This window comes from Pseudonocardia sp. ICBG1034 (assembly GCF_020131375.1).
Lineage (GTDB): Bacteria > Actinomycetota > Actinomycetes > Mycobacteriales > Pseudonocardiaceae > Pseudonocardia > Pseudonocardia alni.
In genome coordinates, this window is record NZ_JAHLEK010000017.1 from 396455 (window position 1) to 452244 (window position 55790).

Annotated in this window: 57 protein-coding genes (2 of these 57 running past the window's edge); 29 read left to right on the plus strand and 28 right to left on the minus strand. The window is 76.5% G+C overall.

Annotated features, from left to right (window positions below; genetic code table 11):
- Together KPF22_RS16760 and KPF22_RS16765 are read right to left on the minus strand one after the other, a co-directional pair.
- Positions 1 to 914, minus strand: the 5' portion of a protein-coding gene (locus KPF22_RS16760; protein ID WP_224402625.1) for an iron ABC transporter permease. 676 nt of this gene lie to the left of the window's left edge; 914 of the gene's 1590 nt are visible here — the first part of the coding sequence; its start codon is at positions 912 to 914; the stop codon falls past the left edge of the window.
- Positions 915 to 916: 2 nt separating this feature from the next.
- Positions 917 to 1960: an extracellular solute-binding protein gene (locus tag KPF22_RS16765; protein ID WP_224402626.1), complete on the minus strand. Its 1044-nt coding sequence runs from the start codon at positions 1958 to 1960 to the stop codon at positions 917 to 919.
- A gap of 123 nt (positions 1961 to 2083) precedes the next feature.
- On the opposite strand from KPF22_RS16765, the gene KPF22_RS16770 reads away from it, so the two are divergent.
- From KPF22_RS16770 to KPF22_RS16790, 5 genes are all read left to right on the plus strand, one after another.
- Positions 2084 to 2746 carry a response regulator transcription factor gene (locus KPF22_RS16770; protein WP_224402627.1) on the plus strand — a complete coding sequence of 221 codons (663 nt, stop codon included), beginning with the start codon at positions 2084 to 2086 and terminating at the stop codon, positions 2744 to 2746.
- The gene (locus KPF22_RS33195; protein ID WP_224402628.1) at positions 2743 to 4050 is read left to right on the plus strand and encodes a sensor histidine kinase; all 1308 of its coding nucleotides are present in this window, start codon (positions 2743 to 2745) and stop codon (positions 4048 to 4050) included. The genes KPF22_RS16770 and KPF22_RS33195 overlap by 4 nt, the downstream gene beginning before the upstream one ends.
- A 90-nt stretch (positions 4051 to 4140) precedes the next feature.
- A complete protein-coding gene (locus KPF22_RS16780; RefSeq protein ID WP_224402629.1) occupies positions 4141 to 6102 on the plus strand; it encodes an MFS transporter in 1962 nt (653 codons plus the stop codon).
- The gene (locus KPF22_RS16785) at positions 6095 to 6721 is read left to right on the plus strand and encodes a TetR/AcrR family transcriptional regulator (RefSeq protein ID WP_224402630.1); all 627 of its coding nucleotides are present in this window, start codon (positions 6095 to 6097) and stop codon (positions 6719 to 6721) included. Before KPF22_RS16780 ends, KPF22_RS16785 begins: the two co-directional genes overlap by 8 nt.
- Positions 6722 to 6752: 31 nt before the next feature.
- Positions 6753 to 7595, plus strand: a complete 843-nt coding sequence (locus KPF22_RS16790; RefSeq protein ID WP_224402631.1) for an alpha/beta fold hydrolase — start codon at positions 6753 to 6755, stop codon at positions 7593 to 7595.
- A 32-nt stretch (positions 7596 to 7627) separates the two neighbouring features.
- Here KPF22_RS16790 and KPF22_RS16795 read toward each other — a convergent pair whose 3' ends face one another.
- The 11 genes from KPF22_RS16795 to KPF22_RS16845 form a co-directional block, all read right to left on the minus strand.
- Positions 7628 to 8482, minus strand: a complete 855-nt coding sequence (locus KPF22_RS16795; RefSeq protein ID WP_083474056.1) for an ABC transporter permease — start codon at positions 8480 to 8482, stop codon at positions 7628 to 7630.
- 4 nt (positions 8483 to 8486) lie between these two features.
- Positions 8487 to 9335 (minus strand): ABC transporter ATP-binding protein, encoded by an 849-nt coding sequence (locus KPF22_RS16800; RefSeq protein WP_224402632.1) that lies wholly within the window; start codon positions 9333 to 9335, stop codon positions 8487 to 8489.
- A gap of 47 nt (positions 9336 to 9382) precedes the next feature.
- A complete protein-coding gene (locus tag KPF22_RS16805; protein WP_224402633.1) occupies positions 9383 to 10411 on the minus strand; it encodes an ABC transporter substrate-binding protein in 1029 nt (342 codons plus the stop codon).
- Positions 10408 to 11523, minus strand: a complete 1116-nt coding sequence (locus tag KPF22_RS16810) for an amidohydrolase family protein (RefSeq protein ID WP_224402634.1) — start codon at positions 11521 to 11523, stop codon at positions 10408 to 10410. The genes KPF22_RS16805 and KPF22_RS16810 overlap by 4 nt, the downstream gene beginning before the upstream one ends.
- Entirely contained in the window at positions 11520 to 12650 is a 1131-nt protein-coding gene (locus KPF22_RS16815) for an amidohydrolase family protein (protein ID WP_224402635.1), read from the minus strand. Before KPF22_RS16815 ends, KPF22_RS16810 begins: the two co-directional genes overlap by 4 nt.
- Positions 12647 to 13087 (minus strand): Rieske (2Fe-2S) protein, encoded by a 441-nt coding sequence (locus KPF22_RS16820; protein WP_062394627.1) that lies wholly within the window; start codon positions 13085 to 13087, stop codon positions 12647 to 12649. Before KPF22_RS16820 ends, KPF22_RS16815 begins: the two co-directional genes overlap by 4 nt.
- Positions 13084 to 13521 (minus strand): aconitase X swivel domain-containing protein, encoded by a 438-nt coding sequence (locus KPF22_RS16825; RefSeq protein ID WP_208823593.1) that lies wholly within the window; start codon positions 13519 to 13521, stop codon positions 13084 to 13086. Before KPF22_RS16825 ends, KPF22_RS16820 begins: the two co-directional genes overlap by 4 nt.
- Positions 13518 to 14798: an aconitase X catalytic domain-containing protein gene (locus KPF22_RS16830; RefSeq protein WP_224402636.1), complete on the minus strand. Its 1281-nt coding sequence runs from the start codon at positions 14796 to 14798 to the stop codon at positions 13518 to 13520. The genes KPF22_RS16825 and KPF22_RS16830 overlap by 4 nt, the downstream gene beginning before the upstream one ends.
- Before the next feature lie 55 nt (positions 14799 to 14853).
- Complete coding sequence (locus tag KPF22_RS16835; protein WP_208823589.1) at positions 14854 to 16161, minus strand: FAD-dependent oxidoreductase; 1308 nt, start codon at positions 16159 to 16161, stop codon at positions 14854 to 14856.
- An 85-nt stretch (positions 16162 to 16246) separates the two neighbouring features.
- Positions 16247 to 17197 carry a LysR family transcriptional regulator gene (locus tag KPF22_RS16840; protein ID WP_224402637.1) on the minus strand — a complete coding sequence of 317 codons (951 nt, stop codon included), beginning with the start codon at positions 17195 to 17197 and terminating at the stop codon, positions 16247 to 16249.
- 11 nt (positions 17198 to 17208) lie between these two features.
- Positions 17209 to 18192: an AraC family transcriptional regulator gene (locus tag KPF22_RS16845; protein WP_208823584.1), complete on the minus strand. Its 984-nt coding sequence runs from the start codon at positions 18190 to 18192 to the stop codon at positions 17209 to 17211.
- Positions 18193 to 18273: 81 nt separating this feature from the next.
- On the opposite strand from KPF22_RS16845, the gene KPF22_RS16850 reads away from it, so the two are divergent.
- On the plus strand, positions 18274 to 18708 hold the full coding sequence (locus KPF22_RS16850; RefSeq protein WP_208823582.1) for a pyridoxamine 5'-phosphate oxidase family protein: 435 nt from the start codon (positions 18274 to 18276) through the stop codon (positions 18706 to 18708).
- A 37-nt stretch (positions 18709 to 18745) separates the two neighbouring features.
- Here the strand turns inward: KPF22_RS16850 and KPF22_RS16855 are convergent, their stop codons facing one another.
- Positions 18746 to 19324 carry a hypothetical protein gene (locus tag KPF22_RS16855; RefSeq protein WP_208823580.1) on the minus strand — a complete coding sequence of 193 codons (579 nt, stop codon included), beginning with the start codon at positions 19322 to 19324 and terminating at the stop codon, positions 18746 to 18748.
- Between the two features lie 313 nt (positions 19325 to 19637).
- Here KPF22_RS16855 and KPF22_RS16860 point away from each other — a divergent pair, with 313 nt between their 5' ends.
- Entirely contained in the window at positions 19638 to 20210 is a 573-nt protein-coding gene (locus KPF22_RS16860; RefSeq protein ID WP_208823578.1) for a L,D-transpeptidase, read from the plus strand.
- Between the two features lie 23 nt (positions 20211 to 20233).
- Here KPF22_RS16860 and KPF22_RS16865 read toward each other — a convergent pair whose 3' ends face one another.
- Positions 20234 to 20848: a DUF4234 domain-containing protein gene (locus KPF22_RS16865; protein WP_224402638.1), complete on the minus strand. Its 615-nt coding sequence runs from the start codon at positions 20846 to 20848 to the stop codon at positions 20234 to 20236.
- A gap of 169 nt (positions 20849 to 21017) precedes the next feature.
- Positions 21018 to 21530, minus strand: coding sequence for a peptide-methionine (S)-S-oxide reductase MsrA (gene msrA / locus KPF22_RS16870; RefSeq protein ID WP_073575069.1), 513 nt, complete (start codon positions 21528 to 21530; stop codon positions 21018 to 21020).
- 125 nt (positions 21531 to 21655) lie between these two features.
- Here msrA and KPF22_RS16875 point away from each other — a divergent pair, with 125 nt between their 5' ends.
- The gene (locus KPF22_RS16875; RefSeq protein WP_208823576.1) at positions 21656 to 22828 is read left to right on the plus strand and encodes an acyl-CoA dehydrogenase family protein; all 1173 of its coding nucleotides are present in this window, start codon (positions 21656 to 21658) and stop codon (positions 22826 to 22828) included.
- 82 nt (positions 22829 to 22910) lie between these two features.
- Entirely contained in the window at positions 22911 to 25454 is a 2544-nt protein-coding gene (locus KPF22_RS16880) for an HAD-IC family P-type ATPase (RefSeq protein ID WP_224402639.1), read from the plus strand.
- On the opposite strand, the gene KPF22_RS16885 is transcribed toward KPF22_RS16880, so the two are convergent.
- The 3 genes from KPF22_RS16885 to KPF22_RS16895 all read right to left on the minus strand — a co-directional run bounded on the left by KPF22_RS16885 (position 25439) and on the right by KPF22_RS16895 (position 28501).
- Positions 25439 to 26803 carry an AI-2E family transporter gene (locus KPF22_RS16885; RefSeq protein WP_224402640.1) on the minus strand — a complete coding sequence of 455 codons (1365 nt, stop codon included), beginning with the start codon at positions 26801 to 26803 and terminating at the stop codon, positions 25439 to 25441. The two genes, KPF22_RS16880 and KPF22_RS16885, sit on opposite strands and share 16 nt — an antisense overlap.
- Positions 26804 to 26904: 101 nt before the next feature.
- Entirely contained in the window at positions 26905 to 27567 is a 663-nt protein-coding gene (locus tag KPF22_RS16890) for an SDR family NAD(P)-dependent oxidoreductase (RefSeq protein WP_208823574.1), read from the minus strand.
- Positions 27568 to 27622: 55 nt separating this feature from the next.
- Complete coding sequence (locus KPF22_RS16895; RefSeq protein WP_224402641.1) at positions 27623 to 28501, minus strand: hypothetical protein; 879 nt, start codon at positions 28499 to 28501, stop codon at positions 27623 to 27625.
- 157 nt (positions 28502 to 28658) lie between these two features.
- Here KPF22_RS16895 and KPF22_RS16900 point away from each other — a divergent pair, with 157 nt between their 5' ends.
- The 4 genes from KPF22_RS16900 (at position 28659) to KPF22_RS16915 (ending at position 32478) form a co-directional block, all read left to right on the plus strand.
- Positions 28659 to 29195, plus strand: a complete 537-nt coding sequence (locus KPF22_RS16900; protein WP_224402642.1) for a dimethylamine monooxygenase subunit DmmA family protein — start codon at positions 28659 to 28661, stop codon at positions 29193 to 29195.
- Positions 29192 to 30130 carry a PDR/VanB family oxidoreductase gene (locus KPF22_RS16905; RefSeq protein ID WP_224402643.1) on the plus strand — a complete coding sequence of 313 codons (939 nt, stop codon included), beginning with the start codon at positions 29192 to 29194 and terminating at the stop codon, positions 30128 to 30130. The genes KPF22_RS16900 and KPF22_RS16905 overlap by 4 nt, the downstream gene beginning before the upstream one ends.
- Entirely contained in the window at positions 30127 to 31101 is a 975-nt protein-coding gene (locus KPF22_RS16910; RefSeq protein ID WP_208823567.1) for a heme-dependent oxidative N-demethylase subunit alpha family protein, read from the plus strand. Before KPF22_RS16905 ends, KPF22_RS16910 begins: the two co-directional genes overlap by 4 nt.
- A 141-nt stretch (positions 31102 to 31242) precedes the next feature.
- Complete coding sequence (locus KPF22_RS16915) at positions 31243 to 32478, plus strand: hypothetical protein (protein ID WP_208823565.1); 1236 nt, start codon at positions 31243 to 31245, stop codon at positions 32476 to 32478.
- 69 nt (positions 32479 to 32547) lie between these two features.
- On the opposite strand, the gene KPF22_RS16920 is transcribed toward KPF22_RS16915, so the two are convergent.
- Genes KPF22_RS16920 through KPF22_RS16935 form a run of 4 tightly spaced genes read right to left on the minus strand, consistent with a single transcriptional unit; the run spans position 32548 to position 36739 of the window.
- Positions 32548 to 33474: a hypothetical protein gene (locus KPF22_RS16920; protein WP_208823563.1), complete on the minus strand. Its 927-nt coding sequence runs from the start codon at positions 33472 to 33474 to the stop codon at positions 32548 to 32550.
- A gap of 45 nt (positions 33475 to 33519) precedes the next feature.
- Positions 33520 to 34773, minus strand: coding sequence for a glycosyltransferase family 2 protein (locus KPF22_RS16925; RefSeq protein ID WP_224402644.1), 1254 nt, complete (start codon positions 34771 to 34773; stop codon positions 33520 to 33522).
- Entirely contained in the window at positions 34770 to 35729 is a 960-nt protein-coding gene (locus KPF22_RS16930) for a hypothetical protein (RefSeq protein WP_224402645.1), read from the minus strand. The genes KPF22_RS16925 and KPF22_RS16930 overlap by 4 nt, the downstream gene beginning before the upstream one ends.
- On the minus strand, positions 35726 to 36739 hold the full coding sequence (locus KPF22_RS16935; protein WP_224402646.1) for a glycosyltransferase family 1 protein: 1014 nt from the start codon (positions 36737 to 36739) through the stop codon (positions 35726 to 35728). The genes KPF22_RS16930 and KPF22_RS16935 overlap by 4 nt, the downstream gene beginning before the upstream one ends.
- A 75-nt stretch (positions 36740 to 36814) precedes the next feature.
- Between KPF22_RS16935 and KPF22_RS16940 the strand changes: the two genes are divergently transcribed.
- From KPF22_RS16940 to KPF22_RS16955, 4 genes are all read left to right on the plus strand, one after another.
- The gene (locus tag KPF22_RS16940; RefSeq protein ID WP_224402647.1) at positions 36815 to 37717 is read left to right on the plus strand and encodes a WcbI family polysaccharide biosynthesis putative acetyltransferase; all 903 of its coding nucleotides are present in this window, start codon (positions 36815 to 36817) and stop codon (positions 37715 to 37717) included.
- A 113-nt stretch (positions 37718 to 37830) separates the two neighbouring features.
- Positions 37831 to 38925, plus strand: a complete 1095-nt coding sequence (locus tag KPF22_RS16945; RefSeq protein ID WP_224402648.1) for a glycosyltransferase — start codon at positions 37831 to 37833, stop codon at positions 38923 to 38925.
- Positions 38922 to 40037 (plus strand): glycosyltransferase, encoded by a 1116-nt coding sequence (locus KPF22_RS16950; protein WP_224402649.1) that lies wholly within the window; start codon positions 38922 to 38924, stop codon positions 40035 to 40037. The genes KPF22_RS16945 and KPF22_RS16950 overlap by 4 nt, the downstream gene beginning before the upstream one ends.
- Positions 40034 to 40834 (plus strand): glycosyltransferase family 2 protein, encoded by an 801-nt coding sequence (locus tag KPF22_RS16955; RefSeq protein ID WP_224402650.1) that lies wholly within the window; start codon positions 40034 to 40036, stop codon positions 40832 to 40834. The genes KPF22_RS16950 and KPF22_RS16955 overlap by 4 nt, the downstream gene beginning before the upstream one ends.
- Before the next feature lie 283 nt (positions 40835 to 41117).
- Here the strand turns inward: KPF22_RS16955 and KPF22_RS16960 are convergent, their stop codons facing one another.
- Both KPF22_RS16960 and KPF22_RS16965 read right to left on the minus strand, forming a co-directional pair.
- The gene (locus KPF22_RS16960; RefSeq protein ID WP_208823552.1) at positions 41118 to 41681 is read right to left on the minus strand and encodes a hypothetical protein; all 564 of its coding nucleotides are present in this window, start codon (positions 41679 to 41681) and stop codon (positions 41118 to 41120) included.
- A gap of 30 nt (positions 41682 to 41711) precedes the next feature.
- Positions 41712 to 42332: a LysE family translocator gene (locus KPF22_RS16965; RefSeq protein WP_224402651.1), complete on the minus strand. Its 621-nt coding sequence runs from the start codon at positions 42330 to 42332 to the stop codon at positions 41712 to 41714.
- 81 nt (positions 42333 to 42413) lie between these two features.
- Here KPF22_RS16965 and KPF22_RS16970 point away from each other — a divergent pair, with 81 nt between their 5' ends.
- The 3 genes from KPF22_RS16970 to KPF22_RS16980 all read left to right on the plus strand — a co-directional run bounded on the left by KPF22_RS16970 (position 42414) and on the right by KPF22_RS16980 (position 44870).
- Positions 42414 to 42896 (plus strand): Lrp/AsnC family transcriptional regulator, encoded by a 483-nt coding sequence (locus tag KPF22_RS16970; protein ID WP_224402652.1) that lies wholly within the window; start codon positions 42414 to 42416, stop codon positions 42894 to 42896.
- Between the two features lie 35 nt (positions 42897 to 42931).
- Positions 42932 to 44437, plus strand: a complete 1506-nt coding sequence (locus KPF22_RS16975; protein ID WP_208823546.1) for a CoA-acylating methylmalonate-semialdehyde dehydrogenase — start codon at positions 42932 to 42934, stop codon at positions 44435 to 44437.
- 163 nt (positions 44438 to 44600) lie between these two features.
- Positions 44601 to 44870: a hypothetical protein gene (locus KPF22_RS16980; protein WP_224402653.1), complete on the plus strand. Its 270-nt coding sequence runs from the start codon at positions 44601 to 44603 to the stop codon at positions 44868 to 44870.
- Between the two features lie 61 nt (positions 44871 to 44931).
- Here the strand turns inward: KPF22_RS16980 and KPF22_RS16985 are convergent, their stop codons facing one another.
- A complete protein-coding gene (locus tag KPF22_RS16985) occupies positions 44932 to 46116 on the minus strand; it encodes an alcohol dehydrogenase catalytic domain-containing protein (protein ID WP_208823541.1) in 1185 nt (394 codons plus the stop codon).
- A gap of 128 nt (positions 46117 to 46244) precedes the next feature.
- On the opposite strand from KPF22_RS16985, the gene KPF22_RS16990 reads away from it, so the two are divergent.
- Positions 46245 to 46550: a hypothetical protein gene (locus tag KPF22_RS16990; RefSeq protein WP_208823539.1), complete on the plus strand. Its 306-nt coding sequence runs from the start codon at positions 46245 to 46247 to the stop codon at positions 46548 to 46550.
- A 32-nt stretch (positions 46551 to 46582) separates the two neighbouring features.
- On the opposite strand, the gene KPF22_RS16995 is transcribed toward KPF22_RS16990, so the two are convergent.
- On the minus strand, positions 46583 to 47200 hold the full coding sequence (locus KPF22_RS16995; protein ID WP_208823537.1) for a DUF4383 domain-containing protein: 618 nt from the start codon (positions 47198 to 47200) through the stop codon (positions 46583 to 46585).
- Between the two features lie 162 nt (positions 47201 to 47362).
- On the opposite strand from KPF22_RS16995, the gene KPF22_RS17000 reads away from it, so the two are divergent.
- The 4 genes from KPF22_RS17000 to KPF22_RS17015 are packed head-to-tail and all read left to right on the plus strand — an operon-like array spanning position 47363 to position 52190.
- Positions 47363 to 48955 (plus strand): NAD(P)/FAD-dependent oxidoreductase, encoded by a 1593-nt coding sequence (locus KPF22_RS17000; RefSeq protein WP_224402654.1) that lies wholly within the window; start codon positions 47363 to 47365, stop codon positions 48953 to 48955.
- Positions 48956 to 49009: 54 nt separating this feature from the next.
- The gene (locus KPF22_RS17005; protein WP_224402655.1) at positions 49010 to 50065 is read left to right on the plus strand and encodes an acyl-CoA dehydrogenase; all 1056 of its coding nucleotides are present in this window, start codon (positions 49010 to 49012) and stop codon (positions 50063 to 50065) included.
- Complete coding sequence (locus tag KPF22_RS17010; RefSeq protein WP_224402656.1) at positions 50065 to 51351, plus strand: bifunctional PIG-L family deacetylase/class I SAM-dependent methyltransferase; 1287 nt, start codon at positions 50065 to 50067, stop codon at positions 51349 to 51351. Before KPF22_RS17005 ends, KPF22_RS17010 begins: the two co-directional genes overlap by 1 nt.
- Positions 51348 to 52190: a glycosyltransferase family 2 protein gene (locus KPF22_RS17015; protein WP_224402657.1), complete on the plus strand. Its 843-nt coding sequence runs from the start codon at positions 51348 to 51350 to the stop codon at positions 52188 to 52190. Before KPF22_RS17010 ends, KPF22_RS17015 begins: the two co-directional genes overlap by 4 nt.
- Positions 52191 to 52205: 15 nt before the next feature.
- On the opposite strand, the gene KPF22_RS17020 is transcribed toward KPF22_RS17015, so the two are convergent.
- Positions 52206 to 52703 carry a bifunctional nuclease domain-containing protein gene (locus tag KPF22_RS17020; RefSeq protein ID WP_208818591.1) on the minus strand — a complete coding sequence of 166 codons (498 nt, stop codon included), beginning with the start codon at positions 52701 to 52703 and terminating at the stop codon, positions 52206 to 52208.
- Between the two features lie 130 nt (positions 52704 to 52833).
- Between KPF22_RS17020 and KPF22_RS17025 the strand changes: the two genes are divergently transcribed.
- The 4 genes from KPF22_RS17025 to KPF22_RS17040 form a co-directional block, all read left to right on the plus strand.
- Positions 52834 to 53493, plus strand: coding sequence for an HAD family hydrolase (locus KPF22_RS17025; RefSeq protein WP_208818590.1), 660 nt, complete (start codon positions 52834 to 52836; stop codon positions 53491 to 53493).
- Between the two features lie 91 nt (positions 53494 to 53584).
- Entirely contained in the window at positions 53585 to 54892 is a 1308-nt protein-coding gene (locus KPF22_RS17030) for a cytochrome P450 (protein ID WP_224402658.1), read from the plus strand.
- Positions 54893 to 54924: 32 nt separating this feature from the next.
- Entirely contained in the window at positions 54925 to 55554 is a 630-nt protein-coding gene (locus tag KPF22_RS17035) for a TetR/AcrR family transcriptional regulator (RefSeq protein ID WP_208818588.1), read from the plus strand.
- Positions 55555 to 55632: 78 nt separating this feature from the next.
- Positions 55633 to 55790 carry the beginning of an amidohydrolase family protein gene (locus KPF22_RS17040; protein WP_224402659.1) on the plus strand. The gene runs 838 nt beyond the window's last position, so 158 of the gene's 996 nt are visible here — the first part of the coding sequence; it begins with the start codon at positions 55633 to 55635; its stop codon lies beyond the right edge, outside the window.

Sequence of the window (55790 nt, forward strand, 5' to 3'; positions counted from 1 at the left end):
ACCGTGGGCGGTCCGACCAGCGTCACCGCCGCGACCGCGCCCAGACCGGCGACGACCGCGGCGCCGGCGGCCGGGCGCAGCCGCACCGGTGCGGCCGCGGTCGGCGCGGTGCCCGCCCGGGCCCCGGTGAAGCGGCGCCGGGCGGCCCGCTCGGCCGCGACCAGGCCGAGCGTCGCGGCGGCCAGGACCAGCGCGGTCACCGCCGCGCCGGTCCGGTCGACGGTCCCCTCGTAGGCGGCCTGCACCGCCCAGGTGAACGACTCGTAGCGCAGCAGCGCGGGCGCGCCGAAGTCGGCGAGGGTGTACAGCGCCGCGAGCAGCGTCCCGGCCAGCGCGGCGGGCAGCGCCTGCGGGAGCGTGACCCGGCAGAACGCGCTCACCGGGCCGAGGCCGAGGGTGCGGGCGGCGTCCTCGGGCCCGGTGTCGGCGGCGCGCAGGGCGGCGGCCGCGGGCAGCGTCACGTACGGCGTGCAGGCCAGCACCAGCACGACGGCCAGCGGGCCGAGACCACGGGCCTCGGGCCGGACCGCGAGCACCGCGAACGCGAGCAGGTAGGACGGCACGGCCAGCGGCAGCGCGGCCAGCACCCACCACAGCCCGGGTCGGGGCAGCCGCACGCGGACCAGCGCCGTCGCGGTGGCGAGGCCCAGCAGCAGGGAGCCGGCGCCGACGACGGCGACCAGCACCGCCGAGTTCAGCGCCAGGGTGAGCGTCCGTTCGCGCGCGAGCAGCGCGGCGACCCGCCCGGGGTCGGCACCCGCGACCCGGACGACGAGCCACACCAGGGGCAGCGCGGCGCACGCGGCGACGACCACCGCCGCGCCCAGCAGGGCACGGGGTGGTCGCCGCCGGCGCCGCACCGGGGCCGGCGGGCCGGCCGGCGCGGTGCGGGGCGGGGACCGGCGCAGCAGCACGGTCAGAGCAGCCCGACCTGCGTCATGAGCTGGGTCGTGCCGTCGAGGTCCTCCAGGTCGGCCAGGTCGAGCCGCGGCGCCCGCAGGTCGGCCAGCGCGGGCATGCCCGCGGGCCCGGCGACGCCCGCCACCAGCGGGTACTCGCCGGTCTCGCGGGCGAAGTACTCCTGGGCCTGCGGCGACACCAGGAACCGGAGCAGCTCCCGGGCCTCGGTGGACTCCGCGGCCCCGGCGAGGACCCCGGCGCCGGTGACGTTCACCAGCGCGCTCGCGGTGCCGGGCGCGCCGAACTTCAGCGCGGTGTTCGCGGGCGGGGTCTCGGCGGCGGCCACGTAGTAGTGGTTGATGAGCCCGACGTCGACGACGCCGCTGTCCACCGCCTCCAGGATCGCGGTGTTGCGCGGGAAGACCTGCACCTCGTTGGCGCGCAGTCCCTCCAGGAACGCGCGGGCGGCGTCGTCGCCCTCCTGGACGCGCAGCGCGGTGACGAAGGCCTGGAACGAGGCATTGGTCGGGGCGATGCCGACCCGGCCGCGCCAGCGCGGGTCGGTGAGCGCGGTGACGTCGGCGGGGACCTCGGCCTCGGGCACCCGGGTGTTGTAGGCCGCGACCCGGACCCGGCCGGTCAGCCCGGTCCAGGTGCCGTCGGTGGCGGTGTAGGGCGCGGTGACCGCGCCGCGCACCTCCTCGGGCAGCGGCGCGAAGGCGCCCGCCCCGGCCAGCGCGCCCAGCGCGCCGGCGTCCTGGGAGAGGAACACCTGGGCGGGGGTCGCGGCGCCCTCCTCGGCGAGCTGCGCGGCGAGCTCGGTGGTCGAGCCGTAGCGGGTGTCGACGGTGATCCCCGACTGCTGCTGGAACTGCGCCAGCAGCGGGCCGACCAGGTCCTCCTCCCGCCCCGAGTACAGGGTCAGGGTGCGCGGCCCGTCGCCCGCCGCCGGGGCCGGGTCGGCCGGGGCACCGCCGCAGCCGGCCACGAGCAGGGCGGCGGCCAGGACGGCGCCGGTGAGCACGCCGCGCCGGGTCGGTCGGGTCGTCGATGGGGTCACGTGGTCCTCCGGGGTGCATGGGGGATCCGCCCGGTTCGCCGGGTCGGTCCCTTTTCGAGCGAGGGGAGGCTAACCTCTGGCGAGGACGTCCTGATCTCCCGAGAATTGAGGGGGTGCGCGCAGGTGCTGCGGGTGCTGCTGGTCGACGACCACCGGTCGTACACCGACCTGCTCGCGCTCGGCCTCGCCGTCCACGGTGACGCGGAGGTCGTCGGCGTCGCGCACGACGCGGCGGCCGCCCGGGCCGCCCTGGCCGTCAAGGACCCCCGGCGGGCGCCGCAGGTCGTGGTCCTCGACGTGCGCCTGCCCGGGGGCGGCCTGTCCCTGCTCAGCGACGTCCACGCCGCCGGGGCCCGCGCCCTGGTACTCACCGCGCACCCGCGGCCCGGTCCGGCCCGCGAGGCCCTCGAGGCGGGCGCGGCCGGGTTCCTGGGCAAGCAGACCCCGCTGGCGGGGATCGTCGCCGCCGTGCGGACGGTCGCCGCGGGCGGCACCGCGCACCCGTCCGCCGCCGCGTCCGAAGCGACCGGGGCGACCCTGCCGCGACTGACCCCACGCGAGCTCGACGTGCTGCGCGGGCTGGCCGGGGGCCGCGACGTCACCCGGATCGCCGCGGCGCACCGGCTGTCGCCGCACACCGTGCGCGACCACGTCCGCGCGCTGCTCGGCAAGCTCGGCGCCCGCTCGCAGCTGGAGGCCGTCGTCGCCGCCGAGCGGCTCGGGCTCGTCGCCCTGGACCCCGGGGGCGAGCCGGTCCCCCGGGCCGCCGGGCAGCCCGTGCCGTGAACGCACCCGGTACCGCAGGCCCGGACGTCGTCGCCGGTCCGGACCGGCGGCTGCTGGCCCGCACCCTGGCGCGGCACGCGGTCGTCACCGCCGCCGCGGTCGCGCTGGTGTGCGCGCTGGTCGCCGCCGGGGTCTGGTGGCTGGCCCACGCCGAGGCCGAGCGGCGCGCCGAGGAGGTGTCGCGACGGGTGGCGACGGCCGTCGTCGTCGGCCTGGCCGACCGCGACCTCGCCACCGCCGGGCCCGCCGGCCGCGAACGGCTGCTGGCGGACCTCGCGCCGTTCCGGGCGACCGGGATGGTCAGCCGGGTCAAGGTGTGGCTGGTCGAGGGCCCGACGGCGCGGCTGGTGTTCTCCGACGAGGCCCGCATCGAGGGTCTGACCCGCCGGTTCGATCCCGTCCTCGCCGCCCGGCTCGACGGCGGCGCCGCGGTGGTGCTCCCCGTCCCCGACGACGGCGAGCACCGCTACGAGCACGGTGACGGGCTCCGCGAGGTCTTCCTCGGCTTCACCGACGGTGCCGGGCGCCCGGCCCGGCTGGAGGTCTACGTCCCGGTCGACGTCGACGGGGCCACCGCGCACGCCGTGGGGCTGCTGCTGCCACCCGCGGTGGCCGGGATGCTGCTCGCCGCGGCCGCGGTCCTGCCGCTGTCGGTGGCGCTGGCGCGGCGGCGCGAGCGCGAGCGGACCGAGCGCCGCGACGCCGCCCTGTACGGGCTGGCCGCCGGCGAGCTCGCCCGCCGCGACCTGGCCCGCCGCCTGCACGACGACGTGCTGCCGACCCTGGCCGGCGCCGGGCTGATGCTCGACCTCGCCCCGGCCCGGCCCGAGCTGCTGGACCGGGCCCGGGCCACCGTCGGCGACGGCGTCGTCCGGATCCGGTCGGTGCTCGACGCCCTGCACCCGGCCGACGTCGACGCCGCCGGTCTGCCCGCCGCGCTGGCCGCGCTCGCCGCCGGCGGCGACCCGCCCGCGGCAGTCGTCACGACCGGGGACCCCGCCGGGACCCTCGACGACCGCGGCGCGGTCCTGCTGCACCGCGTCGCCTCGGAGCTGCTGCGCAACGCCCGCGCGCACGCCCGTGCCCGCACCGTCGAGGTCGGCCTGCACGTCGCGGCCGGCCGGGCCCGGCTCACCGTGACCGACGACGGCACCGGTTTCGACCCCGGCCGCGGCCCGGAACCCGGCCACATCGGGCTGTTGCTCGTCCGCCGCGCGGTGGCCGACGCCGGCGGGACCCTGGAGGTCCGCAGCGCGCCGGACCGGGGCAGCACCGTCACCGTCGTGCTCCCCCGCCGCGGCTGAGCCGGCCGCTGCGCCGGATCGGTGCACGGTGTGCGCCGACGCACGTTCGGCAAAGTTGCACAGTCTGCATCTTTGGGCCAGACTCGTTGCGTGACGTCAACTACCCGCCCCGTGCGCACCCCCGAGGAGGCCGCGGCCCACCGCCGCGACGTGCTGCTCCCCCTGACCGGCCTGCTGATGGCGCTGTTCGTCGGCGTGCTGTCCAGCACGATCGTGTCGAACGCGCTGCCCCGGATCCTGGGCGACCTCGGCGGGACCCAGGCCGAGTACACGTGGGTGGTCTCGGCGTCACTGCTGGCGATGACGGCCTCGACCCCGATCTGGGGCAAGCTCGCCGACCTCTACTCCAAGAAGCTGCTGGTCCAGGCCGCGATCGGGATCTTCCTGATCGGCTCGCTGCTCTGCGGGCTGGCGGTCTCCACCGGGCAGCTCATCGGCTTCCGGGTGCTGCAGGGCCTCGGCATGGGCGGGCTGCAGGCGCTGACCCAGGTCGTGATCGCGGCGATCATCACCCCGCGCGAGCGCGGCCGCTACATGGGCTACCTCTCGGGGATCATGTCGATCGCCGTCGTCGGAGGTCCGCTGCTCGGCGGCATCATCGTCGACTCGCCGCTGGGCTGGCGCTGGTGCTTCTTCGTCGGCGTCCCGCTGGCCGCGCTCTCACTGCTCGTGCTGCAGCGCACCCTGAACGTGCCCACCCCCGTCCGCGCCGACGGCGAGCGCCCCAGCATCGACTACCTGGGCGCCACCCTCATCGCCGCCGCGGTGTCGGCGCTGCTGCTGTGGACCTCGCTGGCCGGCAAGCAGTTCGGCTGGGCCTCGCCGACCTCGTTCGGCCTGATCGGCGCCGGCCTGGTGCTGCTGGTGGGCGCGATCGTCGTCGAGCGACGGGCCACGGACCCGGTCGTGCCGCCGTTCCTGTTCCGCGACCGCACCGTCGTGCTCGCCACCGTCGCGAGCCTGTTCGTCGGCGTCGCGATGTTCGGCTCCACCATCTTCCTGTCCCAGTACTTCCAGCTCGCCCGGGGCGCCAGCGCCACCGAGGCCGGACTGCTCACCCTGCCCATGATCGTCGGCATGTTCGGCGCGTCGAACGTGGCCGGCCAGCTGATCACCCGCACCGGCGTCTGGAAGCGCTACCTCGTCGGCGGCGCGGTCTCGCTGACCGCGGGCCTGGCGCTCGGGGCGGCGGTCATCTCCTCGACCGCGCCGTACTGGCTGGTCGCGGTCGCGATGGCACTGGTCGGCATCGGCGTCGGCACCACGCAGCAGAACCTCGTGCTCGCCGTGCAGAACACCGTCGCGCTGCGGCACATGGGCGCCGCGAGCTCCACGGTGACGTTCTTCCGCTCGCTCGGCGGCTCGGCCGGCGTCGCGGGGCTGGGCGCGCTGCTCGCCTCCGTGGTCGGGTCCCGGACCGCGGCCGGGCTGGCCGACGCCGGCGTCGACGGCGGGGCGGCCGTCGGCGGCGGGCAGGTGCCGCACCTGGCCGACCTGCCCGAGCCGGTGCGCTCCATCGTCATGGAGTCCTACGGCCACGCCACCTCGATGATCTTCCTGGTGGCCGCGCCGCTGGCCTTCCTGGCCCTGCTGGCGATCCTGGCCCTGCGCGAGGTCCCGCTGCGCGACACCCTCGACATCGCCAAGCCCGCCGACCCCGCGGCCGGTGCCCCGGCCACCACCCCGGCCCCGCCGACCGGTCCGGTGCTGCACGGGTTCGTGCGGGCCGACGGCGCCCCGGCGGGCGGCGCCGTGCTGACCGTCCTCGACGGCACCGGCGACGAGCTCGGCCGCACCCGCGCCGACGCCGACGGGCACTACCGCATCTGCGTCGCCACCGGCATCGTGTCCACCGTGTACCGCTGGGAGGGCCGTCCGGCCGCGCGCCGGGTGACCGTCGGCGCGGACGGGCTCCGACTCGACGTCGACCTGTCGGCCGGCACGCCCGCCGACGGCACGGCACGCACCACCGACGGGCATCCGGGCCGGCACGAGCTCGTCTCGGTCATCGAGGCGCCCGAGCGCGAGCGGACGGGGGCCGACCGTGGCTGAGCAGGCCGCCCCCGGGCGTCGCGAGCGCAAGAAGGCCGCCACCCGGGCTGCGCTCGCCGCCGCTGCGCTGCGGCTGTGCAGCACCCACGGCCCGGACGCGGTGACCGTCGAACAGATCGCCGACGCCGCCGACGTCGCGCCCCGCACCTTCTTCAACTACTTCACCTCGAAGGAGGAGGCGGTCGTCGCGGGCTACGCGTCGTCGGCGGACACCCTGCTGACCGCGTTCGCCGCCCGCCCCGACGACGAGCCGGTCACCGAGTCGCTGCGGCACGCGCTGCGCGCCGTGGTCACCGACCCCGGCTACCTCGACCGGGTGCAGGCGCTGCGGGCGCTGCGGGGGCACCCGGCGATCGTCGCGCACCAGATGGCCGCGTTCGCCGCCCAGGAGCGGGCGCTGGCCGACGCCGTCGTCGCCCGGACCGGGTCCGACCCGGCCCGCGACCTCTACCCGACCCTGGCCGCGGCCGCCGCGGTGACCGGGCTGCGCGTCGCGGTGCAGCACTGGCTGGGCGACCACGGCACGGACCCGCGCTCGCCGTCGCTGACCCAGCTGGTGGACGAGGCCATGGCCGTGTTCGACGCCGGCCTGCGTGCCCTGGCGGGGGCCCCGGCCTGACCCGGCGGGCGGCCGGGAGAGGATCACCGGCGTGCCCGTCACCACCGTCCTGGACCGCCCGGCCCCGGCACCGCTGGAGCTGACCCTGCACCCGGTGCCCGACCCCGGTGCGCCCGTGCTGCTGGTCGTGCCCGCGATGGGGATGCGGGCGTCGTTCTACACCCCGCTGCTGGGGGCGCTGGCCGACGCCGGCGTCGCCGCCGCGGTCAGCGAGCTGCGCGGGCACCAGGCCCGCCCCGCTCCCCCGCCCGGGCGCCGCCACGACTTCGGCTACGACGACCTCGTCGGCGACCTCGCCGCCGCCGTCGAGGCGGTGCACTCGGGGCGGCCCGGCGCGCCGGTGTTCGTCGTCGGGCACAGCCTCGGCGGGCACCTCGCCACCGCGTACGCCGCGCGGCACCCCGACCGCGTCGACGGTGTCGCCCTCGTCGGGTCGGGCAGCGTCGACTGGCGGGTCTGGGGGCCCGCGCACCTGCTGCGGACCCAGGCCGTCGTGGCCGCGGCGATGCTGATCGGGCACTTCCCGGGCGACCGGGTCGGCTTCGCCGGGCGGGAGGCCCGCGGGCAGATGCGCGACTGGGGCCGGTGGGCCCGCACCGGGCGGCTCGCGTTCGGCACGCCGCGGGTCGACCACACCCCGTCGATCGCCGCGGTGCACCTGCCGGTCCTCGGGATCGGGTTCGAGCGCGACGGGCTCGCCCCGCCCGCCTCGGTCGACGCGCTGCTGGGCATGTTCGGCGCGGCCACGGTGACCCGCCACCGGCTCGACGTGCCCGCGGCGCGCCCGCACTTCGGGTGGGCCCGCGAGCCGGCCGCACTCGACGTCGTCGTGCCGCTGCTGACCGGCTGGGCCCGCGACGCCGCCGGGGCGTGACCCCGGCGGCGTCGGCGTGCGGGCGCCGCGGCTCAGACCCCGGTGTTCACCGACTCGTGCCACGGGATGACCAGGCGTTTCGCGGTGGTCACCATCAGGTAGAGCAGTGACCCCAGCACCGCGAGCAGCACGATCACCGCGAACAGACGTGGCGCGTCGAGGGCGTTGAGGCTCGACACCACCAGGTAGCCGAGCCCGGCGCTGCCGCCGAGGTACTCACCGACGATCGCGCCGATCACCGAGAACACGATCGCGACCTCGGCGCCGGCGAACACGTACGGCAGGGTCGCGGGCAGCTCCAGGTTCCGGAACGTCGCCCAGCGCGAGGCGCCCAGCCCGGTCATGACGTCGCGGTGCCCGCGCTCGACCGAGCGCACCCCGAGCATCACGTTGAGCATGATCGGGAAGAACGCGAGCAGCCCGGCCATGATGATCTTCGAGGTGGGGCCGAAGCCGAACCAGATCACGAAGATGGGCACGAACGCCACCTTGGGCACCACCTGCAGCGCGACCAGGGCGGGCTGCACCGCGCGGCGCAGCCACTCGATCCGCCCGAGCAGTGCGCCGACGCAGACACCGGCGACGAGCGCGGCGCCGAACCCGACGAGGACCTCGAGCAGCGTCACGCCGATGTGGCCCCAGATCGCCGGGTCGGCCAGCAGCTCCCCCAGCGCGCCGACGACGGCGGCCGGTGCGGGCAGGATGAACTCCGAGACCCCGACCACCGAGACGGTGAACTGCCAGGCCCCCACGAGCAGCAGCAGGAGCACCGGCCCGGAGATCCACGGCAGGCGCCGCAGCCAGGGCGACTCCTTCTCGGGGCCGCCGGGGTCGGTGACGGGGGTTGCCGGGTCGGTCGCCGGAGCGGGCCGTTCGGTCGTGGTCATCGGTTCAGTCCTCCCGGTCCAGCTCGGTGCGCAGCCCGGCGACCAGCGCGCCGAACTCCGGTGTCGTCTCGGTCGCCGCGGACCGCGGCCGGGGCAGGTCGATCGTGGTGATCGACCGGATGCGTCCCGGGCGCGGGGTCAGCAGCACGACCCGGTCGGCCAGGAACACCGCCTCGGGGATCGAGTGGGTCACGAACACGACGGTGGCGCCGGAGACCGCGTGGATGTGCTGCAGCTCCAGGTTCATCCGGTCGCGGGTCAGGGCGTCCAGCGCACCGAACGGCTCGTCCATCAGCAGCACCGACGGGTCGCAGGCCAGGGCACGGGCGATCGCGGCCCGCTGGCGCATGCCGCCGGACAGCTCCCGCGGGTAGGAGTCCTCGAACCCGCCGAGCCCGACCGTGGCGCACAGCTCGGCGGCCCGGGCGCGACGCTCGGCACGCGGCACCCCCCGCAGCTTCAGCGGCAGCGCGACGTTGTCGGTGATCGTGAACCACGGGAACAGGTTCGCCTCCTGGAACACCAGGCCGAACTCGGCGAAGACCGCGTCGTCACGACGGCCGGCGGCCCATGCGGGCCGTCCGCCCGCCTCGACCAGCCCCGCGGACGGGGCGAGCAGGCCGGACAGGATCCGCAGGAGCGTCGTCTTGCCGCAGCCCGAGCGCCCGACCAGCGAGACGAACTCGCCGCGGGCGACGTCCAGGTCGATCCCGGACAGTGCGCGCACCTCCCCACGCCGGGTCGGGTACACCTTGTCCACACCGGACACCCGCAGGCCGACCGCGCCCCCGGTCGGGGCCGCGTGCACCCCGGAACGGGTCGCGGTCGCCTGGGTCGCTGTCTCCTGGGTCATGCTCGTCTCCTGCTCCGCTGCCGGGGACCGTCGTGTCGTCGGGGTGCTCATCGGGCACCCTCCGTGCCGTTCAGGCCGGCGTCGAGCCACTGCGACGGGTCCAGGCCGGCGGGGACCTGACCGACCGAGGACACCTCGTCGTAGGTGGCCTGCCAGCGCTGCGGGGAGATGCCGGTCGGGCCCTGGCCCGCCGCGTAGCCGTCGACGTAGGCGGCGAGCGCGGCGCGGGCGACCTCGGGCCGGTCCAGCGCCGAGACCTGGTACTTCGAGCCGATCAGCCGCAGCGTCTCGGCGAAGCCGCCTCCCTCGTCGGCGGTGATGAACGCGGTGGCGTCGGCGATCGCCGCGAGGTAGCGGCGCAGCTTGTCCTGCTCCTGCGGGTCGGTGGCGGTGGCCTTCGAGGTGGCGTAGATCTGCGACCCGGCGGAGATGGCGTCGTTGGGGTCGTAGACGACGGCCTCGGGGCGGGTGGCCTGCAGCAGCATCGCGGTGTCGAGCGAGACGATGAACGCGTCGACGCGGCCGGTGTTCACCAGGTCGAACACGCCGGGGCTGAGCCCGACGACCTGGCGGCGCAGCTCGGCGGGGGCGATCCCGGCCGACCCGGCGACGAGGTCGAGGGTGATCGAGCTGGTGCCGCCCTCCGACGGCGTCCCGACCAGCTTGCCGCGCAGCTGCGCGGCGTCGGTGACCGGCGCCCGCTGCGAGGAGACCAGACGCAGCGGCCCGTTGTGCACCACGCCGCCGATCGCGACCAGCGGTGCGCCGCGCTCGCCCGCGGCGACCATCGTCTCGATGTCGCCGATCCGGGAGATCTCCGCGGACCCGGCGAGCAGTGTCTGGATGGCCGGCGCCGAGCCCTGGGTGGCCTCGAAGGTCACGTCGAGACCGTGGGCGGCGAAGAAGCCCTTGGTGTCGGCGATCATCTCGGCGGCGTAGCCGAGCGACTCCATCGGCAGGATGTTGAGGAAGGTGATCCGGTCGCGGCCGTCCTCACCGCCGCCCGCGCCGCATCCGGCGAGGACGAGGCAGGCGGCGAGCAGGACCGCGGCGAGCCGGGTCGTCGTGCGGGTCATCGGGGGACCTCCGGTGCGTGCTGGGTCGACGCGAGGGACGGCGTAGGTGGGGCGACGGTGTCCGTGCTGCGGTACCACGCGGTGGCGTTGCCGTGGCGGACCGCGGCCCGGGCGGCGGGGTCGAGGGCGGCGAGGAGACGGGCCACCCCGTCGCCGTGGCGGTGCGGGTGGTCACCCGCGTAGAGCAGGAGCCCGGCGGCGCCCAGGACGTCCAGGGCGTCGTGCAGCTCGCCGGGGTCGCGCGGCAGGTGGACCGGCGCGGTGGTGAACCGGACCTGCTCGCGGACGTACTCCGACGGCATCCGGTCCACCCACGGCACCTCGCGGCGGATGCCGCGCCACTCCTTGTCCAGGCGCCACAGCAGCGGCGGCAGCCAGGACGAGCCGCACTCGGCGACGGTCACCCGCAGATCCGGCAGCGCGCCGAGGGCGCCCTCGGCGACCAGCGACACCAGCTGGGACTGGGCGACCTGCCCGTGGGACAGGTAGTCCTGCAGGTAGGTGTGGGTGAACCCGGTCGTGGTCGGGGCGCTGCCGACCCGGCCCCAGGCGTGCAGGGTGACGACCAGCCCGGCCGCGGCGGCTGCGGCGAGGACCGGCCGGAACACCGGGTGCCCCCACCGCAGGTCGTGCCCGCGCACCGGGAGCAGCACCTGCACGAAGCGCGGGTCGTCCGCCCGGCGCTCGATCTCGGCGACGGCCGCGGCCGGGTCGCCGAGCGGCACCGCGACCGAGCCGCGGGCGCGGGGCTCGTGGTCGAGGAACCGCTGCGCGGTCCAGGTGTTCACCGCCCGGCACAGGGCGGCCTCGAAGGCGTGGTTGCGGCTGACGTCGAACGCGGTGGTGCAGGTCAGGACCGCCGTACTGACCCGGCCGCCCCCGGGTGCGGGCGCGTCGAGGACCGCGGCTCGCAGGGCCGCGACGTCGTGCGGGGCGGGCCCGTCGACCATCGCGGGCGGGTAGGCGCCGGCCTGGACGGGGTCGGCGCGCAGGGCGGCGCCCGCCGCGTAGTCACGCCAGTACGGGCTGAGCAGTTCCGCGATGTCGGCGAACGACGCCGGCGCGACGTGGGTGTCGGCGTCGAAGAACTCCTCGGGCGGGTCGGCGCTCATGCCTCGCTCCCGGGCAGGGTCAGGCCGTAGAGGCGGGCGGCGTTGGCGGCCGCCATCGGCCGGCGCAGTGCTGCGGGCAGCACCCGCAACGCGGTGATCGGGTCGTCGAAGTCCCAGTGCGGGTAGTCGGAGGAGAACAGGATCCGGTCGGTCATCCCGGTCTGCTCCCAGGTCGTCGCCAGGTGTGCGGGCACCGGCGGCTCGTCGATCGGCTGGGTGGTGAACCACACCCGCTCGCGCACGACCTCCGACGGCGGGCGGGTCAGCCACGGGACGTCGTCGCGGCACAGCTCCCAGGCGTCGTCGAGCCCCCAGAGCAGCGACGGCAGCCAGGACACCCCGCCCTCGACGAGCACGAACTGCAGGTCCGGCACCGCCTCCAGCACGCCACCGGCGACCAGGCCGGTGAGCGCGACGGCGACGGCGTTGCCGTACCACGCGTGCTGCTCCAGATAGAACGACGGCCAGCCGTCCCCGCGGTGACCCTCGGTGCCGCCGAGGTGTATCGCCACCGGCAGCCCGTGCGCGGCGGCCGCGGCGTAGATCGGCCGGTACTTGGCGTCCGACCACGGCAGGAACGTCCCGCTGGGGAACAGGACCTGCACGAACCGCGGGTCCGCGGCGCGGCGCTCGATCTCGGCGACGGCCTCCGCCGGCGACTCGTGCGGGATGCAGATGCTGGCCCGCAGCCGCGGCTCGGGGTCGAGCCAGTCGGTGACCAGCACGTCGTTGTACGCGCGGCACAGCGCAGCCGCGAACGCGGGCTCCTCGGCGCCCGCGGTGTGGCCCTGCATCGGGATGAGCACCCCGGCGACGACGTCGTAGGGGTCGAGCAGCTGGCTGCGCATCAGGTCCAGGTCACTGCCCGGGGGCCGGACGGCGCTGCCGGGCGGGCCCGCCTCGGGATGGGAGTCGCGGCGCATGCCGCCGTGCCGGACCCGGGGGTAGACCGCGGGCGGCGGCGCGCCGCGCAGCCCGAAGCGCAGGAACCGGCGCCGCCAGGGCTCGGGCAGCGCGGCCGCGAGCCGGTCGGCGGTGACGACCGGGTGGATGTCGGCGTCGACGATCGGGGTCCGGGCGCGACGCCGGGCGGGGGCCCGGCCGGTGACGGGTGCGGTGCTGGTCATGACGCCTCCTCGGTGGTGGGACGGCGGCCGGTGTCGACGACCACCCAGCGGTCCTCGACGGTCACCTCGAAGGTCTCGGCGGTGTACGGACCGGGTGTCATGCCCGGCGGGCCCGGCTCGACCGACGCCGGGAGGCTGCGGGCGGGCGCGTCGCCGGGCTGGTACGAGAGGCCGGTGCGCACGTCGTACTCCCAGCCGTGCCAGGGGCAGGCGACGAGCACGTGGCCCTCGTCGAGCCGCACGTCCGAGGGACCGGTCGCCACCGGGGCCCCGGCGACGGAGCCGCGGCACAGCGGGCCGCCCTGGTGCGGGCAGTGGTCGGCGAGGGCGTAGTAGTCGTCGCCGACCCGGAAGACGCCGATCGAGCGGGTGCCGACCCGCACCACGCGGTGCTCGCCGGGGGCGAGCTCGTCGGCGGGCAGCACGGCGAGCCTCACGTCCCCTCCCCCGCCCCGGCCAGCAGCTCGACCGTGCCCGCGGTGGCGTCGAGCCGGATGCGGTCGCCGGTGCGCAGCACCTGCACCGGGTCGGCGTCGAGGTCGGCCAGGGCGGGGACCCGGGTGACGACGGCGCCGAGCGCGGCCTTCGTCGTGGTGACCGTGAAGACCATCCCGAGCGGGGCGGTGCCGAGCAGCCGGGCGCTCTGGAAGAACGCCGACCAGCCCGAGGACCCCTTGGCGCCGGGGAACACGAGGATCTTCCCGGTGAAGCAGACGCCCTGCAGGGCGTGCCGGGCCTCGACGATCGTGCCGGTCGCCGGGTCGATGCCGCCCCAGCCGGAGATGGTCTCGGGCGACACCAGCGCCTCGCCGGTGACCACGCCGGGCACCACGGTCCGCCCGCGCAGGACGGTCCCGACCGTCGCGGTCATCGCAGCTCACCCGACCAGCGGCCGGTGACCGCGGCCTGCACGCAGTCCTCGGTGGTGCCGAACCACGCCTCGATCCCGAGGATCGCGGGCAGGTAGTGGGCCTGCTTGGCGGAGTCGGTGGCGAACACCCGGGTCCCGGGCGGGGCCAGGCGGGACATCGCCGGGCAGGAGTCGGTGAGGACCTTCGCACCGGCGGCCTCGATGACGGCGGTGTAGCCGCTGCGCTCGGCCACCGCGGCCAGCGCCCGCGGCGCCATGATCCACAGCGAGGTGCCGTCGTGCAGCCTGCGGCCGTCGAGGAGCCGGGCGACGTCGCGGATCTGGTCGAGCGAGGCGTGCGGGCAGCCGAGCAGGACGAAGTCGACCTGCGTGCTCGTGCCCTGGTCGTTGAGCCGGGCGTAGGTGGCGGCCCGCTCGGCCGCGCCGTAGGTGACGACCTCGGCCGGGGTGGTGCCGCCGAACGCGGCCTCGACGGTTGGGGCCTCGGGGGTGACGCCGGGGACGTGGTACATCTCGACCCCGCCGGAGGAGGCGGCCGCGGCGCCGAAGTGCTTGAGGTCGGTGAGGTCGGGCAGGGCGAGGTCACCGGTGACGACCGGGCGGGCCTCCTGCACGACGTCACCGGTGAAGTAGCCGAGCAGGCCCCAGTCGAGGAACCCGCCCACCGGGGTGTCGACCCGGACCAGGTGGGTGCCGCGCCGGTGTTCGTCGTGGTGGTTGCCCCAGCACGGGACGCGCCCGGTGAGGCTGGCCGCGCCGGTCGACGCGGTGCCCTCGCAGTTGGTGCGGGCGCCGAGCACGGAGTTGGCGTAGACGACCGCGGAGGACTCCATCCAGGCGCAGTGCTCGCCGCGGACCGGGAGGTTCCCGACCTGGTAGGGCGTGCAGGTGGCGAGGATGGAGACGCCGCGCCGGCCGTAGAAGGTCTCGGCGTCGGCCTGCAGCTCGACGAACCGGGCCGGGTAGGGCGCGACGGCGGCCGCGTCGGCGCCGAAGCCCTGCTGGAGCTGGCAGGTGGGCACCGCCATCGGCGGGATCTCGTGGGTCTCGTCGCTGTCGAGGTTGATCACCGAGAAGGCGCGGTCCCAGCCACCCTCGGCGACCAGGCGGGCCTTGAGCGGGGAGGGCTGGGTGGCGGTCCCGGCCACGTTGCGGACCGAGCAGAGCCGCTCGGCGTCCAGTGCCTCGGCGTAGCGGGTGAGCAGGTCCATCGCGGCGGCGACGGCGGGCCCCTCGGCCCCGTCGAGCATCCTGCGGTCGTCGTCGGTGAGTATCACGGGGCGCCTCCGGGCATCGTTGCCTGTCTCCTCGTGGTGGTGGCGGTGGGACGGGTCAGTCCCCGACGTTCTCCCGGATCCGGTCGGTCAGGGCGTCGGAGGGCACGTCGTGCAGGCTGCCCTGCGGTCCGGCGAGGTCGAGAGCGTGCGCGGCCGCGTGGCCCATCGCCGCGCACGGCCCCATGACGCGCACGCTCGACAGCGCCGCGGCGTCGCCGTCGATGCAACGGCCCGCGGCGACGAGGTTCGACGCGGCGGGCGGCAGCATCGAGCGCAGCGGCACGTAGTGCAGGTGGTCGGCGTCGAAGGTCTCCCAGACGTAGCCGTCGGGGCTGTCGTGCAGCTCGATCGGCCAGGCGGTGCGGGCGACGGCGTCGTCGAAGCGGACCCCGGCGCGCACCTCCTCGACGGTGAGCTGGTGGGCGGCGGCGATCCAGCGGGTCTGACGGCGGCCGGGCAGCCCGTAGGAGCGCACCGTGGCCTTGCCGAACACCTCGGGGAACTCCGCGCGCAGGAACTCGACGACCCGGTCGGCCTGCGCCTTGCCCTCCAGCTGGGCCTCGGCGGCGGCGATCGGGTCCAGCGGCGCCTCGATGTGGGTCATGTTGAGCACCGCGGTGTCGCGGCCGGGGAAGTAGAAGGCGAGGCCGTCGCGACGGAGCAGGCCGTACTGGTCGGCCTTGGCCGCGACCCGGGCCGCGAGCTCGCCGGGCTCCGGTGCGGCACTGGTGTCCAGGTGCTCGACGACGAGCTGCTGGCTGCCGTAGATCTCCCGGTCGGGCAGCCGGCACTCCAGGCCCGCGGCCCAGGCGAGCGCGGCGTCGCCGCTGGCGTCGACGAACCCGGCCGCGGTGACGTCGACGGCGCCGTAGCGGGTGGCGAAGCGGGCGCCGAGGACTCGGTCGCCGTCACGCTCGACGCCGGTGAGGGTGGCGTTGGTGAGGACCCGGATGCCGTGGGCACGGACGGTGTCCTCGACCCAGCGGCCGAGGCGCACCTCGTCGTAGCCGACGGTGAGGGTGTGGCCGGTGCGGCGGAACAGGTCCCCGCCGGCCTCGAGGTCGGCGAACATGGAGTCGAACAGGCCGTGGGTCAGCTGCCGGAACTCGGGGCCGTTGCCGTAGACCCCGCAGAACAGCCCGATCAGCGAGTTGACCATCTGCCCGCCGAGGACGGGGGCGGCGTCGACGAGGACGACGTCGCGGCCGAGGCGGGCGGACTCGACGGCGGCGGAGAGCCCGGCGATGCCGGAGCCGACGACGCAGACGTCGGCGGTCACCGCGTGCTCGGCCGGGTCGCCGGCGCGCAGTGGGGCGTCCCGGATCACGGTGTGGACCGGCAGGGGCGTCAGCGGGTGAGGCATGGCTCACACACTAGGAACGGCGCGCGCCGTCCCGGAAATAGAACGTTCGCCTGCCGGACCATCGACCGGACGAATAGTCGCAGCTCTACAGGGTGGCCGACAGTTCGACGATGAGCTCGCGGAGCCACCGGTGGGCCGGGTCCGGGTCGAGGTCGGTGTGCCACCAGAGGCGCTCGCGGATCGGTCCGGGATCGCCCGGGCAGGGCAGCACGACCAGCCCGAGGCGGTCGGCGACCTGGCGGGCGAGCCGCTCCTGCAGCAGCGCGACGCGGTCGGTCCCGGCGACCAGGTAGGGCACCGACAGGTAGCTCTCCACCCGCACCCTGATGTCGGGTTCGACCCCGAGCCGGGCGAGCTGGCGGGTCATCGGCGCGGCCGCCGACATGCCGCGGTCCGGGGCGAACGGCACCACCCAGGGCATCGCGGCGAGCTCGTCGAGGTCCAGGGTCGGGTCCGGCCCGGCGGCGACCGGGTTGGCGGCGTCGACGACGCAGACCCAGCGGTCGTCGAACAGGGCGGTGGAGCGCAGTTCGGGCCGTTCGAAGCGGGCGGCGGGCGGGGCGATGAGGCCGTCGATGAGCCGTATCGTCTCGCCGATGTCGGCGGAGAAGGACTCGCGGACCAGCCGCAGCCGCAGCTCGATGCCGGGGGCGCGCCGGGCCGCCGCCGCGGACAGCGCGGGCCCGAGCACGGCGACGGTGTAGTCGGCGACGAGCAGGGTGAACCCGCGCCGGGCGCTCGACGGGTCGAAGCCGTGGCCGGTGCCGAACAGCCGCTCGGCGGCCGAGCAGACGCCCTCGACCTGCTCGACGAGCTGGGCGGCGAGCGGGGTGAGGACGTAGCCGCCGGGGTGGCGGGACAGCAGGTCGTCGTCGAAGTGGCGGCGCAGCCGGGACAGGGCCGCGCTGGCGGCGGGCTGGGAGATGCCGATGCGGGCGGCGGCGCGGGTGACGTTGCGTTCGCGCAACAGCTCGCGCAGCGAGACGAGCAGGTTGAGGTCGAGGTTGGCCAGCCGGACCGTCGGCGGGGTCGTCACGGCGCCGCAGGCTAGCCGCTCACCCCGTCCGGAGCACCCACCCGGTCACCGTGCCGTCCGCCCTGCCGCTCACCCCGGCGGAACGCGCTCGGGGTGACGCCGCGGACCCGGGTGAAGGCCGCGCTGAAGCCGAACGGGTCGGCGTACCCGACCCGGCGCGCGATCCCGGCCAGTGTCGCGCCGGGCTCGGCGAGCAGCAGGTCCGCCGCCAGGGTCATCCGCCAGCCGGTGAGGTAGGTCAGCGGCGGCTCGCCCACCCGGTCGGTGAACCGCTTGGCCAGGGTCGCCCGGGACACACCGGTGGCGGCGGCGAGCCCGGCGACGGTCCAGGCCGCGGCGGGGTCGGCGTGCAGCAGCCGCAGCGCCCGCCCGACCACCGGATCGTGCTGGGCCGTCCACCACCGCGGACGACGTCCGCCGGGCCGGTCGAACCACTCGCGCAGGGTGCAGACCAGCAGCCAGTCCAGGAGTCGGTCGAGCACGACCTGCTGACCGGGGGCGTCGACGGCGACCTCGGCGGCGACGTGGTCGAGCACCGTGTCCCCGCTGCCCCCGGCTCCGACCCGCAGCACCGGCGGGAGCGCGTCGAGCAACCGGGCGCCGACCTCGCCCCCGGCCGGGGAGGCCCCGGTGATCAGGGTGCTCGCGTCGCTGCCCGGCGCCGGCGCCGGGTCGTGCCAGCCGAGCCGGTGGCGGGTGCCGCCCTGGTCGGGCGTCGCGCAGTCCACGCCGCAGACGATCGGCTCGGCCGGGGTGCCGACCTCGTCGACCACGTGGAAACCGGCCGGACCGCGCACGACGGCGGTCTCCCCCGCGGCCAGCCGCACCGGGTCGGCTCCGGGGACGAGGATCCACCCCGCGCCGGTCAGCATGGCGCACAGGGTCAGCGGTGCGCCGTCGACGAAGTGCAGCGACCAGGGCGGGGTCAGGGTGGTGCTGCCGAACAGCGAGCCGTGCGACCGCAGCCCGCGGACCAGGTCACCGAAGGGGTCCACCGCACCGAGGTTAGACGACCGGACAGGGGTTCCGGCGTCTCACCCATGTCGTCGTCCGCGCCGAGGTGGTGTCGTGGACCCATGCCCACCACCGACAGCCGCACCGCACTCACCGACGACGACCGCGTCCTCCTCGCCCGCCCGCTGCACGGTTTCCTGAGCGTCGCGGGCGGCCCGGTGCCGCCGCAGCCCCGCCCGGTCTGGTTCGAGGCGACCGACGACGGCACCGTGCAGCTGTTCACCGGGCCGGAGTCGCTGCACATCCGCCGCAGGCGCAGGGACCCGCGGGCCTCGCTGGTCGTCGCCGCGCCGGTCGGGGAACGCGAGCGCTGGGTCGCGGTCGAGGGCTCCACGACCGTCGAGACCGACGGGGCACACGCGCTGGCGCAGCGACTGGCGCAGCGCTACTGGGACCTCGACGACCCCGCTCGCGCCGCGGACCTCGCGGCGATCCTCGCCGAGGACCAGGTGCGGCTGGTGATCCACCCCGAGCGGGTGCGGCGGCTGATGTTCTGACCCCGCTGGCCCGACCCCGCCGGCCCGGGCGCCCGGCTCAGGGGGTGCGACGGCCCGACCACGCGGGTTCGACAGCCGCCCAGTCCTCCGCCCAGGCACGGGCGAACGCACGCCCGTTCCAGGCGAAGACCAGCCGCCCGGCGGCCCACACCACGGCGGCCCACACCACCGCGGTGATGAACCCGGCGGCGACGGCCACCGTGACGGCGTCGGCGGGGGTCGACGGCGGCGGCGCCAGCCGGCCGTCGGTGCCGACCCAGGCCGACACCCGGTCGCCGACGTCGTGGACGCCGGGCAGCGTGCTGCCGCCGGAGTGCGGCAGCCCGTCGGGGCCGGTCCAGCTCAGCGTGAGCGACTGCTGGCCGGTCTGCAGGTCGCCCACCGCGCTCGCCCGCGCGGTGACCGTCGCCGCGACCGGCACGCGCTCGCGGGCCTCGACCGCGCCCCGCTCCAGGACCGACCCGTGGGCCGCGGCACCGGCGAGCCACGCCACGACCAGCCCGCAGGCGGCGAGCAGCCCGAGCACCACCGCGAGCAGGTCCTCGCGACGGGACGCCCGACGACGGAGCCGGTCGGCGGGTCCCGGCTCGGAGCCCGGCGGGTCGGCTGCGCGCATCGTTCCTCCTGGGTCGGTCACGACGGGTCCTCCCCACCACCGCGGGTGAGGGGGCGATCACCGAGAACTACCCCCGTTATCGCCCCGTGACATCCCTCCGGGACGGAGATCACGCCCACCGGACGCCGTGCGGTCCCCTTCCGTACCCGGGCGGTCGGCCGCGCAACGATCCGCCGCCGGGCCCGCCACCCACCCGTTCGCCGTGCACCGCAGCCCATTCGCCGCCGCGGGGCGCGCCCGGGCAACCGCGGCACTCCGACGGGCGTCTGCCCCGATGTCACCCGGATGGGTGATCTGTGACGTGGAGGTGGGCATGTCCCGGACCGAGCGGCTCCGTCGCCGTCGTGGCGTTCTGGTGACCGGGCTCGTGCTCGTGGCCGGGGTGGGGCTGGGTGGCACCGCGATCGCCACCGCCGACCCGGAGCAGAGCCGGGTCGCCAGGCAGGCGCACGCCGAGCCCGCCGTCCCCGGGACACCGTGCGCGGCGTCGGTGCGGGCGTGCGTGGACCTGGAGACGCGGCAGGCGTGGCTGGTCCGCGACGGGAAGGTCACCGGCGGACCGTTCCGGGTCACCACCGGGGGCGAGGGGAAGGCCACCCCGGTCGGGCACTCGTTCCGGGTGTACCGCAAGGAGGCCGACCACCGCAGCGGCGAGTTCCCCGGCCCGGACGGCCGCCCCGCACGGATGCCGTGGTCGGTGTTCTTCGCCGACGGCGGGATCGCCTTCCACGGCGGCGACCTCAGCCGCGAGTCGGCGGGCTGCGTCAAGCTCGGCGCCCGCGACGCGCAGCGGTTCTTCGACACCCTGCAGGTCGGGGACAAGGTGCAGGTCGTGAACGGGTCGGTGGAGCGCAGGCACCGCGCGGAGGCCCACGGCCGGGCCTGAGCCGCACCGACCCGGTTCGCGGGTCAGCCCGGCAGGACGATCCGGGTGCCCTCGGGCGCCCGGTAGGCGTCGACGACCCGGTTCAGCTCGGTCTGGTAGTAGAGGGTCTGCAGGCCGAACACGAAGCACAGCAGCAGCCCGACGACCGGGCTGCAGGTGACGGGCAGGCCCGCGGAGCGCTGGCTGTCGGCGATCCGCTGCCCCGTGTTGTAGAACGACACGAGCGGCGCCACGACCGTCCAGCCCAGGAACAGCAGCACCAGCAGCGGCCCGGCGACGGGCACCTGGCGGCGCGGGTCGAACTCCGCCATCTCGCGGTGGATCCGGTAGTACCAGACGAGCCCGTAGATGCCGAGGGTGATCAGCGGGAGGCCGAGCCACACCGCGACCGGGTTGCGGCGCTTCATCGCCAGGCCGACCGGGGCGTGCGGCGGCGCCGCGAGCTCGCCGGGGCGCCACGGGTCGAGTCCCGTGCCCGGGCCGCTGTGGGGACCGGGCGCCGGGTGGGCCTGCGGCCCCGGAGCTCCGTACCCGGCGGGTGCGCCGTACCCGGCGTCACCGGCGGGCGGGGGTCCGACCGGCTGCGGACCGGCGGGGTGGAGCCGGTGCGGGTCCGACGGGTGATGGGGCTGGGTCATCGGCGGGGATCCGATCTGTGCGGAGGAGCGACGCGGGCGACCCGCGTCCGTCCCCGGCGACCTCGCCGTCCGCGAGCCGGTCGTCAGCCCCGTCCGGCGCAGACCGCGCCGGACCGGCCCGCGACGTCAGGTCGCGGGCCGGTCCGGATGTGGTGGGAGCGGTGGTGGGTCAGCTCGTGCTGGCCGCCCGCCGCGGCAGCACCCAGTTCGGGCGCGGGAAGTGGCAGGTGTAGCCGTACGGGAACTTCTGCAGGTAGTCCTGGTGCTCCGGCTCGGCCTCCCAGAAGTCACCGGCAGGCTCGACGTCGGTGCTCGCGCGGCCCGGCCAGAGCCCGGACGCGTCGACGTCGGCGATGGTGTCCAGGGCGACCGCCTTCTGCTCCTCGCTCGTGTAGAAGATCGCGGAGCGGTAGCTGCGGCCGATGTCGTTGCCCTGCCGGTCCTTCGTCGACGGGTCGTGGATCTGGAAGAAGAACTCCAGGATCTCGCGGTAGGAGATCCGCTCCGGGTCGAAGACGATCTCGACGGCCTCGGCGTGGTCCCCGTGGCGCCGGTAGGTGGCGTTCGGGGTGTTCGGGTCGCCGGAGTAGCCGACCCGGGTGGACACGACGCCCGGGCGCTCGCGGAGCAGCTCCTGGACACCCCAGAAGCACCCACCGGCGAGGATCGCGGTCTCGGTCATCAGGCTTGAACCTCCCTGTGTCGGGTCTCGACGGCTACAACGGTGCGGACACCGCCGATGTTCCGTCGCGCACGACGGGTCTCCCGGTCTCGCGCCGGCCCCGCCGATGACCGATGCTCACACACATGGGAGCGGGCGCGGAGGAACTGACCACCGAGGAACGGGCCGTCGTGGAGACGGTGCGCGACTTCGTCGACCGGGACGTCCGCCCGGTGGTGCGGGAACTGGAGCACGCGAACACCTATCCCGAGAAGCTCATCGAGCAGATGAAGCAGCTCGGGATCTTCGGGCTCGCCGTCCCCGAGCCGTGGGGCGAGGCCCCGGTGTCGATGCCGTGCTACGCCCTGGTCACCGCCGAGCTGGCCCGTGGCTGGATGAGCCTGGCCGGCGCGATGGGCGGGCACACCGTCGTCGCGAAGCTGCTGGTCGCCTTCGGCACCCGCGAGCAGCAGGACCGGTACCTGCCGCGGATGGCGACCGGTGAGCTGCGCGCGACGATGGCCCTGACCGAGCCCGGCGGCGGCTCGGACCTGCAGGCGATGACGACCCACGCCCGCCGCGACGGCGACCACTACGTGATCAACGGGTCCAAGACCTGGATCACCAACTCGCGGCGCTCGGGGCTGATCGCGCTGCTGTGCAAGACCGACCCGGCCGCGCAGCCGCGCCACCGCGGCATCTCGGTGCTGCTGGTCGAGCACGGCCCGGGCCTGACCGTGTCCAAGGACCTGCCCAAGCTCGGCTACAAGGGCGTCGAGTCCTGCGAGCTGGTGTTCACCGACATGGCCGTCCCCGCCGACGCGGTGCTCGGCGGCGAGCCCGGACGCGGCTTCGCCCAGATGATGAAGGGCCTGGAGACCGGCCGGATCCAGGTCGCCGCGCGCGCACTCGGCGTCGCCGACGCCGCCCTCGCCGACTCCCTGGCCTACGCCCGGGAACGCGAGTCGTTCGGCAAGCCGATCTGGCAGCACCAGTCGGTCGGCAACCACCTCGCCGACATGGCCACGAAGATCACCGCCGCACGGACCCTGATCCTGCACGCCGCCCGGCGGTACGAGTCCGGGCAGCGGTGCGACATGGAGGCGGGCATGGCGAAGCTGTTCGCCTCCGAGACCGCGATGGAGGTCGCCCTCGACGCGGTGCGTATCCACGGCGGCTACGGCTACTCGACCGAGTTCGACGTCGAGCGGTACTTCCGCGACGCCCCGCTGATGATCGTCGGGGAGGGCACGAACGAGATCCAGCGCAACGTGATCGCCGCCCAGCTCGTCCAGCGCGGGGGCCTGGAACGCTGGTGAGCCCTCAGCCCACGCACAGTCGGCACACATCGGGGCCTGCCACGATCGCCACGCACGGGACCGACGGCGGGGAGGGGACGGCGTGGCGGCCGGGATCGTGGAGGCGGCGGCCGACCAGGGGCTGAGTGCGGCGCAGGTCGCCGCGGCGCGCCGGGCGGGCCGGACGAACGCGCCGGTGACCGCGGGGACGCGCGGCTACGGGCGGATCCTGCGCACCAACGTCTTCTCCTCCTACAACACGATCCTGTTCGCGATCGGCCTGGTCCTGCTGGTGCTGGGCCGCTACGGCGACGCCCTGACCAGCGTCGGGCTCGGCCTGGTCAACGCCGTCGTCGGGGCGGTGCAGGAGATGCGGGCCAAGCGGAAGCTGGACCGGCTGCAGCTGCTCGACGCCGCGGAGGTCACCGTCGTGCGGGACGGGGCCGAGCAGCGGGTGCCGGCCGCCGACGTCGTCGCCGGGGACGTGCTGGTGGTGCGGGCGGGCGAGCAGGTCGTCGTCGACGGGCCGGTGCTGACCGGGCGGGCCGAGGCCGACGAGTCGCTGCTCACCGGCGAGTCCGACCCGGTCGTCAGGACCCCCGGCGACCTGCTGCGCTCGGGCAGCCACTGCGTCGCCGGGACCGCCCGCCAGCGCGCGTCCGCCGTCGGCGCCGACAGCTACGCCGGCCGGCTGACGCTGCAGGCCCGCGCGGACACCACCGAGGCGACACCGCTGCAGCGGCGCATCGACTTCGTCGTCCGGCTGACCATGGTGCTGGTCGTGCTGATGAGCGGCGCGATCCTGGCCCAGGCGTTCCTGGAGGGGTTCTCGCTGCTGCGGGTCGTGCAGATCACCGCGGTGCTGTCCGGGCTGGTCCCCTACGGCCTGTTCTTCCTGATCGCCGTCGCCTACACCCGCGGCGCGGCCCGGCTGGCCGGGCGCGGTGCGCTGGTGCAGCAGGTCAACTCGGTGGAGGCGGTCACCCACGTCGACGTCGTCTGCACCGACAAGACCGGCACCCTGACCACCGGCGCGCTGCGCCTGGACGGGCTCGACCCGCTCGACGGGACCGACCCGGGGCCGGTGCTCGCGCGGTTCGCGGCGACGGTGGCCGACCCGAACCTCACCTCCGCCGCGCTCGCCGCGGCGCTGCCCGGCACCCGGTGGGAGCTGCGCGACGAGGTCGCGTTCACCTCGTCGCTGCGCTGGTCCGGGCAGGTCACCACCGGCGGGGAGGCGTTCGTGCTCGGCGCGCCGGACGCGCTCGCGCCGCATCTGGGTGACCCGGACGCCGTCGCCGACCGGGTGGGGGTCCGCGCCGCAGCCGGGCTGCGGGTGCTGCTGCTGGCCCGGGCCGCGCGGGCGGGCGCCGGGCTGCGCGACGACGACGGACGTCCCGCCCTGCCCGGCCTGGAGCCGGTGGCGCTGGTGGTGCTGTCCGACGAACTGCGCCCCGGCGTCGCCGACGCCCTGGAGCGGTTCGCCGCGGACGGGGTCGCGGTGAAGGTGCTCTCGGGCGACGACCCGCGCACCGTCGCCGCGCTCGCGGCGAGGGCCGGGCTCGACGTGGGTGAGGCGGTCGCCGGGTCCGAGATCGAGGAGCTCGACGACTCCGCCGGGGGCCGGGCCGCGCTCGACGCGCTCGTCGCGCGGACCACGGTGTTCGGGCGGGTCACCCCGGAGCAGAAGGAGCGGGTCGTCGCGAGCCTGCGCCGGGGCGGTGCGCACGTCGCGATGCTCGGTGACGGGGTGAACGACGCGCATGCCCTCAAGCGGGCCCACGTCGGCGTCGCGATGCGCAGCGGCTCGGCGGTGACCCGCGACGTCGCCGACATCGTGCTCGTCGACGACTCGTTCGCCGCGCTGCTGCCGGCGCGCACCGAGGGCCGCCGGATCATCGACGGCATCGCCGTGTCGATGTACGTGTTCCTCACCCGGGTCGCCACCCAGGGCCTGGTGATCATGGCCGTGACCATGCTCGGGCTCGGGTTCCCCTACTCCCCCACCCAGGTCGGGCTGACGCTGCTGACCGTGGGCGTGCCCACGCTGTTCCTGACGCTGTGGGCGACGCCGTCCGAGCCGGACCCGGATCTGCTGGGCAACCTCGCCCGCTTCGTGGTGCCGGCGTCGGTGGTGACCGCGGCCGCGGGGACGGTCGTCTACACGGTGCTCTACCAGGGCATCCTGCAGGGATTCACCAGCGGACGGACCCCGGCGCAGGTGATCGAGCAGTTCCAGAGCTACACCGGGCTGACCTACGGCGCCGACGCCGACTTCGCCGGTGCGGCCGCGACGCTCGGCGCGCAGACCGGGCTGTCGACGTTCGTGGGGCCGGCGTCGTTCGTGCTGATCCTGTTCCTGCTGCCGCCGCACCGGTTCCTCGCCGCGTGGACGGCGCCGGTGTCCGACCGCCGCCCGGCCTGGCTGGTGCTGGGCCTGACCGTGGTGTTCGCGGGCGTGGTCGGGACCCCGGCGCTGTCGTCGTACTTCGGGCTCACCGGCGCGGCGCGGCCGGTGTTCCTGGTGGTGCTGCCGGTCCTGGTCTGCTGGTTCGCCCTGATGTGGGTGGTGCTGCGGTTCCGGCTGATGGACCGGATGCTGGGGACCGACCGACTGCCCGGGCGGGTAGGTCAGCCGCCGTCCTGACGGGCGGAGTCCGGCGGGGCGGGCACGGCGTCGCCCTCGACGGTCTCGCTCCCGTCCCCGGCGGCGGACCCGGTCCGGGTCGTCGTGCCGGTGCCGGTCTCGGTGCCGCTTGCGGCGGAGGCCGGGGCCGTGCCGTCGGCGGCGGTGACGGGGGTGCCCGCGGCGACGTCGTCCACACCGGAGAACCGGCGGTCCCGCAGGTCGATCTGCTCACCGAGGTAGCGCAGCAGGACCGCGACGACGGCCGCGACCGGCACCGCGAGGAACGCACCGGCGATCCCGGCGAGCGACCCGCCCGCCGTCACCGCCAGCAGCACGACGGCACCGTGCAGCTTGAGGCTCTGCCCCTGCAGGAAGGGCTGCAGCACGTTGCCCTCGATCTGTTGCACCGCCACGACCAGCACCGCCACCGCGACCGCGGTGCCGAAGCCCTGCGTGACCAGCGCGATGAGCACGGCCAGCGAGCCCGCGACGACCGCACCGACGATCGGGATGAACCCGCCGACGAAGGTCAGCACGGCGAGCGGCAGCGCCAGCGGGATGCCGAGCAGCACCAGGCCGATGCCGATGAACACGGCGTCGATGAGGCTCACCAGGGCCTGGACGCGGATGAAGCCGCCGAGGACGTCCCACATCCGGCGCAGTACCTCGGCGATGTGCCCGCCCGCGCTGCGCCCGGTGATCGAGGTCAGCCACGGCAGGAACCGGGGCCCGTCCTTCACGAAGAAGAAGGTCAGCACCAGCGCCAGCACCAGCGAGATCAGCCCGGACGCCAGGGTGGACACCCCGGTCAGGACGCCGCCGGCGATGGCGGTGGCGCTCTGCTGCAGCTGCCGGGTGACCTGGTCGACGATGTCACCGATCTGGCCGTCGCCGAGGTTCAGCGGCGGTCCGGTCACCCACTGCTGGATCTGCCCGAGCGCCGCGATCACCCCGGCGGTGATCTGCTGGGTCTGCCCGGCGATCGACGGCGCGATGCTCACGAACAGCCCGGTCACCGCGGCGATGCCGACGAGCAGCACGATCGCGGAGGCCGCCGCGGCCGGCACCCGCCACCTGATGAGCAGCGCCGCGGGCGGACGCAGGACGGTGGCCAGCAGGATCGCGAGCACGACGGGCCAGACGACGACCCACAGCATGCCGATGACGTAGCCGACGATCACCAGTCCGACGGCGATCAGCGCGACCCGCAGGCTCCACGCCGCCAGCCAGGTGAGCCCGTTGCCGATGACGGTGCCGCGGCTGGCGGCCGGGGCCGTCGGCGACGCGCTCAGCAGCCCGCCCCCCGCCGGATCCCGCCGCGCCCCACGGTTCTCGGCGCGCGCGGCCGGTTGCGACCCCGAATCCATGACCCACTCCGTTCGTACCGGTCGACCTGCGGCGGGAACCCTAGCGGCGCAGGAGCCCCGGTGCCCGCCGCAACGCCCACACCACACCCGTCGGGGAGCGCTCAGAGGTCGTCGGCGAGATGGCGGAACCCGGCGGGCCGGTCGCGGTGCAGTGTCCACAGGGTCGCGGCGAGTGCGGCGGGGTCCTTGCGGGGGTGCCCGGGCTCGATCGCGCCGGGGACGATCAGCTGGGCGACGTGTACGCCGTCGCCTGCCAGCTCGTCGTGCAGCATCGCCGCGAACGCGCCGAGCCCGGCGAAGGCGATGGAGGTGCCCGCCACCCGCGACGACGGCCGGGCCCCGCTGCCGCCATTGACGAACAGCACCGTGCCGCGGCCCAGCGCGCGCATCCCGGGCAGCACCTGGTGCACGGCCGCGACCGGGCCGTACACCGACATCTCGACCGGCCCGACGAGGTCGGCCGGGGTGGTCTCGAGCAGCGGCCGCAGGAAGTCCTTCTGCGGTGCGGGGCTGTACTGCAGCACCTCGACCGGGCCGACGGTCTCCGCGACCCGCTCCAGCGTCGCGGCGAGGGCGGCGGGGTCGCGGGCGTCGGCGGTGAAGGGGTGCGCGGCGACGCCGTCGTCGGCCAGTCCGGCGGCCAGCGCCTCGGCGCGGTCGCGGCGCCGTCCGATCAGGGCGACGTCGAACCCCTCGCGCCCGAAGCGCCGGGCCGTCGCCGCGCCGAGTCCCGGTCCGGCACCGACGATCGCGATGGTGGTCATGGCGTGATCATGCGGGTCGTGGCGTGGATGCGCACGGTCCGCGGTGCCCGCGGGGTCAGCCGCCCGACAGCAGGGTGAGCCGGTCCGCGACGGCGCCCAGCTGCGTGCTCATGCCGTTGAGCTCCTGGGCGGCGTCGCCGAGCAGCCCGGGGTCGCCGAGGGAGGCGCCCGCGATGCAGTGCCGGGCGGCGTCGGCGCCCGCGGCGAGCCCGTCACGCCAGTACACCTGGGCGACGGCGTCCGGGATCGCCGGGTACGCCTGCGCGGAGGCGACCTCGTCGCGCAGGTCGCGGCAGGCCTCGGCCAGCGCGACGGTCCCGCCGCCGGACCCGGCGCGCGCGATGTCGCGCAGGGCCTCGGTGATCGCGGTGACGTGCACCTGACCACCCGCGGCGCGCCAGTCGCCGACCGCGGCCGTCGCGGTGGCGGCGTCGTCGATCCCGCGGCCCGCCGCACCCGCGGCGCCGACGACCACCGCGAACACGACGAGCATCCCGGCGATCCCGGCGGCCAGGCCCGCGCCGACCGCGAGCGGACGACGGCGGCGCGGCAGCAGCGTGGCCGGGAAGCCGGGCAGCGTCCCGTCGGCGCCGGGGCCGGCGGCGGGCTCGACGACCACCGGGGCCGGGGTGAACCAGGGCCGCTCCGGGGCCGGGACGGGCGGCGCGGGGTCCGCTCCGTCGCGGGGTGCGGGGACGGCCGCCCACCAGGGCGCGGTGCTGTGCCGCGGCGCGATGGTCGGCGGCGCCGGGCGGGGCTGCGGGACGGCGATCCGGTGGGCGGACACCTCCTGCTGCGGTGCGGCGGGGCGGTGGCCGTCGACCTCCGGCCGGGTCACGGCCTCGCCCCGCGGGGCGCCCCGCTGCGCCGGGACGGCGATCGTGGGCGGGGTCTCACGCAGGGCGTGCCGCGGGTGGTACGACGTGCCGTCCATGACGTCCCCCCCTCCGGCGTGCGGGCGCTTCACGCAGTGCATCGCGCCGGCGCCGAGATCGTCACCGACTCCCCGACAGTTTCACCAGAAATGGCGACCCGCGCATTCGCTGGGCGTCGTCCGCCGTTCACCCGACACTCGTAGCATCGCGTCCGTCATGGCCGATCCCGTCCGCCCGCTGCGCACCGGCGCGGCCGCCCCGTCCGCGCACGTCGCACCGGGCCGGACCACGGTGCCGCGCTACGCCGGCCCGGCCGGCCGCGGCGACGCGCCGCACCTGGTCGTCGTCGCCGGGTCCGCGCCGGATCCCGACCTCGGGCCCGCCGACCGCCTGGTCCGGCTGCCCACCGGCGGGGACGCGGCGGTCCTGCTGGACCGGGAGCTCGCGACGCTGGTCACCGGCACCCGGATCCTGGTCACCGGCCCCGAGACCGTCGTGCAGGCCGTGCGTGCCGCGGCGCTGCACCGGGGCGCCCTCGACGAGGAGCTCGTCCTGGTCCCGACCGACGTCACCGACTCCACCCGGGACCGGACGGTGCACTGCGGACACTGCCACCACCGGGTCGTCGTGCACGCCGACGTCAGGGACGCCGTGGCCTGCCCCGGCTGCCGGCTCGTGCTGCACGTCGCCGGGCACCACTCGCGCCGGCTCGCGGCGTTCCTCGGCGCGCCCACCCCGGAGCGGGCGCCGTGACCCGGCCCGCCGTGCACCTGCGGGTCGCCGCGGTCACCGACGCCGCGCCCGGCGTCCGTTCCCTGGAGCTCGCCGCCGCACCGGGGACCGGGCCGCTGCCCGCGGCCCCGCCCGGCGGCCACATCGGCGTCGAGTGGGCGCCCGGCCGCTGGAACTCCTACTCGCTGACCGCGCCGTCCCCCGCACCCGACCGCTGGCACCTCTCGGTCGCGCGGCGTCCGGACTCCCGCGGCGGCTCGGTGTGGGCGCACGGTCTCGCCCCGGGTGACGCGGTCGTGGCGACGACGCCGCGCAGCTCGTTCCCGCCGGTCGACACCGCACGCCACCACCTGCTCGTCGCGGGCGGGATCGGGGTGACCGCGGTCCTGTCCCACGCCCGCTGGCACGCGTTCTGGGGGAACCCGTTCACGGTGCTCACCGTCCACCGCCCCGGTCCCGCGCCTCACCGTGACGAGCTGCGCGCGCTCTGCGGGGACCGGCTGGTGGAGGCCACCGGCCGCGTCGGGGCCCACGCCGCGCTGGAGCGGCTGCTGACCACGGCACCGTTCGGCAGCCACGTCCACACCTGCGGCCCGCCCGGTCTGGTCGACGCGGCCGCGCGGATCGCCCGCGCCGCGCACTGGGTCGACGCCCGCATCCACGCCGAGGCGTTCGTCCCCGGACCCGGGCCCGGTACCCCGTTCCGTGCGGTGCTGCGCCGCAGCGGTCGCACGGTCGAGGTCGGTGCCCGCGAGACCCTGCTCGACGCCGTGCACCGCGCCGGGGTCGCCGCGCCCGCGATGTGCCGGCGCGGGGTCTGCGGCGAGTGCGTGACACCCGTCGTCGACGGCCGGGTGGAGCACCGCGACACGGTCCTGACCGCCGACGAGCGGGCCGACCGGATGGCGCTCTGCGTGTCCCGCGCCGCCGGGACGGCACTGGAGCTGGACCTGTGACCGGCGTCGACGACTACCCGTTCCCGCTGCCGCACCCGACCTACCGGATCAGCGCGAACGTCGAGCCGGCCGGGGTGGAGCACCGTACCGAGGCCGGCTCCTGGGGCGCGCGGATCGTGCACGACGGCCCGGACCGTCCCGCCGTCGCCGCCGAGCGCGCGTCGATCCTGGACCGTGGACCCGCGCGCTTCGTCGCCGCGCCGCACGCCCGCGCGTCCTGCTGGGACGCCTGCCTGTACCTGCTCGGGCGCCTCGCCGCCGAGCAGCCCGGCACCTGCAGCCTGACCCGCACCCCCGGCCGGACCGGCGGAACGGACGGTTGGCGGTTCCGTGACGCGGCCACCGGCACCGACCAGGAGTTCGTGTTCGGCGACGACGCCACCCTGCCCGAGCACCCGTTGCGCTGGGTGTCCCGGCTCGTCGCGGAGGACGTGGTGGTGCTCGGCGCCCGCGACGACGCGCTGTGGCTCGACGCCGGTGCCGTCGCGTTCGCCTCGGTCTGGTCGCTCGGGTTCGACGCCGGCATGAGCTTCCGGGAGCTGCACGGCCCGGTCCCCGGCAACGGTCCCGGCGGGGTGTTCGAGCGCGCCGAACGCTTCCTGCTCCACCTGCACCCCGGCGAGGCCTACCGCCGTCTGAACTGGGGGCTGCAGCCCGACGACCGCCGCGACCTGTCCCTCGACGCCGCCCCGCTGTGGCAGCCCGCCCGGACCCGGCTCGACCTCACCGACCCCGGCCGGCAGATCCATCTGCGCACCGAGGTGCAGCACCTGGTGCGGCTGCCGCTGACCGGCGCGGTGCTGTTCCTGATCGGTATCCGCCTGCTGCCGCTCGACGAGGTCGCGCGGGTACCGGCCTGGCGCGAGCGCCTCGCGTCGGTCCTGGAGACGCTGCCGCCGGAGGTCGCGGAGTACAAGGAGCTGGAGCCGCTGGCCTCGATCGCCGCGGGTTGGTTGCGCGCCGGGTCCTGACCCGCACCGTCGGTGGCGGGGGCGGTGGCGACCTGTGGGGCCCCTCGTCCAGACCGGTGCGACCACACGTTCGAGCGGGAGGCCGCGCCGCCGGACCGCCCACCGCCCGACCGCGACCGACAGCAACTAGCCTCGCGCGCCGTGACCGACGCGACCCGTACCACCGTGCTCGACCTCGTCGCCGACCCCGGGCTGCCGACCGAGCTCGCCCACCGGCTCGTCCGCGACCTGCCCGCCGCGCTCGAGGAGCACGACGACGCCCGCTGGGAGGTCCGCATCGCCGACGAGCCGATCGTCCTGGACGAGCGCGGCGCGCTGCCCGCCCTCGACATCGGCGACCGGGTGCGCGAGCGGGACGGCGCCGACGCCGTCGTGCTGATCACCGACCTGCCGCGCCGCTCCGGGGCGGACCCGGTCGTCGCCGACGGCGGGACCGGGCACCGGGTGGGCCTGGTGTCGCTGCCCGCGCTGGGCGCGATCAACCAGTACCGGCGGTGCCGCGACACGGTGGTCCGTCTCGTGACCGGGCACCTGGTGCCCCCCGACCGCGCGGGCGCCGAGGGGAGCGGAGCACCGGACGCCGGTCATGCGGGACCGCTGACCCGGATCGACTCGGGGACCCGCGCCGGAACCGGCGGCGACCACCGCCACCAGGACCGCGACCGCGATCGGGGGCGCGCGGACGGCGACGCCGCCCGGCGCGGGCCCGCGGACGACCCCGATGCCGGCAGCGGCGGGGTGGAGGACGACATCGACGTCCGCCTCGCGCTGACCGGGCTCCGCGGGCGGGTCCGGCTGCTGGCCGGGATGGTCCGCGCGAACCGTCCGTGGCGGCTGGTGCCGAGCCTGTCCCCCGCCATCGCCGCGGCAGCGGCCGGGGCGGCGTTCGGGATCTTCTACTCCAACATCTGGGAGCTGGCGACCGCGCTCGGGACCGCCCGGCAGGTGACGGTCATGCTGATCGCCCTGGTCGGTATGACCGCGTGGCTGATCCTCGACAACCGGCTGTGGGAGTCGCGGCGGCACCGCTCGCTGCACGAGGAGATGCTGCTGTCGAACCTCTCGACGGTGATCACCGTGGCGTGCGGGGTGCTGGTGATGTTCGCGCTGCTGTTCGTCCTGGCCCTGGTCGCGGCGGTCCTCGTCATCCCGCCGGACTACCTCGCCTCGACCCTGATGCGGGAGTCCGGTCCGGACGACTGGATCATGATCGCCTGGCTGTCGACGTCCATGGGGACGGTCGCCGGGGCACTGGGTTCCGGGTTCGCCGACGACGGCGCGGTCCGCCAGGCCGCGTACAGCCGCCGGGAGCAGGAGCGGCGGGCTCGGCTGGACCGGGCCGACGACGGTGACCGCGGCAGGGACACCCCGGCCTGACCCCCACCGGCGACGCGCCGGGGCCGCAGTGCGGTGCGGTGCACCCGGAACCGGCGTGGATCCGGCGGGTCAGCCCTGGACGAGGGCGTTCCGCAGGACGCGCAGCGCCGCGGCGTCCCGCGCCTGCCCGTCCGCGGCGGCGTCGAGCCGGGCGACCAGGTCCGCGGGCAGGTCGAGCACGATCCGGACCGGCGCCGCGTCCGACGTCGTGCTCGGGCTGCCGACGTCGTCGCCCCCGTCGCCGTCGGAACCCGTCACCGCGGCCGTGGGTGCCGCCGGCTCCGCCGCGTCGGCCCGCGCACCGGCCGACGCGGTGCCGTGGGCCGCGGCCCGCGTGGCCGTGTTCCCGTCGGACGCGGGCCGGGTCCCGGTGGCGGCGGGCTCGTGCCCCCGGCCGCGCAGGACCAGGGCCAGCACCGGCAGGGCGATGGTGCCGAGCGCGTCGACGATCCCCGCGACGCCGAACCAGCGCCAGTACCACTCGCTGTCGCCGACCTCGCCGTCGGTGATCACCGGCAGCGCCAGCATCGTCGCGACGACGGCGATCGCGGCCAGCGTCAGCCCGAGGCCCGCACGGATCACGGTGCGGCGCCGCTCGGCGAGCAGGAGGAGCAGGTTCGCGTGTGCCAGGCTGATCGCGACGATCGTCGCCACCAGCAGGCTCTTCAGCACCGAGCCGTCGCCGTCGCCCTCGAGGAGCCCGTCGCCGCCCCAGACCAGCCACAGCGCGGCTCCCGCGGCCACGACGCTCGCCGCCAGGCCGGCGAACCCGAGGGCCCGCACGGCGCGGGTGACGACGGCGAGGTGGCAGAGCGCCGAGGTGCCGAACGCGGCGACGATCAGGGTGGTCGCGACGATCCGGGCCTGCAGGTCACCGAAGCCACCGCCGAGCAGGGCGACGATCCCGCAGAGCGAGGCGACGAGCAGCGAGGCGACCACCGCGACGATCATCGCGCGGCGGGCCCCGCGGACCGGGGAGGCAGCGGGTGCGGTCATGCCGGCGAGGCTAGGGCCAGCCGGGGCGGTCGGGCCTCCGTAGGGCTACGGCATCCCGGCGAGCAGGGTCGCGACGCCCTCCCGGTGCTGGGCGACGGCGTCGTCGACCCGCCCGCGCCGGGCCCGGCCCGCCGCCCGGGTGGAGACGAGTACGGCCAGGGTCCGCCCGTCCGGACCGGCGATCTCGACGCGGCCGAGGTCGTGGCCGGTGAGCAGGTCCATGGCACGGGCCAGCGCGTCGGGCGGGAGCGGCGCGTGGACGTGCAGCCGGGCCCGGGCGCGGCGCAGCCGGTCGGGGCTCCACGGGCCGGTGTCGGCGACGCCGCGGTAGAGCTCGTCGAGCCGCGGGTCGCCGCCCGGCAGCCGGACCCGGACGTCGCGGTGGGTCTGGTTCAGCACCGCGTCGACGATCTCCACCAGCTCCCACCCGTGCGCGTCCGCGTCGACGGTGGCGAGCACGTCCGGAACCGCGCCGGGCAGCGGTGCGCCGCGCACGCCGGGGTCGGGGACGAGCGCGGCGATCCGGATGCGTTCGCCGTCCTTGCCACCGCCGACGGCGTCGTGGTCCTCCGGGCGGCCACCCCAGTCGGGGCCGTCGTGCCAGGCCACCGCGGCCGGTTCGTGGACGAGCAGCGCACCGTTGTTCCAGGCCCGGTAGGCCAGGTCCCAGTCCTCGCCGCCGTAGCCGACGTAGCGCTCGTCGAAGCCACCGAGGTCGTCGAACAGGCTGCGGTGCAGGGCGAGCACGGCGCTGATGACCAGCTGCCAGTCCGTGCCCGACGCGTCGAGCAGGTCGCGGGTCCGGCGGTAGCCGTCGGCGAGCCAGGCCGGGTCGGGCAGCTGCGGCGCGGCCGCCGGGTCGTCGCCGGGGGCGGTGCCGGACAGGTCCGCGTGCCGGCGACGCCCGACGGCGAGCACGTCCGGGCAGGCCGCGATCCGCGCGGTGAGCGCTGCGACGAAGCCGGGCCCGGGGACGGTGTCGGCGTCGAGGAACACCAGGACGTCACCCTCGACCTGCGCGGCGCCGCGGTTGCGCGCGGCGGCGGCGCGGAACCCGCGGTCGTCCTGGGTCACCACCCGCACCGGGGCCGGCCCCGCGAGCGCGGCCGGGTCGGGCGACTCCGGGGACCCGTCGTCGGCGACGACCACCGACACCGGCGGTCGGGTCTGCGTCTGCAGCGCGGCGACGGTGCGGGCCAGCTGCGCGGGCTGCCGGTAGTGGCACACCACCACCCCCACCGACGGCGGCGGGCCGGTGGGCGGCGCGAGCAGGTCCCAGCGGTTCCCCGGCACGCTCACCGGGTGACCATCCTCCGGTAGAGGGCGGCGTGCCCGGCCCCGGCGTCCGGCCAGTCCGGGACCGGGCCGCGGGTCGCGCCGGGCCGGGTCAGGGCGTCGGCGACGAGGACGTCGCGGCGGGTGTCGTCGTCGTAGAGCGCCACCGCGCCCGGGGCGGCGGCGTCGACCTCGTGGGCGTAGGCACCGGCCGCGGCCAGCGGGTAGCGGCCGTGGGCCAGCCACGCCAGCAGCGAGCCGCTGGCACTGACGGTGCGGCTCGGCGCGACCGGGACGGTGACCGCCGCCGCGGCCGCGGCGAGCGCCGCCGGCTCCAGGTGTCCGGTGAGGATCCAGTCCACCCCGCGGGACCGGGCGTACCCGGCGAGGGACCGGGCGAGCTCGTCGTGCCCGTCGGACACCGCCCCCGCGGCGACGACCGCGGGCCGGTCCGGGTGCGCCGCCGCCGCGTCGATCACGGCCTCGTGCCCCTTGCCGGGGTAGACGAACCCGAGCACGCCGAGCGTGGGGCGCCCCGCCCAGCCCGGGGCCTGCTCGGCGGGCACGACGACCGGCAGCGGCAGCGCCACGGTCACCGGGTCGGCCGCACCGAGCGCACGGGCCTTCTCGGCCTCGTGCCCCGCGGACACGACGACCGCGTCGGCGACGGCGACCACGCGCCGGTAGCCGGCGGACCGGCGGACGTCGCGGGCCGGGTCGGGGTCGGCGCCGGGCAGGTCGTGCAGGGTCACGACGAGCGGCCGTGGCAGGACCTCCGCCTGCTCGACGAAGGCGTCGGCGGCCGCGGCGACCCCTTCACCCCACAGCGCGTCGGTGAACTGGGCGTGGGTGAGGTCGGCCTGGCCGGAACCGACCGGGACCACGCCGTCGGCGACCACCGCGGCGGCGACGGCGGCGGCGTGCCGGACCACGCCGTGCCCGGACGCCCCGGGCGCGACGACCCGCACGGTGACGGTCACCGCGCCACCCCGGCCAGGACGCGGCGGTACTCGCGGGCGTGGGCGTCGGCGACCTCGGCGCGGCGCCGTTCCCGGTCGCCGGGGTCGGCCCGCCAGGCCGGACGGGTCCGGTGCGCCAGTGCGACGGCGGCGCCGAGCGAGGCGCGGTCGGGGCCGTCGTCGGTGAGGGTGTAGGTCAGGCAGGGCGCCTGCTCCCGGAAGTGTCCGACGTCGGGCACCAGCGCGGTCGTGCCGAGGTCGTGACAGGCCTCCAGCCAGCCGGAATGGGTCCCCCACCGGTACGGGAGCACCGACACGTCGAGCTCCTGGAGATACGTGTGGAGGGCGTCGTCGTCGAACGGGGGGTGCACCCGCAGCTCGAGGCGGGGCTCGTCGCGCAGCGCGTGCGCCACGGCGCGGCCCCGCGCGTCGTCGTGCGCGTCGACCCGCAGCCGGACGTCGGGCGGGGCGGTCGCGGCGAGCGCGCGGGCCACCCCGACCGGATCGGCGTTGGTGCGGTGGCTCTTGGCGTGCAGACCGACGACGAACCCGTCGGCGCGGCGGGGCCGGGGACGGCGCAGCCACTCCGGCCCGACGACGGCCGGGTGCCCCAGCACCAGCGCCTCGCGCCCCCAGCGTTCCCGGATCCGCGCGGCGGCCCCCGGGGTCAGCGTGACGAGCCCGTCGGCGGCCGGTACCAGCACGTCCAGGGCCGCGGCGTGCGGCGCGGGGTCGGCGTGGTGCGGGTTGCGCAGGTCGTGCACGGTCAGCACCAGCGGGACACCCGTCTCCCCCAGTGCCGCGACGAGTGCGCGGAGCTGGTCGGGGGTGCGGTCGTCGAAGCCGAAGTGCACGTGCAGCAGGTCGACGTCCGCGGCGTGCGCGCGCAGATGGTCGGCGTCGAGCCACGGCGAGGGCCACCACACCCCCGGACGGGCACCCGGGACCGGCGGGTCCGGGAGCCGGACCACCTCGGGGTGGTGCAGCGATGCCACGTAGGGATGGGCGGTGGGCACGGACGCCACGCGCACGCGACGGCTCCTCTCCTCGGGTCCCCCGGGATGCCCGTCCGGGCGCGGATCAACCGCACGGGTCACGATGACCGGGTGACCGATCCGCGCCGCCGCCACTACGGCGTCCTCTACGGCCTCGAGGCCCCGCCGCCGGGACCGCTCGCCCTGGTGTGGGGCAACTGCCAGGCCGAGTCGGTCCGGGTGCTGCTCGCCGGCGTCGACGGTCTGCCGGTCACCCCCGTGCGCATCCCGCCGGTGCACGAGCTCACCGCCGACGACCTGCCCCACCTGCGCCGGCTGCTGTCCCGGACCCGGCTGCTGGCGTCCCAGCCGGTCCGCGACGACTACCGCGACCTGCCCCTGGGCACCGCCCAGGTCGCCGCGGGGCTGGCGCCGGGGGCGGTCGTCGTGCGCTGGCCGGTGATCCGCCATCCGGCGCTGCACCCGTGGTCGGCGATCGTGCGCCACGCGGCCGACCCGGCCGCCGTCCCGCCGGGGGTGCCCTACCACGACCTGCGGGCCCTCGCGGCCGCCGCGGGACGCGAGCCGGGGCCGCCGCCGACGCCGGAGGCGTTGCGCGAGGTGGGCCGCCGCGGGATCGCCGAGCTCGCCCGGCGGGAGGCCCGGGACACCGACGCCGGGGTGTCCGACGCGATCGCCGGGTTCGGGGCGGCGGCCGCGCACACCCTCAACCACCCCGGCAACGGGGTGCTGATGCTGCTCGCCGGGCGGATCCTCGACGCCGCCGGGATGCCGGGCGTCGTGTGTGACCCCGGACGCACCCTGCTCGGCGGGATCCGGTCCCCGCTGCGCGCCGACGTCGTCGACGCCCTCGGGCTGGACACGCCGCCGCGCCCGCACTGGTGCGTCTCCGACCGGGCGATCGGCGAGGACGAGGTCGCCGCCGCGCAACGGGCCTGGTACGCCACGCACCCCGGATGGGTGGACGCCGGGCTGGCCCGGCACGCCGACACGCTGGAGCTGCTGGGGCTGTAGCCGGGCCGGGGGCCCAAGGTCGAGTTGTGGGGGGGCCCGGGGCACCGCATGATCGGTGGAACGTCCGGGTTCAGCCGCCAGCTCGCACGGTTCCGCCCTACGAGCCTCGGAGCGTGTCGACCCATGACCCCGCCCGCCTTCCACCGGTGACCGCCCGGATCGCGCTCATCGCCTCCGCCCGCTACCCGATCCGTGAACCGTTCCCGGGCGGGCTCGAGGCGCACACCGCCGGGCTCGCGTCCCGGCTGCGACGCCGCGGTCACGACGTGACCGTCTTCGGCGCGCCCGGTTCCGACCCCGGACTGCGGGTGCGGGAGATGGCGGTGCTGCCCCCGATCTCGGGTGCCGCCCGCAGCGACGTCGGCATGCCGCCGGAGTGGTTCCTCGCCGAGCACCACTCCTACCTGGAGCTGCTGCTGGCGCTCTCGCGCGAACGCGGCCGCTACGACGTGGTGCACAACAACTCCCTGCACTACCTGCCGCTGGCGCTGGCCGACACCCTCGACGCCCCCGTCCTGACCACGCTGCACACCCCGCCGACGCCGTGGATGGAGTCCGCGGTGCGGCTCGGCGACCCGCAGCGGCTGCGGTTCGCCGCGGTCAGCGCGCACACCGCCCGCGCCTGGGCGCCGACCGGTGCCCGCGCGACGGTGGTCCGCAACGGGGTCGACACCGCGGCCTGGGAGTACGGACCGGGCGGTGGGGTCCCGGTGTGGTCGGGCCGCGTCGTCCCGGAGAAGGGCCCGGTGGAGGCCATCCGTGCGGCGCGGCTGGCCGGGACCGGGCTGCGCCTGGCCGGGCCGTGCCCGGACCGGGCGTTCTTCGACTCGTGCGTCGCCCCGCTGCTCGGTGACGGCGTCGACTACCTCGGCCACCTCGACCACCGGGCGCTGGCCCGCCTGGTCGGCGACGCGACCGTCGCCGTGGTGTCGCCGTGCTGGGACGAGCCCTACGGCCTGGTCGTCGCCGAGGCGCTGGCGTGCGGCACCCCGATCGCCGGGTTCGCCCGGGGTGCGCTGCCCGAGATCGTCGATCCGCTCAGCGGGGTGCTGGCCGAGCCCGGCGACGTCGAGGGGCTGGCCGAGGCGATCCGCGTGGCGTCGCTGCTCTCGCGCACCGACGCCCGCCGGCACGCCGAGGCGACCTGCTCGGCCGAGGTCATGATCGACGGCTACGAGCGGCTCTACCGGGCCCTGGCCGCGGCATGACCGGCGGCACCGGCCCGGGCGCCACGGCGGGCACGATCGTCTACTACGTGCACCACCACGGCAGCGGGCACGCCCACCGCGCCGCCGCGATCGCCGCGCACTGCCGCACCCCGGTCGTCGGGGTCGGGTCCCGACCCGCCCCGCACGGCTGGCCCGGCGCCTGGCACGAGCTGCCCCTCGACACCGGCGACGGCGACACCGGCGACGGCGACACCGGCGACGGCGACACCGGCGACGGCGACACCGGCGACGGCGACACGGCCGACACCGCCGACGTGACCGCGGGCGGGACGCTGCACTGGGTGCCCCGCCACCACGACGGTCTGCGCGCCCGGACCGCCGCGGTCTCGGCGCTGCTCGCCGCGGGCCCGGCCCGGCTGCTCGTCGCCGACGTGTCGGTGGAGATCGCGCTGCTGGCCCGGCTGCACGGGGTGCCGGTCGCCGTCGTCGCGCAGCCCGGGGAACGGCTCGACCGGGCACACCGCACCGTCTACGACCTGGCGGAGGTCCTGCTCGCGCCGTGGCCCGCCGATCCGCCGCGGCCGTGGCGCCCGGAGCTGACCGGCCGGACGGTGCACCTGGGCGGCCTGTCCCGCTACGACGACCGCACCGCCCGCCCGGGTCCGGGCCGTCGCCGGGTGCTGGTCCTGACCGGCAGCGGCGACGGCGGCGCCGACCCGGCCGCACTCGCCGCCGCGGCGTCCGCCACCCCGGACTGGACCTGGCGGGTCGCCGGCGGCCTGACCGGCGCGCTGCGCGACGCCCCGCCGAATGTCGCCTGCGCCGGGTGGACGGGCGAGGTGTGGGACGAACTGCAGGACGCCGACGTCGTCGTCGGGCACGCCGGGCAGAACGTCGTCGCCGAGATCGCCGCCGCCCGCCGCGCCGCCGTCATCGTCCCGGCCGAGCGTCCCTACGGCGAACAGGTCGCCACCGGCGCGGTGCTGCGGGCGGCCGGGCTCGCCACGGTCCGCGACCGCTGGCCCGCACCGGCCGACTGGCCCGGGGTGCTCGACGAGGCGGTGTCCCGCGGCGGGGCGGGCTGGTCGCGCTGGTCCGACGGGCGGGCCGCGGAACGCGCGGCCACGGTGCTCGACGGGATCGCCGGGTGAGCGCGCCCGCAGCGCGGGTCGCCGTGGTCACTGTGGTCCGCGGCCGCGCCGGCCACCTCGCCCGCCAGCGCCGGGTGCTCGCCGCGGGGCCGCGGGTGACCCACGTCGTCGTCGGGATGGGTGCGGAGCCCGCCACCGACGGTGCGGGCCCGCCGACCCGGGTGCTCACCGTGCCCGCGCCGGGGCCGTTGCCGCTGGCGGCGGCGCGCAACGCCGGGGCGGACGCCGCGCTCGCCGGCGGGGCGACGCTGCTGGTGTTCCTCGATGTCGACTGCCTGCCCGGGGACGGCCTGGTCGACGGCTACCTCCGCGCCGCGGCACGACGCCCGGACGCACTGCTGTGCGGGCCGGTCACCTACCTGCCGGCGGGGGTGCTGCCGGAGCGGGACCTGCACCACCACACCGACCCGCACCCGGCGCGCCCGGCGCCGGCCGACGGGGCGCTGGTCGCCGAGCCGCGCCGGGAGCTGTTCTGGTCGCTGTCGTTCGCCGTCACCGCCGACGCGTGGCGGGCCGGCGGCGGGTTCTGCGAGGACTACGCCGGCTACGGCGGCGAGGACACCGACTTCGCGCTCTCCTGCGGGCTGGACCTGGTGTGGGTGGGCGGGGCGCACGCGTACCACCAGCACCATCCGCCGGCCCGGACCGACCCGGCCCGGATCGCCGAGATCGTCGCCAACGCCCGGCTGTTCCACGACCGCTGGGGGTGGTGGCCCATGGCGGGCTGGCTGCGCGAACTGCACGCGACGGGCGCGGTCGATTTCGACCCGCGGCGTGACGTGCTGCGGGTCGGATGAGACCGGCCGGGTCTCAGCGGGCGGCGCGGGGCGGGCAGGCGCAGAACTGCACCGGGCGCATGCACGAATAGCACAGGTCCGACGCCCGGCCCGGCCGCGCACGGCGGGTCAGGGCCCGGTGTGCGCACGCGAGGATCGACATGACCGGGACATGTCCCGCCGGCACCGCCCTCACACGCGACCGGACGGGTCGAGGGGACGGGCGGCCCCGCGGCTGCGACGGACGGCCGCAGCCGCCGCGACGTCCGGGCGAGCGGCAGCGGCCGACCGTCTCAGCGCGGGGTCACTCCGGGCCCCGGGAGCGCAGCTCCTCCACCCGTCCCATCGCCTCGCGCAGCTCGGTCAGCCACTCGTCGGCGTGCCGGCCGACCAGCCGCACCGACCAGGCCAGCGCGTCCGACCGGGACCGGGCCACGCCGGCGTCGACGAGGGTGTCGAGCACCGCCCGCTCGGGCTGGCGCAGCCGGGTCATCACCGGCACCGAGATCGTCGTGAACAGCTCGCGCGTCCCGCCGATCCGCGCGCCCCAGGCGACCTTGCGCCGGTAGCGGCTCTCGGCCTCGCGGGCGATCTCGATCCGCCGGTCCCGGGTCTCCTCGCGGAACCGCGAGATCCGCCCGGTCTCGGCGGCCGCGGCGTCCGCACGCCCCGCATCGGTGTCGGGGTGGTCGCCGCCCGGCGAGGGCAGCTCCCCCACCACGACGATCTCGTCCCGGTCGACCGTCACCTCCGGCGCGCCGGTGAACCACCCGTCGGGCAGCCGTCCGGTGAACCACGCCGCGGCGTCGTCGGCCGGGGGGAGGTCGGCCTGCTGCCAGCCGCCCCGTCCGCGTCCTCGTCCTGTCATCGCGCACCTCCTGCATCGATGATTACAGGATTACACCGTAACGAGCTGGGATGCCAGCAGGACGGCGCCGAGGGTCACCATCGCGGCGCCCGCGACCCGGGACACGACGCGCGCCGCGGCGGGCCGCGCGGCCAGGACGGTGCGGGCGCCGACGCCCACGCCGGTGTAGACGAGGGCGCAGCCCAGCACGTGCACGAGGCCGAGCAGGAGGATCTGCCCGCCGACGGGGACCGCGGCGGCCGGGTCGGTGAACTGCGGCAGCAGCGCCAGGAACAGCAGCAACGCCTTCGGGTTGAGCCCGCTGACCCCGGCGCCGCGGACCAGGTCGCCGAGCCCGGACCCGCCACCGTCCACGGCCGCGGCGGCGGGGCCGGCCGGGCGGAGCAGCGTCGTCGCGCCGAGCACCAGCAGGTAGGCGGCACCGACGGCGGTGAGCACGGTGAGGACCTCCGGTCGGCGCGCGACGACCGCCGCGATCCCCGCCGCGACGAGCGCGGCGAGCGCCAGGTGCCCGCTGAGCAGACCCGCCAGCGACGGCAGCACCGTCCGCCCGCGCAGCCCCGCGCGGATCATGTACGCCCAGTCCGCGCCGGGTGTCAGGACCAGCAGCAACGACAGGCCGGAGAACCCCAGCACACTTCCGATCGGCATGCCCCGACGCTAGGCAGGATGCGCCGACAGGTGTTCCCGATGATTCCACCGCACGCTCCGAAGGGTGCAAGAATTCTCTCTGTGGACGCGATCGACCGGAAGATCCTTGCCGAGCTGCAGGCCGACGGTCGTCTGACCGTCACCGAGCTGGCCGCACGGGTGCGGCTGTCGGTGTCGCCGTGCCACCGCAGGCTGCGTACCCTGGAGTCCTCCGGGGCGATCGCGGGCTACCGCGCCCACCTCGACGCGCACCGGCTCGGCCTGGGCTTCGACGCCCTGGTGTTCGTGACCATGCACGAGGCCGTGCAGGACACGGTGCAGGCGTTCGAGTCGGCCGTCGAGGACATCGAGCAGGTCGTCGCCGCCCAGCGGTTGTTCGGCGACCCGGACTACCTGCTGCGGATCATCACCCGGGACCTGCCCGCGTTCCAGCGGCTCTACGACGAGCGCCTCACCACCCTGCCCGGGGTGCAGCGGCTGTCCTCGACGCTGGTCATGAAGGACGTCGTCGCCGACCGGGGGCTGCCGCTGGAGCACGGGCTCGCCCCCGGCCGGGCCGGGTGAGACGCTGGCGCCCGACCAGCTGAGAAGGGCCGATCATGACGAGCACGATGCAGAAGACGCTCCACCACTGGGTCGCGGGAGCGCGGGTCGAGGGCACCTCCGGGCGGACCTCGGAGGTCACCGACCCGGCCACCGGCGAGGTCACCGCGCACCTGCCCCTCGCGAGCGCCGACGAGGCCGCCGCGGTGATCGCCGCCGCGAAGGCCGCGTTCCCCGCCTGGCGCGACACCTCGCTCACCAGGCGCACCCAGATCCTGTTCCGCTTCCGCGAGCTGCTCGACGCCCGCGCACCGGAGCTGGCCGCGCTGATCACCGCCGAGCACGGCAAGGTGCTCTCCGACGCCGCGGGCGAGGTCGCGCGCGGCCAGGAGGTCGTCGAGTTCGCCTGCGGGATGCCGCACCTGCTCAAGGGCTCGGCGACCGAGAACGCCTCCACCGGCGTCGACGTGCACTCGGTCCGCCAGCCGCTGGGCGTCGTCGGGATCATCAGCCCGTTCAACTTCCCGGCGATGGTCCCGATGTGGTTCTTCCCGGTCGCGATCGCCACCGGCAACACCGTGGTGCTCAAGCCCTCGGAGAAGGTGCCCTCCGCCGCGCTCTGGATCGCCGAGCTGTGGTCCGAGGCCGGCCTGCCCGACGGCGTGTTCAACGTCCTCAACGGCGACAGGACCGCCGTCGACGCGCTCCTGACCAGCCCGGACGTCAAGTCCGTCAGCTTCGTCGGCTCCACCCCGATCGCCCGCTACGTCTACGAGACCGGCACCGCGCACGGCAAGCGCGTCCAGGCGCTCGGCGGGGCGAAGAACCACATGGTCGTGCTGCCCGACGCCGACCTCGACCTCGCCGCCGACCAGGCGGTCAACGCCGGGTTCGGCTCCGCGGGCGAGCGCTGCATGGCCGTGTCCGCGCTCGTCGCCGTCGGCGACATCGCCGACACCCTGGTCTCCAGGATCGCCGACCGGGCCCGCGCCCTGCGCACCGGCGACGGCCGCCGCTCCTGCGACATGGGCCCGCTGGTCACCCGCGCCGCCCAGGAGCGGGTGTCGGGCTACATCGACGCCGGCGAGTCCGAGGGCGCCGTCGTCGTCGTCGACGGCAGGCAGGGCGAGTTCGACGCCGACGGGTCCGGCTTCTTCGTCGGCCCCACCCTGCTCGACCACGTCGGCACCGACATGTCCGTCTACACCGACGAGATCTTCGGCCCGGTGCTGTCGGTGGTGCGCGTCGAGACCTACGCGCGCGCCGTGGAGCTGATCAACGCCAACCCCTACGGCAACGGAACCGCGATCTTCACCAACGACGGCGGCGCCGCCCGCCGGTTCCAGAACGAGGTCGAGGTCGGCATGATCGGCATCAACGTGCCGGTGCCCGTGCCGATGGCCTACTACAGCTTCGGCGGATGGAAGAACTCGCTGTTCGGCGACACCCACGCGCACGGCACCGAGGGCGTGCACTTCTTCACCCGGGGCAAGGTCGTCACCACCCGTTGGCTCGATCCGAGCCACGCGGGCGTGAACCTCGGCTTCCCGCGCAACAGCTGAGCCGGCGGCCGGGCGGCCCCCCGACGCCGCCCGGCACCGGCGCACCGGACACCGCACGGGTCCCGCAGGCGCCCTCGGCGCCCGGCGGGGGCACCGGCGCGCCCGCCCGTACGACGACATCGGGCACCGGGTGTGGACGCGGCCCGCGGAGGTACCCCCCGGTATGACCTCCTTCCTGGGACGACTGGTGGACCGGCTGCGCGGACGCGGCCCGGCCGAGGACGTCGAGCCCGACCCGAACCTGGCCAACTCCCGCGAGACCGGCGGCCTGCCCCGGGAGGACGGCGACTCGGCGTCCACCACCGGCACCGGCGCGTCGGGCGAGTTCGTGGGCCGCGTCGCCGGACGCGACGAGGGCTACGCGGGCCGGACCGGAGCCGAGGCCCGCGCGGAGGCGCTCGCCGAGGACCACCGCGACGACGAGGCCCGCTGACCGGACCCCCGGGGCGCGGAGCGTGCCCCGGGGGACCCGGACGTCGGGGGCGGTGCCGGGCTCAGGGGGTGAAGAGCACCTTCACCGCACCGTCGGTCTTGTCCTGGAACATCGAGTAGGCCTGCGCGGCCTGCTCCAGCGGGACCCGGTGGGTGGCGAAGTGGTCGACGCCGAGCGGGTCGTCGTCGCCGAGCAGCGGCAGCAGGTCCGGGACCCAGCGCCACACGTTGGCCTGACCCATCCGCATCTGCACCTGCTTGTCGAACAGGGTGAGCATCGGCAGCGGGGTGGCGCTGCCGCCGTAGACCCCCGACAGGGAGATCGTGCCGCCCCGGCGCACCGCGCCGATCGCCAGCTCCAGCGCCGCGGTGCGGTCGCTGCCCGCCGTCTCCATGACCGTGCGGCCCAGCCCGGAGGGCATCGCGGCCACCACCTTCTGGGCGGCGGCCGCGACCGGGGACCCGTGGGCCTCCATGCCGACCGCGTCGATGACGGCGTCGGCGCCACGACCCCCGGTCATCGACCGGATCGCGCCGAGCACCTCGTCGTCGCCGTGGCTCAGGTCCAGCGCCCGGATCCCACGCGCCTCGACCCGGGCCAGCCGCTCGGGCACGAGGTCGACGCCGACCACCTGCCGCACGCCCAGGTGGGCGGCGATCCGGGTGCACATGTCCCCGATCGGGCCGAGCCCCAGCACCACCAGCGTCCCGTCGGCGGGGGTCGCGGCGTACTGCACGGCCTGGTACGCCGTCGGCAGCACGTCGGACAGGAACAGGAACCGGTCGTCCGGCGGTCCCTGGGGCACCCGGATCGGCAACGAGTTGCCGAACGGCACCCGCAGGTACTCGGCCTGTCCGCCGGGCACCTGACCGTAGAGCGCGGTGTAGCCGAACAGGGACGCGCCGGTCCCCTGCTCGCGGTTCTGCGTGGTCTCGCACTGGGACTGCAGGCCGCGCCCGCACATCCAGCAGTGCCCGCAGCTGACGTTGAACGGGATCACGACGCGGTCGCCGACCGACAGCTCGGTGACGGCGGGCCCCACCTCGGCCACCACTCCCATCGGCTCGTGGCCGAGGACGTCGCCGGGCGACAGGAACGGGGTGAGCACCTCGTAGAGGTGCAGGTCGGAGCCGCACAGGCCGGAGCTGGTGATCTGCACGACCACGTCGTCGGGCTGCTCGACGACCGGGTCGGGGACGGTGTCCACCCGGACGTCGCGGCGGCCGTGCCAGGTCAGGGCACGCATGGGGTCCTCCTCGGTGTCGCCGGTGGTACGGGCGCCCGGCTACCCGGCCGCCTCCCGGCGAAACCGGCATGGGCGTCCGGCCGGCGGGTAGGCGCCGGCGGTCACACCCCCACCACCGGAGGACCGCCATGGAGCCCCAGCCCGTCACCGAGGACCCGGCCGGTCCGGCCGACGGCGTCACGAACCGCCTCGAGCCGTACGTCGCCTGGCTCGCGACACAGGTCGACGACGAGGCGACGCGGCGCCGCTACCGCGAGGTCGCCGAGGCGTTCCTGCGCTTCTCCGCCGCGGACCGGGGTGCGCCGGGAACCCGTGGTCAGCGGTTCGTCGTCGCCCACCGCGACCGGGCCGCCCCGGAGACCACGCGGGCCGCGATGAACCGCCTGGTCGAGTACGACGCCGTCGTGCGGTGCACGCTCCCCTTCGACGCCTGAGGCCGCGGCAGCGCGCGCCCGCCCCGCCCGCCTCACCGCGGCCCGCGGGCGGCGTCGCGCCCGCCGGACCGGTCGCCGTCACCGGCCGGCTCGTCGGTCCGCGCCGCCGGGTCCCCGTCCTCGGTGCCCACGTCGTCGGCGCCCGCGTGCACGCTGCGGTCGCGCAGCCCCGTCACCCGGCGGCCCGCCGCCTCCACCGCGCGCTGGAGACCCGCGTACGGGGCGTCTCCGAACGCGCGTCCGAACACGGCGACCGCGCCCAGCACCAGCAGCAGGACCCCCACCAGCACCGAACCGGTGTTGGTGGCGAACGGCCCGGCCGGGACCAGCCGCAGCACGCCGGTCAGGAGCCCGAGCAGGACCTCGGCGGTGCCCAGGACCATGAGCACCACCCCGAAGCCCCGCGCCCAGGGCAGCCGCGTGGCGCACGGCAGCCCGGCCACGCCGAGGACGAGGTGCACCAGGTCGCGCAGCGGGTCCACCCCGATGCCCAGCAGCTCCCCGCTCGCCGCGGGCAGCCCGGGAAGGCCGCTGTAGCGGAACCCGAGGAGCCCGTAGAGCAGGAGCAGGAACGCCGCGACGACCACCAGCAGCTGCGGCCAGGGGAACACCGCGTGGCCGTGGGAGTGGTGCTGGGACTGGGTGGGCATACTCGTCCTCCGGGTGGTGCGGCACCGGTCGGTCCGGCGTGACGGCGCGGCTACCCGCCCACCGGCAGCGGATGCCGATCGTGACGGGCATGACCTCCGCGGACCCGGGTAGCACGGTGCACGGCGCCCCGCGCGGGCCGCCGGTACGGGAGGGGGAACCGGGTGACCGAACGGGTCGACGCCGTCGTGGTCGGGGCCGGGCACAACGGCCTCGTCGCGGCCAACCTGCTCGCCGACGCAGGCTGGGACGTCCTGGTCTGCGAGGCCGCCGAGGCGCCGGGCGGCGCCGTGCGCTCGGCGGAGATCACCGCGCCGGGCTTCGTCAGCGACCTGGCGAGCGCGTTCCACCCGCTCGGCGCCGCCTCACCGGTGCTGCGCGAGCTCGACCTCGGCGCGCACGGGCTGCAGTGGCGCCACGCCCCCGCCGTCCTCGCCCACCCCACCCCCGACGGCCGGTGCGCGGTGCTGCACCGCCGCCTCGACGACACCGCCGCCGCGCTCGACGACGACCACCCCGGCGACGGCGACGCCTGGCGCGCGCTGGTCGCGCAGTGGGACCGGATCGGCGACGACGTCGTCGCCGCCGCGCTGCGCCCGTTCCCCCCGGTCCGGCCGGCCTCCCGGCTCCTGCGCACGCTCGGCACCGGCGACGCCCTGCGGCTGGCCCGGATGCTGGTGCAGCCGGTGGCGCGGATGGCCCAGGAGCACTTCGGGGGCCGGGCCGCCCCGCTGCTGCTGGCGGGTAACGCCCTGCACACCGACCTCGGGCCGGACTCCGCGGCGGGCGCCGCCTACGGCTGGCTGCTGGCGATGCTCGGCCAGCGTGTCGGCTTCCCGGTCCCCGCGGGCGGGGCCGGCGCCCTGACCGGTGCGCTCGTCGCCCGGCTGACGGCCCGCGGCGGGCGGATCGACTGCGGACGGCCGATCCGGACCGTCCTGGTCGGACCGTCCGGCCGGGCCTGCGGCGTCGTGGACGCGGACGGCCTGCGGGTCCTCGCCCGCCGGGCGGTGCTCGCCGACGTCGACGCGCCCCGCCTCTACCGCGACCTCGTCGGGGAGGAGCACCTGCCGGCCCGCTTCGTCGCCGACCTCGCCCGGTTCGACTGGGACTTCTCCACGGTCAAGCTGGACTGGGCGCTCGACGGGCCGGTGCCCTGGACCGCGCCGGGTGCCCGGTCGGCGGGCACCGTGCACCTCGGCGCCGACGTCGACGGCCTGCGCCGCTACGCCGCCGACCTGACCGCCGGCCGGCTGCCCCGCGACCCGTTCCTGCTGTTCGGGCAGATGACCACGGCCGACCCGACCCGCTCCCCGCCCGGCACCGAGTCCGCCTGGGCCTACACCCACGTGCCGCGCGGCCTGGGCTGGGGTCGCGACGAGGTGCTGCGCTGGGCCGACCGGATGCAGCAGGTCGTCGAGGACCACGCGCCCGGGTTCGGGTCGAGGGTGCTGGCCCGCGCCGTCGCCGGGCCCACGGACCTGCAGGGCCGCGACGGCAACCTCGTCGACGGGGCGATCACCGCGGGCACCTCCGCGGTGCACCAGCAGCTGGTGTTCCGCCCGGTGCCGGGCCTGGGCCGCGCCGACACCCCGGTGCCGGGGCTGTTCCTGGCCGGGGCGTCGGCGCACCCGGGCGGCGCGGTGCACGGCGGGCCCGGCGCCAACGCGGCGCGGGCCGCGCTGGCCGCGTCCGGGGCGACCGGGGTGCTCTACCGCGGCGCGGTGCGGTTCGCCCACCGGCGGCTGTACGGCTGAGCCCCCGCCCCCCGGTCGGGTTTGGACCCGCCGGGACCGGACATACGGCAGTCCGTGAGCCTCGACCACCGACCCGACGTGCCCGGCGCCGACCACCGGGGTGGCCGATCCGGGCCCGCCACCGGCGTCCTGGACCCGGTGCCCGCACCAGCAGGCCCCGCCGAGCCGTTCCCGGGCGGGGCCGGGGCCACGCTCGCCGCCGCCGTCGCCGCCGGTCAGCTCGACCTCCCGCTGCCCGGTTCCGGGGCGACCGCGACCCGGTGGGCGCGGCTGGCCCGGATCGCACGACGCGACCTGCCGGTCGCGCGGCTGGCCGAGGGGCACACCGACGCCGTCGCGATCCTCGCCGACCACCACCGCTCCCCCGTCCCCGGCGCCGGCTACGGGGTCTGGGCGTCGCGGTCCGGCGGCGGGGCCCGGCTCGACGGCGGCCACGACGGGCTCCGTCTGTCGGGCACCGTGCGGTTCTGCTCGGGCACCCACCTGCTCGACCGGGCACTCGTCGTCGCCGGGTCCGGGGCCGGCACCCGGCTCGTGGACCTGGACCTGCGTGCCCCGCAGGTGGAACGGGTGACGGCCTGGCGGGCCGCCGGGATGGCCGCCAGCGACACCCACGACGTCGTCCTGCACGACGTGCCCCTGCCTGCCGAGGCCGTGATCGGCGGACCGGACGCCTACACCGACCGCCCCGGGTTCGCCCACGGCGGCGCCGGGGTCGCCGCGGTGTGGCTGGGCGCGGCCGCCGCGATCGTCGACCACGTCGCGACGCCGCTGCGCACGGCCGACCCGGATCCGCACCGGCTGGCCGCGCTCGGGGCGGTGCACGCCGCCGTCGCCGCCGCGGACGCGCTGCTCGCCGTCACCGCGGCCCGGATCGACGCCGACCCCGCCACCGCCCACCACGACGCGGTGGCCACCGTGCGGGCCGCGGTGGAGCGGGCGTGCCGGAGCGTGCTCGACGCCGCCCCGGAGATCGCCGGGGTCGCCGTGCTGGCCGGGTCGCCGCTGCTCACCGCACGACTCGCGGACCTGCAGATCTACCTGCGCCAGCACCACGGCGGACGTGACCTCGCCGCCCTCGGGCGCGCCCTGGTCACCCCGGCGACCTGATGGAGCCCGTGCAGTCCCCGGACGTCTGGGAGGACGCGGCCGCGACCCTCGCCCGGCGCGGTCTCGACCCGTCGTCGTTCGGCCGCCTGGTCGTGGTGTGCGCCCACCCCGACGACGAAACCCTCGGCGCGGCCGGGCTCATGCGCGGGGTCGTCGCCGCGGGCGGCACCGTCGAGATCGTCCTGGCCAGCGACGGGGAGGCCGCCCTGCCCGAGGTCGGGTCGATCGACCGGGCCGGGCTGGCCCGCACCCGCCGCGCCGAGCTCGACGCGGCGCTGGCCGAGCTGGGCGTGCCCGCGACGGTGCACCGGCTCGGGCTGCCCGACTCGGCGCTGCGCGAGGACCAGCTCGTCGGTCCGCTGACCGGGCTGCTCGCCGGCGCCGACGCGTGGGCGAGCCCGTGGCGGGGCGACCCGCACCCCGACCACGCCGCGGTCGGCCGGGCCTGCCCGGCGGCGGCCCCGGTGACCGCGCACGGTTTCGGGTTCCCGATCTGGGCCCGCACCCGGATCGCGCCGACCGATCCCGGCGTGCCGTGGGACCGCGCCCACCGGCTGACGCTGTCCGCCGACGACCGGGACGCCAAGCGCCGCGCGATCGCCGCGCACGCCTCGCAGTCCGCCGTGCCGCCCGGCGGGACCCGCGCGGTGCTGTCCCCGGCGACGCTCGCCCACTTCCACGGCGGTCACGAGGTCTACTTCCGGGAGCCGCCGCCCTCGGGGGCGCCGCCGGAGCTGTTCGCCGAGCTCTACCGCGACGGCGCCGACCCCTGGGCCGTGCGCACGTCGTTCTACGAGCGGCGCAAGCGCGACGTGCTGCTGGCCTGCCTGCCGCGGGAGCGCTACGCGCTGGCCGCCGAACCTGCCTGCGGGCTCGGCGAGCTGACCCGTGACCTGGCGGCGCGCTGCGACCGGGTGGTGGCCTCCGACGTGGTCGACGAGGCCGTCGCCGCCACCACCGACGCCCTCGGCGGGACCCCGGGCGTCGAGGTCCTGGCGGCCGACGTCGACGACGACCGGGCGGTCCCCGGCGGCGTCGACCTCGTCGTCCTCGCCGAGTTCCTCTACTACCTGCCCGCCGCGCGGGTGGGCGCCGTGCTCGACCGCATCGCGGGCGCGCTGGTGCCGGGCGGCGACCTGGTGCTGGTGCACTGGCGGCAGTGGCCCGCCGAGGCGCCCGCCGACGCCGCCACCGTGCACGCGCGGGTGGTGGCCGACGACCGCTTCGACACCCTCGTCGAGCACACCGACGAGCAGTTCCTCCTGCACGTGGTCCGGCGCCGGTGAGCCGGACCGCGCGGTCGGGGACCGCACCCTCCGCCGCGGGCGTGCTCGTCCCCGCCCACGACGAGGCGGGCACCATCACCGCCTGCGTCCGGTCCGTGCTGACCGCCCTCGACCACACGCCCGGGCTCACCGCGCGGGCGCTGTGCGTGGTCGCCGACCGCTGCTCCGACGCCACCGCCGCGCTCGCCCGGGCCGCCGCCGCGACGCACCCGGCCGCGGACCGGGTGCGGGTGCGGGTGCTCGAACCCACCGCCGGGGTGGCCCCGCTGCCCGGCTGCCGGTCCGCGCCGCGGCCGCACGAGGTCGCCGGGCCGGTCACGATCGGCGCGGTCCGCGAGCTCGCCGCCGTCACCCTGGCCGCGCTGCTCGCCGCCGACGGCGCCGCCCCGGCGACGACCTGGCTGCTCGGCACCGACGCCGACGGCACCGTGGCCCCCGGCTGGATCGCCGCACACCTGGCGCTCGCCGCGGCCGGCGCCGACGCCGTCGCCGGTGGGGTGGTGCTCGACGTGCCCGGGCTGCCACGCCCGCCCGGGGAGCCCGCGCCGCCCGAGTACCCGGTGTACGGCGCGAACCTGGGCGTGCGCGCCGACGCGTGGGCCGCGGTGGGCGGGTTCCCCCCGCTGGCCTGCGGCGAGGACCACGGGCTCGTCGCCCGGCTGCGGGCCGGCGGCTACCGGGTCGTCGCGGGTGCGCCCGCGACGGTGCGGACCAGCGCCCGCACCCGCGGCCGGGCCCGTGGCGGGCTCGCCGACCTGCTGCGCGGCGCCGGTGCGCCGACCCTCCCGCAGGCCGGGCCGGGTGTCGACGCGAGCGGGACGGGCAGGCCGGTCGCCTGAGCGTGGCCGCCGGGGTCAGCGCGGCGGCCCGTCGAAGTCGTCGGGCGTGGCGGTGTCGAGGAACCGGCGGAACGCCTCCAGCTCACCGGATCCGCTGCCCAGCCCCTCGACCACGACCGTCGACGGGGCGACCCCGGCCACGGTCAGCACCGCGTCGGCGACGACGATGTCGGCGCCGAGCAGCAGCGCCAGGACCACCGCGTCGCTGGTGCGCGAGTCGACGCGGGTGCCGTCGTCGAGGTCGAGCTCGGCGTGGAACACCGCGTCGCGCAGGGTGTGCACGCGGACCCGGACCAGGCGGCGGCCCGCGGCGCGCAGCACGGCGCCGATCAGGCGGTGGGTACCGGGGCGGGCGCTCTGCACCCCCTCCAGCGCGGCCGCCGCGGCCAGCGCCTCGGCCTCCCCCACCGCGACGACGACGATCCGCCCCGCCCCGGACGTCTCCTCCAGCAGGAGGACCCGGTCGGTCGTGGCCGCGTCGGTGCCGACGGCCTTCACCCGTACCTGCGGCATCTGCGCACATCCCGTCCTCGGTGTCGCACGGGGTACCCGCCGGGCGCCGGACCACACCCGCGCGGCGCGCGGAGTCCGACCTCACCGGCCGGCGCCGCGTGGACGCCGGGCGCGTGGGTACCCCGCGCGGATGACGACCCCCGACACCGCGGTGATCGACGTCGACGGCACGCTCGTCGACACCAACTACCACCACACCATCGCCTGGTCCCGCGCCCTGCGCCGGTTCGACGTCACGGTGCCGCTGTGGCGGCTGCACCGTGCGGTCGGGATGGGCGGGGACCAGCTGGTCCCCGCCGTCGCCGGTCAGGGGTTCGAGGACACCCACGGCGACGACGCCCGCGCCGCGTGGAAGGAGGAGTTCGACCCGCTGCTCGGCGAGGTCGTCGCACTGCCCGAGGCGGCGGAGCTGCTCGTCGACCTGCGCGACGGGTTCGGGATGAAGGTGGTGCTGGCCAGCTCGGGCGATCCCGAGCACGTCGAGGCCTACCTGGACCTGTTCGACGGACGCGCACTCGCCGACGCCTGCCTCACCCGGTCCGACGCGCGCCGCACCAAGCCCGACCCGGATCTGGTCAGGACGGCGGTGCGCCGGGTCGCCGGGTCGAGCGCATTCGTCCTGGGCGACTCCGAGTGGGACGTGCGCGCCGCCGCTGCCGCCGGGCACCCCGCCTACGCGGTGCGCACCGGCGGAGCGGGTGTCGACGAGCTGACCGCCGCCGGCGCCGTCGAGGTCCTCACCGACCTCGCCGCGGTGCGGCAGGCGATCCCGCGGATCCTGCGCGGCTGACGCGGGCTCCGATTTCGCTGCACACCGTGCAACGAGTTGGTAGCGTCGGCGGCCCCCACCACGGACCGACCGACCCACCGCAGGGAGACCCATGACGAGTGACTCCGCCGCCCCCGGGACGACCGACACGACCGGCTCGCCGGTCGGGCTGCGCAGCATCGTGCCCGAGGACCTGCTCGAACGGCCTCCCGGCTGCCCGTTCGACCCCGCCCCGGGGCTGGCCGCCCGCCGCGGTGGTGGCGCCGTGCAGACCGTCGAGCTGCGCAACGGGGCACGCGCGTTCCTCGTCCTCGGTTTCGAGGAGGCCCGCGAGGTGCTGGCCGACACCCGGTTCAGCTCGGACCGCGTCCGCTACAAGGACGCCACCGCCCTGCAGCCGCACGAGGTGGCCGAGCTCGCCGCCGCGGCCGAGCGGGGCGAGCCGGTCCGGCCGGCCGACGTCGAGCGCACCGACGGCATGTTCGTCTTCATGGACCCGCCCGAGCACACCCGGATCCGCCGCCTCCTGCAGGGCCAGTTCACGGTGCGCCGGATGCGGGCGCTGACCGAGCGGATGCGGGCCATCGCGGACGAGCACATCGACGCGATGCTCGCCGCGGGCCCCGGCGCGGACCTGGTGGCCGCCTACGCGCTCCCGCTGCCGTCGCAGATGATCTGCGAGCTGCTGGGCGTCGACTACGCCGACCGGGCCCGGTTCCAGGAGAACACCACGGTCGGGCTCAGTTCCGCCTCGTCCGACGCCGACCGGGCCCGCGCCCTGGGCGAGCTGTACACCTTCCTGGCCGGGCTGGTGGCGCACAAGAAGGAGAACCCGGCCGACGACCTGCTGTCCGGGCTCGTGCACGACACCGACCCGCCGCTACCGGACAACCAGCTCGTCGACATCGCGCTCGTGCTGCTCGGGGCGGGTCACGAGACGACGGCGAACATGCTCGGCCTGGGCGCGTTCGCCCTGCTGCGCAACCCCGGGCAGCTGGCCTTCCTCCGCGAGCACCCCGACCGCATCGACGACGCCGTCGAGGAGCTGCTGCGCCACCTCAGCATCATCCAGCTCGGCGTGAGCCGGGTCGCCACCGAGAACCTGGAGGTCGGCGGGGTCACCGTCCCGGCCGGGTCGACCGTGGTCGTCGCCGTGCCGGAGGTCAACCGCGACCCGCGCACCGTCGAGGCCGGTGACGAGCTGGACCTGTCCCGCCGTCGCGTCCCGCACCTCGCGTTCGGGCACGGGGTGCACCAGTGCATCGGCTCCCAGCTGGCCCGGGTGGAGATGCAGGTCGGCTTCGAGCGTCTGTTCAGCCGGATCCCGGGGCTGCGCCTGGCCGTCGAGGCCGGGCAGGTGCCGCTGCGCAACGAGATGCTGATCTTCGGTGTGCACGCGCTGCCGGTGACCTGGGGCTGAGGCCCCGCCGGCCGGAGGGCAGGATGCCCGGGATGGACACCTCCGACCGGCCCCGGCCCCGGCCGCCGTCGCCCGGTGTGCGGGCGCGGCGCAAGCTCGCCACCCGCGAGGGCGTGCGCTCCGCCGCGGTCCGGCTGTCGGAGAAGCACGGCCTCGACGGCGTCACCGTGGAGATGATCGCGGACGAGGCCGGGGTGTCGGTGCGGACGTTCTTCAACCACTTCCCCAGCAAGGAGGACGCGGTCCTCGCCGTCGTACGTGCCCGCGCCGCCGACCTGGTCGAGGCGTTCCGCGCCCGACCCGTGGACGAGCCGGTGCTCGACGCGGTGCGCGAGGCCGCGCTCGGCGTGCTCGCCGGCGACGACGGGGCCCCGGACACCCGGACCGCACTCCACCTGGCCCACCACGACCCGGCGTTGCAGGCCCGGCAGATGGCGGTCCTGCTGGAGCAGGAGTCCGCCCTGGCCGCGGCGATCGCCGACCGGGCACCCACCGGGGACGCGCAGGTCCTCGCCGCGGTCGCGCTCGCCGCGCTGCGGGTGGCCCAGGCCCGTGGCCTGGCCTCCGGCGGCCCCGACCACACGGCCCGGCTCGCCGCAGAGATCGACTCCGCGCTGCGGCAGCTGCGCATCGACCCGCCGGGCGGGACCACCGGGCGCTGAGCCCCCGCCGCCGCGGTGGCACCATGGCGTCGGCTCCGCGGTCGCGCGGCCGGTCCTCCGTCAGCCGCGGGAGCACCCATGTCGATCATCGCCGTCGAAGAGCACTGGACCTCCCCCGCGCTGGACGCGGCACTGGCCGCCCTGCCACCGCACCGCCGGGACCCGAGCACGACCCTCAACGACATCGGCGACCACCTCGCGCAGCTGCACGACCTCGGCGCGGGACGGCTCGCCGC

Bases quoted from the DNA above. Each gene is read 5' to 3' on its own strand.
- KPF22_RS16795 (WP_083474056.1), bottom strand. From the start codon at position 8,482: ATGACCACGACCGAACGGCCCGCTCCGGCGACCGACCCGGCAACCCCC.
- KPF22_RS16800 (WP_224402632.1), bottom strand. From the start codon at position 9,335: ATGACCCAGGAGACAGCGACCCAGGCGACCGCGACCCGTTCCGGGGTG.
- KPF22_RS16805 (WP_224402633.1), bottom strand. From the start codon at position 10,411: ATGACCCGCACGACGACCCGGCTCGCCGCGGTCCTGCTCGCCGCCTGC.
- KPF22_RS16810 (WP_224402634.1), bottom strand. From the start codon at position 11,523: ATGAGCGCCGACCCGCCCGAGGAGTTCTTCGACGCCGACACCCACGTC.
- KPF22_RS16815 (WP_224402635.1), bottom strand. From the start codon at position 12,650: ATGACCAGCACCGCACCCGTCACCGGCCGGGCCCCCGCCCGGCGTCGC.
- KPF22_RS16825 (WP_208823593.1), bottom strand. From the start codon at position 13,521: ATGACCGCGACGGTCGGGACCGTCCTGCGCGGGCGGACCGTGGTGCCC.
- KPF22_RS16835 (WP_208823589.1), bottom strand. From the start codon at position 16,161: ATGCCTCACCCGCTGACGCCCCTGCCGGTCCACACCGTGATCCGGGAC.
- KPF22_RS16850 (WP_208823582.1), top strand. From the start codon at position 18,274: ATGCCCACCACCGACAGCCGCACCGCACTCACCGACGACGACCGCGTC.
- KPF22_RS16855 (WP_208823580.1), bottom strand. From the start codon at position 19,324: ATGCGCGCAGCCGACCCGCCGGGCTCCGAGCCGGGACCCGCCGACCGG.
- KPF22_RS16860 (WP_208823578.1), top strand. From the start codon at position 19,638: ATGTCCCGGACCGAGCGGCTCCGTCGCCGTCGTGGCGTTCTGGTGACC.
- KPF22_RS16865 (WP_224402638.1), bottom strand. From the start codon at position 20,848: ATGACCCAGCCCCATCACCCGTCGGACCCGCACCGGCTCCACCCCGCC.
- msrA (WP_073575069.1), bottom strand. From the start codon at position 21,530: ATGACCGAGACCGCGATCCTCGCCGGTGGGTGCTTCTGGGGTGTCCAG.
- KPF22_RS16875 (WP_208823576.1), top strand. From the start codon at position 21,656: ATGGGAGCGGGCGCGGAGGAACTGACCACCGAGGAACGGGCCGTCGTG.
- KPF22_RS16885 (WP_224402640.1), bottom strand. From the start codon at position 26,803: ATGGATTCGGGGTCGCAACCGGCCGCGCGCGCCGAGAACCGTGGGGCG.
- KPF22_RS16890 (WP_208823574.1), bottom strand. From the start codon at position 27,567: ATGACCACCATCGCGATCGTCGGTGCCGGACCGGGACTCGGCGCGGCG.
- KPF22_RS16895 (WP_224402641.1), bottom strand. From the start codon at position 28,501: ATGGACGGCACGTCGTACCACCCGCGGCACGCCCTGCGTGAGACCCCG.
- KPF22_RS16900 (WP_224402642.1), top strand. From the start codon at position 28,659: ATGGCCGATCCCGTCCGCCCGCTGCGCACCGGCGCGGCCGCCCCGTCC.
- KPF22_RS16920 (WP_208823563.1), bottom strand. From the start codon at position 33,474: ATGACCGCACCCGCTGCCTCCCCGGTCCGCGGGGCCCGCCGCGCGATG.
- KPF22_RS16950 (WP_224402649.1), top strand. From the start codon at position 38,922: ATGACCGGCGGCACCGGCCCGGGCGCCACGGCGGGCACGATCGTCTAC.
- KPF22_RS16960 (WP_208823552.1), bottom strand. From the start codon at position 41,681: ATGACAGGACGAGGACGCGGACGGGGCGGCTGGCAGCAGGCCGACCTC.
- KPF22_RS16965 (WP_224402651.1), bottom strand. From the start codon at position 42,332: ATGCCGATCGGAAGTGTGCTGGGGTTCTCCGGCCTGTCGTTGCTGCTG.
- KPF22_RS16975 (WP_208823546.1), top strand. From the start codon at position 42,932: ATGACGAGCACGATGCAGAAGACGCTCCACCACTGGGTCGCGGGAGCG.
- KPF22_RS16980 (WP_224402653.1), top strand. From the start codon at position 44,601: ATGACCTCCTTCCTGGGACGACTGGTGGACCGGCTGCGCGGACGCGGC.
- KPF22_RS16985 (WP_208823541.1), bottom strand. From the start codon at position 46,116: ATGCGTGCCCTGACCTGGCACGGCCGCCGCGACGTCCGGGTGGACACC.
- KPF22_RS16990 (WP_208823539.1), top strand. From the start codon at position 46,245: ATGGAGCCCCAGCCCGTCACCGAGGACCCGGCCGGTCCGGCCGACGGC.
- KPF22_RS16995 (WP_208823537.1), bottom strand. From the start codon at position 47,200: ATGCCCACCCAGTCCCAGCACCACTCCCACGGCCACGCGGTGTTCCCC.
- KPF22_RS17010 (WP_224402656.1), top strand. From the start codon at position 50,065: ATGGAGCCCGTGCAGTCCCCGGACGTCTGGGAGGACGCGGCCGCGACC.
- KPF22_RS17020 (WP_208818591.1), bottom strand. From the start codon at position 52,703: ATGCCGCAGGTACGGGTGAAGGCCGTCGGCACCGACGCGGCCACGACC.
- KPF22_RS17025 (WP_208818590.1), top strand. From the start codon at position 52,834: ATGACGACCCCCGACACCGCGGTGATCGACGTCGACGGCACGCTCGTC.
- KPF22_RS17030 (WP_224402658.1), top strand. From the start codon at position 53,585: ATGACGAGTGACTCCGCCGCCCCCGGGACGACCGACACGACCGGCTCG.
- KPF22_RS17035 (WP_208818588.1), top strand. From the start codon at position 54,925: ATGGACACCTCCGACCGGCCCCGGCCCCGGCCGCCGTCGCCCGGTGTG.